General features: G+C 37.6%; 61 protein-coding genes and 1 pseudogene (1 of these 62 cut by a window edge). 22 read left to right on the forward strand and 40 right to left on the reverse strand.

Annotation, left to right across the window (positions count from 1 at the left end; translation table 11 throughout):
- Together H346_RS0108780 and H346_RS0108785 are read left to right on the forward strand one after the other, a co-directional pair.
- On the forward strand, positions 1-753 hold the 3' portion of the coding sequence (locus tag H346_RS0108780; RefSeq protein WP_027970762.1) for a M24 family metallopeptidase. It extends 333 nt beyond the left edge of the window; the window shows 753 of its 1,086 coding nt (coding positions 334-1,086); its start codon lies off the left edge, out of view; its stop codon occupies positions 751-753.
- Positions 754-1,076: 323 nt separating this feature from the next.
- The gene (locus tag H346_RS0108785; RefSeq protein ID WP_027970763.1) at positions 1,077-2,003 is read left to right on the forward strand and encodes a glycosyltransferase family 2 protein; all 927 of its coding nucleotides are present in this window, start codon (positions 1,077-1,079) and stop codon (positions 2,001-2,003) included.
- Between the two features lie 324 nt (positions 2,004-2,327).
- Here H346_RS0108785 and smpB read toward each other — a convergent pair whose 3' ends face one another.
- The 7 genes from smpB to mutM form a co-directional block, all read right to left on the reverse strand.
- Positions 2,328-2,795, reverse strand: a complete 468-nt coding sequence (gene smpB, locus H346_RS0108790; RefSeq protein ID WP_027970764.1) for an SsrA-binding protein SmpB — start codon at positions 2,793-2,795, stop codon at positions 2,328-2,330.
- A 14-nt stretch (positions 2,796-2,809) separates the two neighbouring features.
- Positions 2,810-5,113, reverse strand: coding sequence for a ribonuclease R (gene rnr, locus H346_RS0108795; protein WP_027970765.1), 2,304 nt, complete (start codon positions 5,111-5,113; stop codon positions 2,810-2,812).
- A gap of 89 nt (positions 5,114-5,202) precedes the next feature.
- Positions 5,203-5,439, reverse strand: a complete 237-nt coding sequence (gene secG / locus H346_RS0108800) for a preprotein translocase subunit SecG (RefSeq protein WP_027970766.1) — start codon at positions 5,437-5,439, stop codon at positions 5,203-5,205.
- A 45-nt stretch (positions 5,440-5,484) separates the two neighbouring features.
- Positions 5,485-5,631, reverse strand: a complete 147-nt coding sequence (gene rpmG, locus H346_RS10390) for a 50S ribosomal protein L33 (protein ID WP_083940777.1) — start codon at positions 5,629-5,631, stop codon at positions 5,485-5,487.
- Positions 5,628-6,845, reverse strand: a complete 1,218-nt coding sequence (locus H346_RS0108805) for a multidrug efflux MFS transporter (protein WP_482255536.1) — start codon at positions 6,843-6,845, stop codon at positions 5,628-5,630. Before H346_RS0108805 ends, rpmG begins: the two co-directional genes overlap by 4 nt.
- Positions 6,846-7,078: 233 nt before the next feature.
- Complete coding sequence (gene coaE / locus H346_RS0108810) at positions 7,079-7,681, reverse strand: dephospho-CoA kinase (RefSeq protein ID WP_037562920.1); 603 nt, start codon at positions 7,679-7,681, stop codon at positions 7,079-7,081.
- Complete coding sequence (mutM, locus tag H346_RS0108815; RefSeq protein WP_027970769.1) at positions 7,678-8,499, reverse strand: DNA-formamidopyrimidine glycosylase; 822 nt, start codon at positions 8,497-8,499, stop codon at positions 7,678-7,680. The genes coaE and mutM overlap by 4 nt, the downstream gene beginning before the upstream one ends.
- A 268-nt stretch (positions 8,500-8,767) precedes the next feature.
- Here mutM and H346_RS10970 point away from each other — a divergent pair, with 268 nt between their 5' ends.
- On the forward strand, positions 8,768-8,890 hold the full coding sequence (locus H346_RS10970; protein WP_279614482.1) for a hypothetical protein: 123 nt from the start codon (positions 8,768-8,770) through the stop codon (positions 8,888-8,890).
- Positions 8,891-9,139: 249 nt separating this feature from the next.
- Here the strand turns inward: H346_RS10970 and H346_RS0108820 are convergent, their stop codons facing one another.
- From H346_RS0108820 to rplK, 15 genes are all read right to left on the reverse strand, one after another.
- Entirely contained in the window at positions 9,140-9,616 is a 477-nt protein-coding gene (locus H346_RS0108820) for an NUDIX hydrolase (protein WP_027970770.1), read from the reverse strand.
- Positions 9,617-9,811: 195 nt separating this feature from the next.
- A complete protein-coding gene (gene era / locus H346_RS0108825; RefSeq protein ID WP_027970771.1) occupies positions 9,812-10,708 on the reverse strand; it encodes a GTPase Era in 897 nt (298 codons plus the stop codon).
- Positions 10,709-10,829: 121 nt separating this feature from the next.
- Complete coding sequence (locus H346_RS0108830; protein ID WP_027970772.1) at positions 10,830-11,237, reverse strand: diacylglycerol kinase family protein; 408 nt, start codon at positions 11,235-11,237, stop codon at positions 10,830-10,832.
- The gene (gene ybeY, locus H346_RS0108835) at positions 11,221-11,715 is read right to left on the reverse strand and encodes an rRNA maturation RNase YbeY (RefSeq protein WP_037562922.1); all 495 of its coding nucleotides are present in this window, start codon (positions 11,713-11,715) and stop codon (positions 11,221-11,223) included. Before ybeY ends, H346_RS0108830 begins: the two co-directional genes overlap by 17 nt.
- A gap of 190 nt (positions 11,716-11,905) precedes the next feature.
- On the reverse strand, positions 11,906-12,481 hold the full coding sequence (locus H346_RS0108840) for a uracil-DNA glycosylase family protein (protein ID WP_027970774.1): 576 nt from the start codon (positions 12,479-12,481) through the stop codon (positions 11,906-11,908).
- Between the two features lie 42 nt (positions 12,482-12,523).
- On the reverse strand, positions 12,524-13,582 hold the full coding sequence (locus H346_RS0108845) for a PhoH family protein (protein WP_027970775.1): 1,059 nt from the start codon (positions 13,580-13,582) through the stop codon (positions 12,524-12,526).
- A gap of 476 nt (positions 13,583-14,058) precedes the next feature.
- Positions 14,059-15,189, reverse strand: a complete 1,131-nt coding sequence (locus H346_RS0108850; protein WP_027970776.1) for a LysM peptidoglycan-binding domain-containing protein — start codon at positions 15,187-15,189, stop codon at positions 14,059-14,061.
- 143 nt (positions 15,190-15,332) lie between these two features.
- Positions 15,333-15,548 carry a YozE family protein gene (locus tag H346_RS0108855; RefSeq protein WP_027970777.1) on the reverse strand — a complete coding sequence of 72 codons (216 nt, stop codon included), beginning with the start codon at positions 15,546-15,548 and terminating at the stop codon, positions 15,333-15,335.
- Entirely contained in the window at positions 15,545-16,054 is a 510-nt protein-coding gene (gene msrA / locus H346_RS0108860; RefSeq protein ID WP_027970778.1) for a peptide-methionine (S)-S-oxide reductase MsrA, read from the reverse strand. Before msrA ends, H346_RS0108855 begins: the two co-directional genes overlap by 4 nt.
- A gap of 312 nt (positions 16,055-16,366) precedes the next feature.
- Positions 16,367-16,990, reverse strand: coding sequence for a hypothetical protein (locus tag H346_RS0108865; protein ID WP_027970779.1), 624 nt, complete (start codon positions 16,988-16,990; stop codon positions 16,367-16,369).
- Between the two features lie 326 nt (positions 16,991-17,316).
- Positions 17,317-18,171 carry a CvfB family protein gene (locus H346_RS0108870; protein ID WP_027970780.1) on the reverse strand — a complete coding sequence of 285 codons (855 nt, stop codon included), beginning with the start codon at positions 18,169-18,171 and terminating at the stop codon, positions 17,317-17,319.
- A 122-nt stretch (positions 18,172-18,293) separates the two neighbouring features.
- Positions 18,294-18,851, reverse strand: coding sequence for a ribosome recycling factor (frr, locus tag H346_RS0108875; RefSeq protein ID WP_027970781.1), 558 nt, complete (start codon positions 18,849-18,851; stop codon positions 18,294-18,296).
- Positions 18,852-18,877: 26 nt separating this feature from the next.
- On the reverse strand, positions 18,878-19,606 hold the full coding sequence (gene pyrH / locus H346_RS0108880) for a UMP kinase (protein WP_027970782.1): 729 nt from the start codon (positions 19,604-19,606) through the stop codon (positions 18,878-18,880).
- Positions 19,607-20,319: 713 nt separating this feature from the next.
- Positions 20,320-21,009 (reverse strand): 50S ribosomal protein L1, encoded by a 690-nt coding sequence (gene rplA / locus H346_RS0108885; protein WP_027970783.1) that lies wholly within the window; start codon positions 21,007-21,009, stop codon positions 20,320-20,322.
- Positions 21,010-21,112: 103 nt separating this feature from the next.
- Complete coding sequence (gene rplK, locus H346_RS0108890; protein ID WP_027970784.1) at positions 21,113-21,538, reverse strand: 50S ribosomal protein L11; 426 nt, start codon at positions 21,536-21,538, stop codon at positions 21,113-21,115.
- A 236-nt stretch (positions 21,539-21,774) separates the two neighbouring features.
- On the opposite strand from rplK, the gene H346_RS0108895 reads away from it, so the two are divergent.
- The gene (locus H346_RS0108895; protein ID WP_027970785.1) at positions 21,775-22,128 is read left to right on the forward strand and encodes a DUF3397 family protein; all 354 of its coding nucleotides are present in this window, start codon (positions 21,775-21,777) and stop codon (positions 22,126-22,128) included.
- An 82-nt stretch (positions 22,129-22,210) separates the two neighbouring features.
- Here the strand turns inward: H346_RS0108895 and H346_RS0108900 are convergent, their stop codons facing one another.
- Positions 22,211-24,580 carry a DNA translocase FtsK gene (locus tag H346_RS0108900; protein ID WP_027970786.1) on the reverse strand — a complete coding sequence of 790 codons (2,370 nt, stop codon included), beginning with the start codon at positions 24,578-24,580 and terminating at the stop codon, positions 22,211-22,213.
- A gap of 256 nt (positions 24,581-24,836) precedes the next feature.
- Between H346_RS0108900 and H346_RS0108905 the strand changes: the two genes are divergently transcribed.
- Complete coding sequence (locus H346_RS0108905; RefSeq protein WP_027970787.1) at positions 24,837-25,643, forward strand: peptidylprolyl isomerase; 807 nt, start codon at positions 24,837-24,839, stop codon at positions 25,641-25,643.
- A gap of 126 nt (positions 25,644-25,769) precedes the next feature.
- Here H346_RS0108905 and H346_RS0108910 read toward each other — a convergent pair whose 3' ends face one another.
- From H346_RS0108910 to H346_RS0108920, 3 genes are all read right to left on the reverse strand, one after another.
- Entirely contained in the window at positions 25,770-26,624 is an 855-nt protein-coding gene (locus H346_RS0108910) for a metal ABC transporter permease (protein ID WP_027970788.1), read from the reverse strand.
- The gene (locus H346_RS0108915) at positions 26,625-27,350 is read right to left on the reverse strand and encodes a metal ABC transporter ATP-binding protein (protein ID WP_027970789.1); all 726 of its coding nucleotides are present in this window, start codon (positions 27,348-27,350) and stop codon (positions 26,625-26,627) included. It lies immediately after the preceding gene.
- A gap of 62 nt (positions 27,351-27,412) precedes the next feature.
- On the reverse strand, positions 27,413-28,345 hold the full coding sequence (locus H346_RS0108920; RefSeq protein ID WP_027970790.1) for a metal ABC transporter substrate-binding protein: 933 nt from the start codon (positions 28,343-28,345) through the stop codon (positions 27,413-27,415).
- 145 nt (positions 28,346-28,490) lie between these two features.
- Here H346_RS0108920 and H346_RS0108925 point away from each other — a divergent pair, with 145 nt between their 5' ends.
- Complete coding sequence (locus H346_RS0108925; RefSeq protein WP_027970791.1) at positions 28,491-29,138, forward strand: metal-dependent transcriptional regulator; 648 nt, start codon at positions 28,491-28,493, stop codon at positions 29,136-29,138.
- Between the two features lie 213 nt (positions 29,139-29,351).
- Here H346_RS0108925 and H346_RS0108930 read toward each other — a convergent pair whose 3' ends face one another.
- The 11 genes from H346_RS0108930 to H346_RS10895 form a co-directional block, all read right to left on the reverse strand.
- Positions 29,352-29,666, reverse strand: a complete 315-nt coding sequence (locus H346_RS0108930; RefSeq protein ID WP_027970792.1) for a hypothetical protein — start codon at positions 29,664-29,666, stop codon at positions 29,352-29,354.
- A gap of 262 nt (positions 29,667-29,928) precedes the next feature.
- A complete protein-coding gene (locus tag H346_RS0108935; protein WP_027970793.1) occupies positions 29,929-30,624 on the reverse strand; it encodes a 5'-methylthioadenosine/adenosylhomocysteine nucleosidase in 696 nt (231 codons plus the stop codon).
- 16 nt (positions 30,625-30,640) lie between these two features.
- Positions 30,641-30,892, reverse strand: coding sequence for a cell wall synthase accessory phosphoprotein MacP (macP, locus tag H346_RS0108940; RefSeq protein WP_027970794.1), 252 nt, complete (start codon positions 30,890-30,892; stop codon positions 30,641-30,643).
- On the reverse strand, positions 30,893-31,447 hold the full coding sequence (locus tag H346_RS0108945) for an NUDIX hydrolase (protein WP_027970795.1): 555 nt from the start codon (positions 31,445-31,447) through the stop codon (positions 30,893-30,895).
- A 28-nt stretch (positions 31,448-31,475) separates the two neighbouring features.
- The gene (glmU, locus tag H346_RS0108950) at positions 31,476-32,858 is read right to left on the reverse strand and encodes a bifunctional UDP-N-acetylglucosamine diphosphorylase/glucosamine-1-phosphate N-acetyltransferase GlmU (protein ID WP_027970796.1); all 1,383 of its coding nucleotides are present in this window, start codon (positions 32,856-32,858) and stop codon (positions 31,476-31,478) included.
- A gap of 353 nt (positions 32,859-33,211) precedes the next feature.
- On the reverse strand, positions 33,212-34,171 hold the full coding sequence (locus tag H346_RS0108955; protein ID WP_027970797.1) for a Gfo/Idh/MocA family protein: 960 nt from the start codon (positions 34,169-34,171) through the stop codon (positions 33,212-33,214).
- An 11-nt stretch (positions 34,172-34,182) separates the two neighbouring features.
- Entirely contained in the window at positions 34,183-34,623 is a 441-nt protein-coding gene (locus H346_RS0108960) for an ASCH domain-containing protein (RefSeq protein ID WP_027970798.1), read from the reverse strand.
- A gap of 249 nt (positions 34,624-34,872) precedes the next feature.
- Positions 34,873-35,577 (reverse strand): 3-oxoacyl-ACP reductase, encoded by a 705-nt coding sequence (locus tag H346_RS0108970; RefSeq protein ID WP_027970799.1) that lies wholly within the window; start codon positions 35,575-35,577, stop codon positions 34,873-34,875.
- The gene (locus tag H346_RS0108975; protein ID WP_027970800.1) at positions 35,570-35,806 is read right to left on the reverse strand and encodes a DUF2829 domain-containing protein; all 237 of its coding nucleotides are present in this window, start codon (positions 35,804-35,806) and stop codon (positions 35,570-35,572) included. Before H346_RS0108975 ends, H346_RS0108970 begins: the two co-directional genes overlap by 8 nt.
- A 95-nt stretch (positions 35,807-35,901) precedes the next feature.
- A complete protein-coding gene (locus H346_RS0108980) occupies positions 35,902-37,047 on the reverse strand; it encodes a tyrosine-type recombinase/integrase (protein WP_027970801.1) in 1,146 nt (381 codons plus the stop codon).
- A 352-nt stretch (positions 37,048-37,399) separates the two neighbouring features.
- Positions 37,400-37,915, reverse strand: coding sequence for a helix-turn-helix domain-containing protein (locus H346_RS10895; RefSeq protein WP_244147259.1), 516 nt, complete (start codon positions 37,913-37,915; stop codon positions 37,400-37,402).
- Between the two features lie 205 nt (positions 37,916-38,120).
- Between H346_RS10895 and H346_RS0108990 the strand changes: the two genes are divergently transcribed.
- The 16 genes from H346_RS0108990 (at position 38,121) to H346_RS0109065 (ending at position 47,292) form a co-directional block, all read left to right on the forward strand.
- Entirely contained in the window at positions 38,121-38,324 is a 204-nt protein-coding gene (locus H346_RS0108990; protein ID WP_024393711.1) for a helix-turn-helix transcriptional regulator, read from the forward strand.
- Between the two features lie 14 nt (positions 38,325-38,338).
- Positions 38,339-38,962, forward strand: coding sequence for a Rha family transcriptional regulator (locus H346_RS0108995; protein ID WP_024393712.1), 624 nt, complete (start codon positions 38,339-38,341; stop codon positions 38,960-38,962).
- 381 nt (positions 38,963-39,343) lie between these two features.
- Positions 39,344-39,619, forward strand: coding sequence for a hypothetical protein (locus H346_RS0109000; protein ID WP_024393713.1), 276 nt, complete (start codon positions 39,344-39,346; stop codon positions 39,617-39,619).
- On the forward strand, positions 39,609-39,812 hold the full coding sequence (locus H346_RS0109005; protein ID WP_024393714.1) for a hypothetical protein: 204 nt from the start codon (positions 39,609-39,611) through the stop codon (positions 39,810-39,812). Before H346_RS0109000 ends, H346_RS0109005 begins: the two co-directional genes overlap by 11 nt.
- Positions 39,805-40,008, forward strand: coding sequence for a hypothetical protein (locus H346_RS0109010; protein ID WP_024393715.1), 204 nt, complete (start codon positions 39,805-39,807; stop codon positions 40,006-40,008). The genes H346_RS0109005 and H346_RS0109010 overlap by 8 nt, the downstream gene beginning before the upstream one ends.
- A gap of 60 nt (positions 40,009-40,068) precedes the next feature.
- Positions 40,069-40,419 (forward strand): helix-turn-helix domain-containing protein, encoded by a 351-nt coding sequence (locus tag H346_RS0109015; protein WP_027970802.1) that lies wholly within the window; start codon positions 40,069-40,071, stop codon positions 40,417-40,419.
- Positions 40,412-40,684 carry a MerR family transcriptional regulator gene (locus H346_RS0109020; protein WP_017768772.1) on the forward strand — a complete coding sequence of 91 codons (273 nt, stop codon included), beginning with the start codon at positions 40,412-40,414 and terminating at the stop codon, positions 40,682-40,684. Before H346_RS0109015 ends, H346_RS0109020 begins: the two co-directional genes overlap by 8 nt.
- Positions 40,681-41,547, forward strand: coding sequence for a primase alpha helix C-terminal domain-containing protein (locus H346_RS0109025; protein ID WP_027970803.1), 867 nt, complete (start codon positions 40,681-40,683; stop codon positions 41,545-41,547). Before H346_RS0109020 ends, H346_RS0109025 begins: the two co-directional genes overlap by 4 nt.
- A gap of 59 nt (positions 41,548-41,606) precedes the next feature.
- Positions 41,607-43,067, forward strand: a complete 1,461-nt coding sequence (locus H346_RS0109030) for a DNA primase family protein (RefSeq protein WP_027970804.1) — start codon at positions 41,607-41,609, stop codon at positions 43,065-43,067.
- Positions 43,068-43,402: 335 nt separating this feature from the next.
- Positions 43,403-43,834 (forward strand): hypothetical protein, encoded by a 432-nt coding sequence (locus H346_RS0109035; protein WP_027970805.1) that lies wholly within the window; start codon positions 43,403-43,405, stop codon positions 43,832-43,834.
- A 69-nt stretch (positions 43,835-43,903) separates the two neighbouring features.
- Positions 43,904-44,404 carry a hypothetical protein gene (locus H346_RS0109040; RefSeq protein ID WP_027970806.1) on the forward strand — a complete coding sequence of 167 codons (501 nt, stop codon included), beginning with the start codon at positions 43,904-43,906 and terminating at the stop codon, positions 44,402-44,404.
- Between the two features lie 140 nt (positions 44,405-44,544).
- Complete coding sequence (locus tag H346_RS0109045) at positions 44,545-44,931, forward strand: hypothetical protein (protein WP_009910450.1); 387 nt, start codon at positions 44,545-44,547, stop codon at positions 44,929-44,931.
- A gap of 183 nt (positions 44,932-45,114) precedes the next feature.
- Positions 45,115-45,297, forward strand: a complete 183-nt coding sequence (locus H346_RS0109050) for a type II toxin-antitoxin system HicA family toxin (RefSeq protein ID WP_009910449.1) — start codon at positions 45,115-45,117, stop codon at positions 45,295-45,297.
- A 39-nt stretch (positions 45,298-45,336) separates the two neighbouring features.
- Positions 45,337-45,789, forward strand: coding sequence for a type II toxin-antitoxin system HicB family antitoxin (locus H346_RS0109055; RefSeq protein WP_027970807.1), 453 nt, complete (start codon positions 45,337-45,339; stop codon positions 45,787-45,789).
- A gap of 111 nt (positions 45,790-45,900) precedes the next feature.
- A complete protein-coding gene (locus H346_RS0109060) occupies positions 45,901-46,110 on the forward strand; it encodes a BOW99_gp33 family protein (RefSeq protein WP_027970808.1) in 210 nt (69 codons plus the stop codon).
- A gap of 978 nt (positions 46,111-47,088) precedes the next feature.
- Positions 47,089-47,292: a cold-shock protein gene (locus tag H346_RS0109065; RefSeq protein WP_027970809.1), complete on the forward strand. Its 204-nt coding sequence runs from the start codon at positions 47,089-47,091 to the stop codon at positions 47,290-47,292.
- Positions 47,293-48,021: 729 nt separating this feature from the next.
- Here the strand turns inward: H346_RS0109065 and metG are convergent.
- The 3 genes and pseudogenes from metG to H346_RS10705 form a co-directional block, all read right to left on the reverse strand.
- Positions 48,022-50,025: a methionine--tRNA ligase gene (metG, locus tag H346_RS0109075; protein ID WP_027970811.1), complete on the reverse strand. Its 2,004-nt coding sequence runs from the start codon at positions 50,023-50,025 to the stop codon at positions 48,022-48,024.
- Positions 50,026-50,185: 160 nt separating this feature from the next.
- Positions 50,186-50,896, reverse strand: a complete 711-nt coding sequence (locus tag H346_RS0109080) for a YoaK family protein (RefSeq protein ID WP_027970812.1) — start codon at positions 50,894-50,896, stop codon at positions 50,186-50,188.
- A gap of 731 nt (positions 50,897-51,627) precedes the next feature.
- Positions 51,628-51,889, reverse strand: a pseudogene (locus H346_RS10705) (hypothetical protein); the annotation flags it as partial.

Below are 51,889 nucleotides of genomic sequence, written 5' to 3' on the forward strand. Positions count from 1 at the left end.
TTACAAAGTGTCTTTTCAGGACAATTTAACAATTTAACACCTTATGTCCAAGAGATGCGTCTCATTAAATCAGCTGATGAAATTGACAAAATGAAAATCGCAGGACAATTCGCTGACAAGGCAGTCCGGGTTGGTTTTGACAATATCTCACTAAAAGTTACGGAAACAGACATCATTGCCCAAATTGAATTTGAAATGAAAAAACAAGGCATTAATAAAATGAGTTTTGACACCATGGTCCTAACAGGTACTAATGCTGCCAATCCGCATGGTATTCCCGGTACCAATAAAATTGAAAATAATGCCCTACTTCTCTTTGATTTAGGGGTTGAAACCTTGGGCTACACCAGTGATATGACAAGAACTGTCGCTGTTGGAAAACCAGACCCATTCAAAATGGATATTTATAACCTTTGTTTAGAAGCACAGCAAACAGCTCTTGATGTTATCAAGCCAGGCATTACCGCAGCTCAAGTTGATGATGCCGCTCGCCAAGTCATCGAAAAAGCAGGCTACGGTGACTATTTCAACCACCGTTTAGGACACGGTATCGGCATGGATGTGCATGAATTTCCATCTATCATGGCTGGCAATGACTTGATTCTTGAAGAAGGCATGTGCTTCTCTGTTGAACCTGGTATTTACATCCCAGGCAAGGTCGGTGTCCGTATCGAAGACTGTGGTCACGTCACTAAAGACGGTTTTGAAGTCTTTACCCATACGCCAAAAGAATTGCTTTATTTTGAAGGGTAACTTGTCACAATAACTGAAATTACTCTTTCCTAAATGGACCGCTCCCTCGAGATAAAAAATCTAACAATTGGTGAACTTAGTACAATATCGTTGACACAAAACCAAGTGAAAACGAGGAAATTATTATGCCAAGAAAAGTATCTGATAAAACGTTCAAACTATCTGCTGTTAAATTTGCGAAAACCTCGCCAAGAGGTTATTTCATTTTTCAAATAAACCCACCGTTTTGCAGCACTGTGCCTCAGAGGTAACTAACTTTTTCGTTTCCATTAAATAGTGAATTGTGTTACAATTTGCCAAAGACCCGTTTGAAAGAGAAGCCTATGACACTACTATCTGTAATTGTTCCTTGTTTCAATGAGGAAAAAAACATCCTTCCTTATTTCGAAGAAATGCGTCAACTTGAAGTCTCTATGACAAGCCAACTAGCATTTGAATACCTTTTTATTGATGATGGTTCCAAGGATCGAACATTGCCTATTTTACGTGACTTGGCTACTCGTTTCCCAAATGTTCACTACCTGTCTTTTTCACGCCATTTTGGCAAAGAAGCTGGCTTATTGGCAGGCTTAGAAGAGGCAAAAGGCAATTACATCACTGTTATGGATGTGGATTTGCAAGATCCGCCTGAGCTGCTACCTCTGATGTACACCAAATTGAATGATGGCTATGATGTGGTGGCAACCAGACGTCAAAACCGTCAAGGAGAACCTATTCTTCGCTCTATTTTTTCAAGATTGTTTTATGCCCTTGTTAAGCGGGTGTCTGATACGGAAATGGTAGATGGTGTGCGTGATTATCGATTGATGACCAGACAGGTGGTCGATAGTATTCTCGAACTAGGGGAAGTTAATCGTTTTTCAAAAGGCATTTTTTCTTGGGTCGGTTATCGCGTAGCCTATATAAGCTTTGATAATCGCAAACGTCAACATGGAAAAAGTAGTTGGAATTTTTGGAGCCTTTTCAACTATTCTTTGGATGGTTTTATCAATTTTTCTGAAATGCCTCTAACTATCGCTACTTGGACGGGAACCCTTAGCTTTTTAGTTTCAATTCTTGCTATCTTTTTTATCGTGATTCGAAAATTACTCTTTGGAGATCCTGTCTCTGGCTGGGCAAGCACCGTCTCCATTATTCTCTTTATGGGGGGAATTCAACTTTTCTGCATGGGGATTATCGGAAAATACATTTCAAAAATCTTCCTCGAAACCAAAAAAAGACCCGTTTATATTATCAAAGAAAAACAATAACAATCTAAAAAGGAGTGGGAAAACCCTACTCCTTTTTAGATTTCTATAGACCAAGTCACTACTAATTGATGCCTTTAGCATCACTAAGCCTAAAATAACTTGGGAATCCTAATAACGTTTAACGGTTTAAAGAAAAAAAATACACAGCTGTTGCTTTATCAAGTATTTCATCCTAATCGCTTCACCTTTCTCAATATGCCAATGACAAAGATGCCATTCATAGGCTTGTTCTATCCCTTTCTTAGTGAGCAACCTTAGATATCTCAACAAACGCAAAATCATCTCGTCCTGTTTTCTAAATGACTTACAAGAGATAAGACAATACTAGCGGTGATTAATGCTTTTCATTACCCGTTTAATATCTCGATCCTGCTCACGTCGCTTAAGGGACTCACGCTTATCATAATCGTGTTTCCCTTTGGCAAGTCCAATCAAAACCTTAGCAAAGCCATCCTTGAGATATACTTTCAAAGGGACTAAAGTCATCCCAGTTCCTTTAAGTTCATTAGCCAGATGCTGAATCTCACGTTTTTTGAGCAATAACTTACGCGTGCGCTCAGGATCGGTGTTCCAAATATTTCCCTGTTCAAAGGAAGCAATATGAACGTTGACCAACCAAGCTTCATTGTTTTTAATTTGAGCAAAACCATCTTTGAGTTGAATACGAGCTGCTCGAACGCTTTTGATTTCTGTCCCGGTTAACACAAGTCCGGCTTCAACCGTTTCGACGATATGATAGTCATGTCTAGCTTTTTTATTCTGTGCTAGTAAGTTACCTTCGCCTTTTGCCATGCTTAACTCCTTTTTTAATTTTTCTTTTTGCCTGTTCCCTTATAGAAAGGCTTTTTTGATTTTCGTTTAGGTTGGCATTTTGAATGAGTGGTTTCACTCTTACCCTTTGATGTGAAGTTAGCAGTCGGTTTCGCTTTTTGATGATAATTGACCTTATCACCTTTTGCCATTTTTTCAATCACATCATAGTCACTTGGTAAATATTCAAAATCAATGTCGCCAGTTTCCTTATCAGCCTTAATCAATTTGACACGGATAGACTGACCAACCTTAAAGACCTTACCTGATTTTTCCCCTTGCAGAGTCAAATTCCGCTCATTGTAATGGCAATACTCAGGGAAATTGGTAACGTGAATCAGCCCTTCAATGGTGTTTGGTAATGCCACAAACAGACCAAACTTCACCACGCTCGTCACAATACCATCAAAACTTTCTCCGACATATTCTGCCATGTATTCCGCTTTCTTCATGGCTTCTACGACCCGCTCAGCATCAATGGCGCAACGTTCTAATTGCGAAGAAGAAGTTGCTAATTCTGGGATTATGCAAGCAAAATGGTCTATTTTTTCCTGACTTGGCTTTTGATACTCACGAATCATGCGATGGACCAATAAATCTGGGTAACGACGAATGGGACTCGTAAAGTGGGTATAATCACTTGCTGCTAGACCATAATGCCCATGATTATGTTCAGAATATCGTGCCTGCTGCATGGAACGTAAAAGCATCATATTGAGCACTTCTGCGCCTGGTTGCCCTTGCACTTTTGCCATAAAGATTTGAAGAGCCTCTTGGGAAATCTTATTTGCAGTTCCTTGAATTTGAATGCCAAAGACATTCGCATAATCAATGAATTTTTGTAATTTTTCTGCCTTGGGTTCTTCGTGAATGCGATAAATAAAAGGCAACTTGGCTTTTGAAAAATGTTCAGCGACACACTCATTTGCGGCTAACATAAAGGACTCAATCATCCGCTCTGCAATGCCACGCTGACGAAGGACAATATCTACTGGCATGCCTTTATCATTAACCACAATCTTTGCTTCTTGCGTGTCAAAATTTAGGGCACCACGTTTCACGCGCATATTTTCCAAAATCCGATGCAACTCAACCATGAGCTTAACATCGGCAGCAATTGGAGCAAACTGCTGAAGCGTTTCCTCGTCCTCTGAAATCATGTCATTAACCGCACTATAGGTCATTCTGAAAGTAGTATTTATCACTGATTGACAGATTTGATAATGAACCACATGCCCTTGATGGTCAATCTCCATAAGGGCTGACTGTGTCAATCGATCAACATTTGGATTTAAGGAACAAATGCCATTTGACAATCGCTCAGGCAACATAGGAACAACTCGGTCTGTAACATAAACCGAAGTTCCTCGTGCAACCGCTTCCTTATCTAGTGCTGATCCTTCCGTCACATAATATGACACATCTGCAATATGCACACCAAGTTCGTAGTTCCCATTGGCTAATGGTTTGATATGGATAGCGTCATCCAAATCTTTCGCATCTGCCCCATCAATAGTAAAGGTGGTTTCTTTACGTAGGTCAACACGACCCATCAAATCCTTATCACTTGGCACTTCAGGAATCCCATTTGCCTCAGCCAAAACTTCTTCTGGAAATTCTGAAACAATGTCCATAGATTCTAGGATTTCTAAGACATCAATTCCAACATCTCCTTGATGACCAACAATATCACGAACATTTCCTACGAAATAATCATGACCACGGGTTGGGTATTTTTCAATAGCCACTTTAATAATTTCAGTACCATCTAAAAGAACAGGTTCTTTTTTGATATAAATCTTCTGTTGGATTTTTTGATTTTTAGACTTAATATAGCCGGCATAGTTTGGCTTGTCATCAGCCAAAACAAATTTACCGACTGCTGTTTTTAGAGAATGCTCAACAATCCCCACAACACGTGCTTCTGCCGCAGTACCTTTAAGACGATCAGCTGGCTTTTTGATGACCACTTCAACCGTATCACCATCAATAGCATAGCCGACATCATTTCGACCAATAAACATATCGTCTTCGCTTTCATCGACAAATAAGAAACCAAAACCTGCTTTATTCGCACGAAAAACCCCTTGGACGGTTACTTCTTTCTTCTTTTTACGTTCTTTTCTAAGTGCTAAACTACCATCACTTGAAAAACGTAGCATCCCTTGACTTTCCATTTTCGAAATGGTCTTTATAAGACTAGGAAACTTTTTTGCCCCAGCCATCTCTAAAGCTGAGGCCAAGTCATTCACGTTTGATCTGCCCTGCTCTTTAAGATAAGCAATAATATTTTCTTTCATTTTACCTAATTTCTATTAAACTAAACTGTTTCTAGCCATCTATTTACTGATAAAAAAATGAGCTAGACTAACTCTGTCAAGCTCACTCCTTATTTACTTGATAAAACGGCAAGCACTAACGCAATTGCTAGCCAGAAAAATACTAGAACTGCTGTAAACCGTTGCATGAATGCTTCAAAACCACGAGCTTTTGTACGTTCAAACAAGGCTTCTGAACCGCTGCTATCAAAAACATTGCTACTTGGATTTTTTTGAGGTTGCATAAAGATAGCAATCACAAGCAATACCGATAATACTAGCAATACTGTCAGTAGTAAGTTGTACATGTTATTTCCTCCACTATTGTCTTGACCATTCTAACATAAATCATATCAAGATTCAACATGTAGGGTCACTTTTCTCTCTTTCGGGCAGTACTTAGGAACTTTGATTTTTTCCGGATGACTGCTTTTATTTTTACTGGTCAAATAATTCTTACTGCCACACTGGCTACATTCTAAATTAATTTTTACTCTCACACAATATCCTTAACCTTGATGTATTTTTTAAATAGAATCAAACTCCATACCAAATTAACAAAGACAATCAAACTAGTCACATAAAAAACCGAACGATACCCCAGAAAAACTGCCACATTGGAACCAATAAAAGGACCAATCACCTGACCAATATGACTAAACATTTGATTATAAGAAAATATTCTAGAAATCCCTTCTTTTGGAGTAATCTTTGTTAGCAAAGAATTAATACTCGGCATCAAAGCTCCTACCCCAAAACCATAGGCAAACCTTAATAATCCTAACTGGACACTGGTTTGAGCAAGAGCACTCATGAAATACATGACAAAACTATAAAACAAAGCCACCAGAAGCAAGCGATGATTCCCAAAGTGATCTCCTAGTTTCCCTAGATAAGAACTGCTCAATAAACTGGAGAAACCCATGGCTGAAACCACCAGACCTGAGACAAACATCAGATTCTCTGTTTGCCCAAGATGACGAATATACAAAGACAAAATAGGAGCCACCGATTGGGCAGAAATCTGAATAATCATACTAGTCACAAATAAACCAAGCATTATCTGACGGCTTTTGACCTGTTTTAAAATCACTTCTGTGGGAACCATTTGAGACTCTTGTATCGGTTCAAAGTCTTCTTTCACATAAAAAACAGTCATTAAAGAACAGATGAGTAAAATAACCCCCACCAACAGAAACACTTGACGGATACCTAAAAATTCAGCTAATACTCCGCCAATAAGGGGACCAATTAAAGCTCCTGCTGTCACTCCTGTTGCCAGTGTTCCTAAAGCATAACCTGATTTTTCTTGTGGAACTTGACTAGCAATCAGAGCAGTTGAATTGGGAACGTAACCAGCAAAAACTCCTGTTAATAATCTTAAAATTAGCAGCCAGAATACATTGGGAATAAATGCGAGTCCTCCCATGGTAAAGGTCATGACAAAACCTGCTCGTAACATCATCGGCTTTCGACCATAACGATCGGCTAATTTCCCCCAAACAGGAGCAAAGGCTGCCGAAGCTAGAGCAGTAATGGCAACTGACAAGCCTGCATACCATTCCACTAAGGTTTTTGGAGCTCCCAACTCCTCTACATAGAGGACCATGAAAGGCATGACAAGTGAAAAGCTTGCCCCAGTAAAAAAGTTACCGAGCCAAGCTACTTTTAGATTTTGTTGCCAGTTTACCGTTGTTATCGCTTTGTCACTAATAAGTCATCATCTTCTTTCCAACATACATACCTTTGATTATTGTACCACATTTCTATTAAAGAAAGCTAACAATATAGATAATCCTCACTAAAAATCAAGGCTTGAAAATAACACGAAACCATTACAATGCCTTTTCAAGTAAGGTTAGTTTGAGTTTAAGATTTTCCAATAGAACATTTCTAATATTCAAACTAAATACTATTTCATTAGAAATGACTCTCTATTTCTTTGTACTACTCCCCTTCTCGAACAAGACTACTCAAAGCCTGTTGAACATGTTCTTTTAGGCTTTCTAAATTACCATTATTATTAATTATCAAATGAGCATAAGACTTCTTTTCTATCATTGGTAACTGGCTGGCTGTACGCTGCTTGGCTTCTTTTAATGACAGTTGATCACGAGTCATTAAACGGCTTAATTGCTTTTTCTCATCAGTACAGACGAGCCAAATGGCATCAAACCAGTTTTGATAACCAAGTTCAATTAAAAGAGGAATATCCATAAAAAAGACAGAGTGACTTTTCGATACGCAGTCACGCCTGATCGCCAACTCTTCTTTAATAATCTGGTTTTGAACTTGAGAGGATTTTACCATATGATCAGGATTTGAAAAAATTAGATCCGACAATTTTTTCCTGTCTAAATCACCACTCGCCTTTAAAATCCCATGACCAAAAGTTTCTAGAAGAACATGGTATAACCTGCCCCCTTTTTCTTGTAAGTCACGGACAACTTGGTCAGCATCAATAACTTCATAACCAGCTTCTCGAATAAAACCGACCACTGTTGATTTTCCAGAAGCAATGCCTCCGGTGATTCCTATAATTTGAGTCATCTTTTTTGACACTTAGGACAAAAATGTGTCCCCCTTCCACCAACCTTTATTTTTTGAATAGGAGTCCCACAGCGAGGGCAAGGCTTTCCCGTCTGCCCATAAACTATCAAATAATGTTGCATAGTGCCATCGGCTCCCAAAACATTATGATAAGTGCGAACAGTAGACCCACCTTTGACAATAGCTAATTGTAAAATTCGAATGGTTTCATCATGCAGTCGCTTGATTTGAGCTTTACTTAAATCAGATGACCGACATTCTGGATGAACCTTAGCTGCCCACAACACTTCATCAACATAAATATTCCCAAGACCAGCCACTAAGGTCTGATCTAAAAGATATGGCTTAATCGTTTTTTGGGAACACTGTAGAGCCCTTTCAAAAGGAGCCAGTTTGAAATCTTTCTGTGTTGGTTCTGGACCAAGCTTCTTCTGACTGAAAAAAACATCTAATTGCGACTTAGAAACAAGATCAAAAGTTCCAAATTTGCGAACATCCTGATAAACCAAGGTTGATCCATCCTTTAAATCAAAGAAAACATGAAAATGTTTATTATGAGGCACGGTTTTTGGAAAAAGCAAATACTTACCTTCCATACGCAAATGCGAAATCATAACCCGTTGATCGAAATCAAAAAGCAAATATTTACCACGACGACCAACACCATATATTTCCTGATCAGCCAGTGCCAATGAAAAACGATCTGCTCCCGTTTTAATCATCTTTGGCACAGCAATCCTTACCGTGGCAATCCTCTTACCAACCACTAATTTTTCTAAACCACGACGAACAGTTTCGACTTCAGGTAATTCTGGCATTACAATAACCTATTAAAAGTGCCTAAATCCCAGAACCATCAAATGTTTAGCCTAAAATTAGTTTTCAGCTTGATGCCCCAAGACCTAGCACTCATCCTTTCTACTGGAATAATGACACTTTTATTCTTCATTTCGCTAAATATTGATACGATTTTGATTCATACATTCATAATGTTCTCATTAAGCTGTTAGACAAGAGACTACATTATACACTTACCTTATTATAACACGATTCCAAAAATGATGAGAACACTTAAGGCTAGTCTACATGACAGACACAAAAAACGGTTATTTCCGAATTATCGCACAGATGAAAACGGTTCATTTTACATTTTTCTCACTAGTCAAAAATCTAAAAACCATCGGTCGCTTTGAAATATCTGAACCTTAAAATGCAGAAAACGTTATTTTCTTGTTGAAAATCTTTCCTTTTACAATATAAGATAAATTATCATTAAAAATACCAAAAGACACTAGCAACAGTCGTTACCTTGATGACTGGTCTCGTCATAGCTTTTCTATAGTTAAACAGGAAATCTTTCTATTCAACCTAAAACCACTGTATCCACATTGAAAAGGATCCGATACAATAAACGACTAATCCCAACTTGCGATTGTTACCAACATGCCTTTTTATCTACTAGTGACCAATCGCAAAATCATCTTTAAAATATTCCTTTAACATCAAACGATGCTTAGCTGAAACAGACCCTCGTTCTAGGACCTCTCTTTGTGAAAAGAATTTCAATTTCAGCGTCTCTTCATTGTGAAAGTTAGCTATACTAACTTCAGAGATAGCCTTTACCTCATAAAGAAAAACGATGGTCTGAACAGCATCACCATTAGGATAAACTTCCTCAAAATTGGTGTAAACATTAAGTAAGCGAGTTGCTTCTACCTCAATTCCTGTTTCTTCTAAAAACTCACGCTTGCAAGTAGCCAGAGAAGATTCTCCTAATTCCATCGCCCCACCCGGAATAGCCCAAGTTTTTTTATCGCCACGCAACTGCATAAGCACTTTGCCATCATCATTTCTTAAAATACCGCCTGCAAAGTTTAAAATTACTTTATCATGTCCAACTTTTGAGCGTATGTAGGAAATATAATCTAATGTCATGTATGTCCTTTCAATTCAATCAGTGCCTATTTTCTTAATTAAAAAAGATTAATCCACTAAGAATTAACCTCTTGATTAAAAAGTCCCTATTTCTAACCGTCTGATTTAAAAATAAAGTAGAGAGCCTTCCATAGCTTCAACACTCTACCGATAAACTCGTCAGAAACCTTTCAAGAATTTTTAGTTTGCTCCCTCTTAATACTCTTTTGGGTTATAGCCAAAGTCAGCTAGATCAAGTTTTTTGTCACGCCAATTCTTTTTGACTTTAACCCACGTTTCAAGATAGACTTTATCTCCTAGCATAAGTTCAATATCACGTCGAGCCATCTTCCCAATTTTCTTAAGCATCGCCCCTTGTTTTCCGATAATAATCCCTTTTTGACTGTCACGTTCAACCATAATGGTTGCTCGGATGTGAACCTTGTCCGTTTCCGCATCGCGTTTCATTGATTCTACCACAACAGCTACCGAATGCGGAACTTCCTGTTGGGTAAGATGAAGCACTTTTTCACGAATCATTTCTGAGACTAGGAAACGCTCTGGGTGGTCTGTAATTTGATCTTCTGGGAAATACTGGAAGCCTTCTTCTAAATTATCCGTTAAGAGTGAAATGAGCGTTGATACATTGTTACCTTGAAGAGCTGAAATTGGAACAACCTCTTTAAAGTCCATTTGACTTCTAAAATCGTCAATTTGCTCTAAGAGTTGGTCCGGATGAACTTTGTCAATTTTATTGATGACCAAGATAACAGGAATTTTAGCAGCTTTAAGGCGTTCAATAATCATATCATCACCCTTACCACGTTTTTCGTCAGCAGGTACCATAAAAAGGACCGTTTCAACTTCACGAAGCGTGCTGTACGCTGATTCTACCATAAAATCACCTAAAGCTGTTTTAGGTTTATGAATCCCCGGCGTGTCAATAAAGACAATTTGTTCTGTTTCTGTGGTGTAAATACCCATAATTTTATTACGAGTGGTCTGCGCTTTATCGCTCATGATGGCAATCTTTTGCCCCATGACATAATTTAAAAATGTTGATTTTCCAACATTTGGGCGACCGAGAATGGCTACAAAGCCTGATTTAAACATAAGATATTGAGGGTAGCAAAATATCTCTTAGACCATCGTTTTAAACAACATTGGACACCTGGTCTAAGATTAGCTGTTCACCTGTATTAAGTTAAATACAAGAGACCCATTCCTTTCTTTTTTAGTGAAACAAGATATTCCAAATCTTTGGAATAAAAATAATCATACCTGTCAAAACAGCATAACCTGAAATCATTAGCACTGCACCAGCTGCCATATCTTTAGCATTTTTCGCCAACATAGAAAAGTGATAATCACTAGCCAAGTCGACCACATTCTCAATAGCTGAGTTGACAATTTCTAAAGTAATGACCAAAAAAATAGCGAGAAGTAAAAATAACCATTCCACCGCTGAAATGCTAAAAACCAAACCAGCTAAACATACCAAAATAGCCGAAAACAGGTGACTTCTTAAATTACGCTCTTCTTTAAAGGCCGTGAAAATACCTGTTAGGGCGAACTCTAAACTTGACGTAATGGTTCTATTTTTCCATTTCCGTTTGCTGGTGTTATTATCGTGTAAGACCATAAGCAGTTAAAATCTCTTCTTGTAATGTGAACATTTCTTTTTCTTCTTCAGAGGTATAGTGATCATAGCCGTTAATGTGTAAAAAGCCATGAACAACTAGAAAACCCATTTCACGCTCGAAAGAATGCCCATATTCTTGAGCTTGCTCATGCGCCTTGTCAATAGAAATAAACAACTCACCAATATAAGAATCAAATTCTGCCATCATATCAACTAAGCTAGGGTCTGTCTCCAAATCTTCCTGATTGAACAAGACGGGAGTCTCTGGTTTGTATTCTAAGGAAATCACATCTGTTGGACGATCAATACCACGATATTCTAAATTCAATTCATGACTTTTGTCATTAGTTACAAAGGTAACCGACATTTCTTTTTCTTCTTTGCCAGTTCTTTTAGCAGCAAAATTGAGCAAATCAAGCGTCTGATCCATAATCTCTTGCGAAACTTGTCCCGTTTCGTCAATCATCTCGATATACATAAAGTCAGTTATTAGGGAGGAAGTCAACGACATTTTCATGTGATTCAAATCAACTATTTTCTGTTAATACAAGAAAATCCCCTATCCTTTCAATAATCATTTGATAGTTTATTTATTCATTATACCATAAGCCCAATCAAAATGGGAATAACAGTCAAATCTAGATAGCTGCCACTTACCTTATTTAACGTTATTTCGTTAAAATCATAGCTACCCGTTGTTGCAAAACAGGCAATAACTCTTCTTCAAACCAAGGATTTTGGGTTAACCATAAGTGATTTCTTGGAGAAGGATGAACCAAAGGGAAATAATTGGGCAGATAATCTTTAAAATGTTGAACGGTCTGTGTCAAGTTACTATGGCAGGCTTTGCCAAGGTAAAATTCTTGAGCGTAACGACCAACTAAAATCGTCAATTCAACCTCTGGCATTACTTTTCTTAAGGGCTCGTGCCATTTAGCTGCAAACCCTTTCCTTGGAGGTAAATCACCTGACTTGCCCTTGCCTGGATAATAAAAATCCATCGGAATAATACCAAACAAGCCTGAGTGGTAAAAGGTCTCATTATCCACTCCTAACCAGTCTCGCAACCGAACACCGCTACGATCATTCCAATACAGTCTTGTTTCTTGTGCCACAATTCCTGGCGCCTGACCAACAATAATAATTCTGGCCGTTTTAGGAGCCGCAAATAATGGCTCAATTCCCTTTTTGGTGAACTTATCATTGTCATCATCAGCCATAATAGCTTTTTTTATCGTATCCATCCAAACCTCCTTGACAAAAAACTCTTCTAAGCGAAGAGTTTCTTATAAATGATCATTTTTTGGTACTTCACCAATAATATCATATCTTGTTAACCCTGATGTTTTTTGCTCTTGCTGTGAAGCACTTGCAAAATTGGTAGCTGCATCTGAGTCAGTCTCGTAAGCCTTAATAATATCTGCAACGACAGGATGACGAACAACATCCTTGGCAGAGAAATAAACAAAATCGATTTGTTTGATTGTACGCAATTTTTGCATGGCATCAATAAGACCTGACTTAACGTGACGTGGCAAATCAATTTGGCTAATGTCACCATTCACAATCATTTTAGAATTAAAGCCCAAACGGGTTAAGAACATTTTCATCTGCATAATAGTGGTGTTTTGAGCTTCATCCAAAATCACAAAAGCATCTTCCAAGGTTCGACCACGCATGTAAGCTAAGGGAGCAATTTCAATAATTTCACGTTCCATTAAACGGCTGGTCTGTTCTTTACCTAGAATTTGATACAAGGCATCATAAACTGGTCTTAGATAAGGGTCAACCTTTTCTTTTAAATCTCCTGGTAAAAATCCTAAGCTTTCGCCAGCTTCAACAGCAGGTCTCGTTAAGATAATTCGCTTAATCTGTCCCCGCTTGAGAGCTGTTATCGCTAAAGTAACAGCAAGAAACGTTTTTCCTGTTCCAGCAGGACCAACACCAAATACCACATCATGCGTCTTAATACTATCAACATACGTTTTTTGCCCTAAGGTTTTGACCCGAATGGGTTTACCGTAATTATCTTTAATGATTTCTTCTTCATAAAGGGCAACAAATTGATCAATCTTGTCAGATTCAGCCATCGAAAGAGCCGTTACCACATCTGAAGTATTAACAACCATTCCACGACCAACCAACACCAAAAGTGCTTGAATGGTTAAACGTGACAAACGAACAGCTTCTTGATCATCACTAATAATCTGAACCCTTTCTGTTCTAGCATGGATTATAACACCTAGATGATCTTCTATTAATTTTAGATGACGTTCATTTGTCCCAAAAAGTGCCAAAACGTCATCAGGATGATTTAAGGTAATTTCAATAGAATACTCCTGCAAATAGAGTTCCTCTTTCTTTTAATCTTTACTAATGTTATTATAACAAATTTTAGCCGTCAATGTGGGATTAAAACAGATTCCACTGCGTTTATCTGACAACCTTTGACGCCCCTCAACAAGACAGCCCTTGTCAACTGTTGTGTAACCATTCTAAAATAGCTAAAGCCTATTGAATCCTCTGATAGCAAAGAAACTTGCTGTCTCACATTAAAGACTGTCATACTCCTGATCAAAGACAAACTATGGTTAGGTATTATCATTAAGAACAGCTAAGTGCGATTTAGAGTCATCAATGGGCAAATGCTTTTAATTAAAATCATTTGGTTCCTTAGACTGAGATTTCAAAAACAGTATCAACTCCGCACGCCTAAACATATTCTAAATCCTCTACAAACTTAAAAAGATTGAAGAAAATGGGCCTAAAATAGACTTTTTCTTCAACCTGAAGCTATTACAAATAATTTCAAGCGTATGGCTTAGCCATTAAATGATACGTGAACATGGTCATAATGATTTTCTGTGACACTACCACGATCTGGCATTGGATTCCAAGTGTTCGCAGGTCCATAAATACTTGGAAACGGTGCATAGAATCTTTGTTTCCAGATAATATATGAAATACCACGTTCTGCCATATGATCAATCGCATATTGTGCCACTTGGTCACCAAGTACTGAATTTTCATGAACCATAAAGTCAATCGCCAAACCTTTACCGTGGTCACCTGGATCACCTGGACGATACCCACTAAATGATGTAATACCAAAGGTAGATGCAACTTCTTCCTTAAAACTAGCTGTTTGTGGTTGAAGTCCAGCATTCATTGGGTTATAGGCATGATTCGGTGCGTAAGACAAGCCATTAGAAGTTGCTATAGTCGTTGCATCCGTTTTTGTAGGTTCCATCGGTGTCACCACTTCTTGAACTGACGTCTCTCTGACTGGAGTCGGTTCGGTAGTCGACTCAACAACAGCTTCAGGAGTAGCTATGGTTTCTTGTCTAACTTGTGACTCCATTGAGGCTTCCACAGCTGGTACAGTAGCTTCTACTTCAGCTGTTTCAGAAATAGTTTCTGTAGGAACTGATTTAAAAGTAGGAACGTTTGCTTGAGCCATTTGAGCAGCTGGCGCTGAGCCACCACTACTTGTTGTTTCTCTAGCTGGAGCCACTTGAGTAACATGACTATCCACAGCTGACAGATCATTAACAGTAACCGTTTTTTCATCAAAAGTTACTTGGTTCGTTTTCAAGTCAGCACTTGCTGTCTTTGTGCCATCTTGTGCAGAAGATGGTGTCGCAACAGTTAGTGATGTTGCTTCTTTCTGATCATTATAAGTAGCTGTAATAACCGTCTCTGGGAAAATTAAATCTATATTGGTAATGTGATTAATCTTTCCTAAAACATGCACATCCACTCCCATTGCTTCTGCAATTGTACTTAAAGTATCTCCATATTTAACAGTATAAGTTTGTGTATCGTCAACTAGTCTAATACCTGCTTTAATTTCAGAAACTGAACGAGGTGCCCATTCTAGGGCTTCTGCTGTTACAAGAGGGAACATTGATAAAGCAACTGTTGAGACTAATAAGCTTTTTTTATTAAACATCGGCTGAGCATCCCTTTTCCTTTTCTTCCTTACATTATAGCACATTTTCTTTCAAAAAATAGCCTGTTATTCTTTTGAAAGAAAGTGATGTCAATTTGTAATAATGACTTTTGCTTGTCACTCCCCTATTTAAAAAATGGTTGTTAGTGTGCCAAATACTCTTCCCAAATCTGGTCAAACTGTCCTAAATTAAAAGAAAAGCTAGCTTGGTCTTCTAAATATCGGCTAATGGTTTCAAAGTCATTCGTATGTTTTGGAAAAGTTGTGTCCTCAAAAATGAGTTCCGCTAAAATAGCCACCGGTTCAGACGATTTCGGATTTCTCTGCGTCATTAGCCAGCTATAAAAAGATTTTCTCATTGCCAATTTTCCTCCAAAAAATCATGACGAATAGCGCTGCTTTGAGCATAACGTTGTGGATTTTTCCTATAAAATCCTTGATGACGCTCCTCAGCTAGGTAAAAAGGCGCTGCCGGTTCAATTCTTGTCACGATTGGCTGTTCAAAGCGGCCTGAAGCTTGCAAAATAGCTTTTGAGTGCTCTGCAATTTCCTTTTGAGCCTCAGTTACATAATAAATCACTGGGCGGTAGTTATTGCCACGGTCCTCAAACTGACCAAAAGCATCGGTTGGATCCGTCTGTGCCCAGTAGAGCTCCACCAAATCATGATAACTTATCACTTTCGGATTAAAAATAATCTCTACTGCTTCTGTATGACCTGTCGTTTTTGAACAAACTTGTTCATAGGTGGGATTTGGAACATGCCCACCTGTATAGCCACTTCTAACCGATAAAATCCCTTTTTGTTCCTCAAAAGGTTGTACCATGCACCAGAAACACCCTCCTGCAAAAATCGCTCTTTCCATGATTCATTCTTCCTTTTTTAATTTAAATTAATGATCTCATTGTAACAAAAATAGGAAAAAGGCTCAATGGCATGGTCTCTAAGACAATTTCCTAATATTTTACTGAGAAATCAGAACAAAAACATCAGAACCATTTTAAGAATTTACTCAAGTCTACTGTTTTTATCAAACAAACTGTTAAGACTAAAGAACAGAAAAATACTCTACATCACTTATTTATTAAAAGTTGTCCACAAAATCCCTCTGGTTGGCTGACAAGAGGGGTAAGAATACTTTCTTTTATTGCTTTCATGAAATAAACTTAGCTAATGTTTATATCAACCAATCTGTAAAATTCCACCAACTGTCTTGGATACTATCCTCAAGCCGTTGATACCACGTTTTAGCAATTTCTTTCTCAATAGCTCTCTTGAACAAGTTTTCAGCATAGCTTTGCTCTTCCTTTTTTCGTTGCTTGTCTTGAGCAGTTTTCACATTAATGTAAACGAGCTGCCCAAAAAGGATATTACCATCATCTGCAAAAGATAGCGTTATATAATCCCCTTCTTGCAGTGGCTTCTCTAGCTGAACGGTAACGTTCCCACCACCATCTGCACGATAACCACTGACGGTCCACTTTTTCCCTTCACAACTACTAGAGTTAGAATTACTTTGTCTCTCTAATTCAGAGCAAGGAACCTCATAATTTCGATTACCTGGTTTTTTAACCTTATTATCATTACTTGATGTTATAGAAGCATACACATAAGCATACGGTTCTACATTAACATTAATCGTTTGGTCCCCAACTCTAAAAGGCTTAACAGTCACACCAGATAAACGTTGTTGCCCCTCAGGTTGAAACAAGGTTGTATTGTCATCAGCTTTTACCGGTATTAATAACAAGCTCACTAAAATACAAACACTTAAAATGAGCCATACTTTTTTTATTTTCATTTATTATCTCCTGGAAACATTAACTTAATTAGTATATACCAATTTTATTAAAAATTCAATCTTTAGAAGTCTCTGTTAATACCAATAAAGGGAAAAAGGCAGTCTCTCACACTGAATCTAGATAACAGCAGTCATCAACACCTCACTCTAAACAAGATGAAATCAAAGAAAAAGTCCAAACCCTAACCGTTAGATTTTATGCCTAACTTTCATCAACATTTTCGTTTCAAAGAACAACTAAAAACTCCTAGAAACATTGACAAAACAACACTTCTAGGAGTTATCATTGATATTTTCTCATAAGACTAACTAATTTATAACCATTTTCAGATTAATTCAGTGCCTGTAGAATCTTGCCTTACTCGTTTTGCTTTCATTAGACCTCCCAAGGCTTTTTTGAATTGACCTTTTGAAATACCAAAAGTTGCCTTGATGTCATCTGGATCGGACTTATCGTTTAGGGTCATGAAACCACCATTAGCTTCCAAATACGTTAGAATCATCTGAGCATCGTTTTCTAACATTTCAAAAGAACGAGGTTTAAGTGAAAGGTTAAGGGTGCGATCAACATCTCTAAAGCCAATAACACGAGTATCCAAAACTTGTCCCAAACGCGGCTCTGCATAACGCTCACTAGGGTGAATAAAACCTAACATATTATTTTCAGGCAAATAAACAAACGTCCCTGTCAGTTTTAAACGGTAAACAATCGCTTGCCAATTTTGATTTTGCATATTGTCATAAGCGGCAGCAGCCATCTTGTGAAATACTTCTGGTTCTGCTGGAAGTCCCCAGATACGATCTTTTTTATCAACGGTTAATTTGATATAGAGCCTATCACCTTTTTTAGGCCATAACGCTTTCATCTCAGGCAAAACATCCAAAGAAACTGCAATTTCTTTATCTGGAATCCCTGTATCTACAAAAACACCCAGATCTCGGCGCACCTCAGTCACTTCTCCCCAACCATAACTTGTTTTTGTCGAAACAATTTCTTTGGTCGTCAGACGAAGCTTTTGGTTCATATCGGTATAAACAAAACCTGTTACCATATCACCAATCTGATGATCACCTTCTTTTTTAGCCAAAGCAAAAATTAATCCTTCTTTTTGGACAAAGTAGAAGTGATCGTTTGCTTCTCTAACCAAACCAGTAACCACTGTTGCTAATAATTCATTCATATCTTTTTCTCTCTTTTAAAAAATAGGGACAAGTCAAAAACAAACGCTTTCGGAATTGTCACCTACTTTCTTGATCTTTATTATTCTACCATAGAATAGTGGTCTTGCCATTGCAAGTAGTATTAAACTGAAAGCAATTCTTTTTCTTTTTCTGCCGTCATGTGATCAATTTCTTTGATGGCATCATCTGTTGCTTTTTGAATGTCTTTTTCCAATGTTTTTAGTTCATCTTCAGTGATTTCTTTGGCTTTTTCTTGTTTCTTAGCGTCGTCCATAGCATCACGACGGATGTTACGGATTGAAATCTTAGCATTCTCACCAACTTTTTTCACTTCTTTGGCTAATTCTTTACGTGTTTCTTCTGTCAAGGCAGGAATAACCAAACGAATCACAGAACCATCGTTAGCAGGTGTAATTCCTAAATCAGAAGCATTGATGGCGCGCTCAATATCTTTAATTGATGATTTGTCAAATGGTGAAATCAAAAGCACTCTTGCCTCTGGTACTGTGATAGAAGCAAGCTGATTCAAAGGGGTTGGAGCACCATAATACTCAACTTGGATACGATCCAAAAGACTAGCATTGGCACGACCTGCACGAATACTTGCGTACTCGCGTGACAATGAGTGGTGGGATTGTGCAAAACGTTCTTTTGCAGTTTCAATAATAGCATTTGCCATGATAAATACTCTCTTTCTTCTAAAACTTAATCACAAACCTTGTTTGATACCGTTGTGCCAATATGTTCGCCAAAGACAACACGTTTAATATTGCCAGTTTCGTTCATATTAAAGACAACCAAATCAATATCGTTATCCATAGATAGGGTCGACGCAGTCGCATCCATAATTTTAAGCCCTCGCTTGATGACTTCACCGTGGGTCAATTCATCAAATTTAACAGCATTGGCATCCTTTCTCGGATCAGCATTGTAGACACCATCAACACCATTTTTAGCCATCAAAATAGCATCTGCCTCAATTTCAGCCGCACGAAGGGCAGCTGTTGTATCGGTTGAAAAATAAGGCGATCCAATACCGGCACCAAAAACAACGATCCGATTTTTCTCCAAGTGACGTAACGCACGCCCGCGAATATAGGGTTCAGCTACATTTTGCATTGGAATAGCTGTCTGAACACGCGTATCAACACCGTAATGTTGAAGACTATCAGCCATCACTAGGGCATTCATAACAGTTCCAAGCATTCCAGTGTAGTCTGCTTGCACACGGTCCATTCCAGCTTCAGCAGCAGGTTCTCCCCGCCAGAGATTACCACCACCGATAACAAGAGCAATCTGTACCCCTGAAATGTGAACTTCAGCAATTTCCTTAGCAATGGACTGAACCGTTGGGATGTCAATACCGACACCTTTTTCACCCGCCAATGCTTCACCCGATAGTTTAATTAAAATGCGTTGATATTTAGGTTCCACTATTATTATCTCCTTATTTCGTCCTTACCATTCTACCATAAAATATAAAATGGCTCTACTACATCCCCGATAAAATTTCTTGCTAAGTTACTCTAATGCCTTGTAAGCTTACTTCCTTTACTTAGCTAATAAACAGCAAATTTCAAGATAATAACTAGACAAAGTCCGACCCACAGATGCATCTAAATTTCTGACCCTGCCCTACCTTATTGAGCTACCCCCTAAAACAACCCTTTTTATAGGCATTATAAAAACAGAAATACCAACTATAGCCAACAAATAGAGAGTAATTATTCTTAGGTAAGAATCATTGTCTTTAATAAAAATTTAGTAGCTGCTAAAAATTTCTTCTCTCCTTTTACTAATCCTTAGGGCTCATCTCCCCATTAAAAAGCTTGTTATTATAACTAAATTTTTCTGTCCTTCGTTTTAAAAATAGGGAAGTTCAAAAGGCAACAATGACTAAAAGATTACCCCGTCACTTTCCTATTTGTGACAACAATTTTGAAGGAAAAGTAAACAATTAGAGATCCCATTAGAATTTATAAACGAATCAGTCTGATAGAGAGATTGTGACTTATAATATTGCTCTATCTGCATTTTTAATGGTATTTAATTATCCTTTACAAAAGAAAAAGGTTGAAGAAAATAACCCAGAATAGATTTTTTCTTCAACCTGAAGCTAGATAGTATGTTTAGCTTCTCAGTGATTTTTAGAGGGAATTAACATCTACCTTGATACCAACACCTTGTGTTGAGGTGATTGACACATTTGTCATATAGGTACCTTTAGATGTTGCCGGTTTCGCTTTAGCCATAACATCATGAAAGGCCTTGAAGTTTTCAACCAACTTATCAGCATCAAAGGATACTTTACCAATAAGTGCCTGTACATTACCTGCTTTATCTGCACGGTAAGTGATTTTACCACCTTTAGACTCTTCAACTGCTTTAGCAACGTCCATTGTTACCGTACCAGTTTTAGGGTTTGGCATCAAGTTACGAGGTCCAAGGACACGTCCAAGACGACCTACGATAGCCATCATATCTGGTGTTGCAATAACAACATCAAAATCAAGCCATCCACCGTTAATTTTAGCAACAAGGTCATCTTCTCCAACGAAGTCTGCACCAGCTGCTTTTGCTTCTTCAGCTTTTGCACCACGGGCAAAAACAAGAACACGTTGAGTTTTACCAGTTCCATTTGGCAATACCATTGCCCCACGGATTTGTTGGTCAGCCTTACGAACATCAATGTTCAAATTGTAAGCCACTTCAACAGATGCATCAAATTTTGCGAAATTAGTTTCTTTTACCAATGCTACAGCTTCTTCTACACTGTACGCTTTTGTGCTGTCAACTTTTTCAAGTGCTGCACGCATTTGTTTGCTTTTTTTAGCCATTTTATCTTCTCCTTGTAATGTGGTCATATCGATTTGATTTAAAATCTCCCACGTCACTCATCTCTTATGATGAAGTCGTGCGGGTAATAGGGTTTCTTACTGATTAGTCAGTAACAGTGAATCCCATAGAACGAGCAGTACCTTCGATCATACGCACTGCAGCTTCAATGTTTGCAGCGTTCAAATCTGGCATCTTAGTTTCAGCAATCTCTTGTACTTGTGCACGCGTAACTGTCGCAACTTTAGTTTTGTTAGGGGTACCTGACCCTTTTTCAACACCTGCAGCTTTTTTCAAAAGAACAGCAGCTGGTGGTGTCTTCGTAATGAAATCAAATGATTTATCTTCATACACTGAGATAACAACTGGGATAATCATACCAGCTTGATCAGCTGTACGAGCATTAAATTCCTTAGTGAATCCCATGATATTGATACCTGCTTGACCAAGAGCTGGTCCAACCGGTGGAGCTGGGGTCGCTTTACCAGCAGGGATTTGAAGTTTTACAAGTTTTTCGACTTTTTTAGCCATTTTAAAAATCCTCCTGTTGTGGTTTTGGCGGTAATTAAGATTTTTACCTCCCACAGATATGCAACAATGCATACTCTACCATTATAGCCTATTGCCAAAATAAATCAAGTATTTTATTAAAAATATATCGACTCATCACCAAACTATCCCAAATGAGCCATTCCACCACTAACAAAAAAGAGACTAGAAAATATATGGTAGTTTACAAGTAAGTTATTTGGGTATAAAATAGACTTATGATCATTTATAAATTAACTGCTTTAGCCTTAATACTATTAACACCACTTTTTGCTATGATTTTAACAAGCCTTTTTAGACTGGGGAAAAAAGGAATAAAATTTCCAGATTTAGCACTTATTCTCTTTGCTATTGAAATCGTACTTGTCTCTGGAAAATTTTTCACCCACAATTTACTACCTTACTATCTCATTATCATGTCTTTATTAGCCATAGTTATTTCTCTTTTGTTAGTTATCCGAAGTCAACATTTTTCTTATCATCGTTTTATGAAACTCTTTTGGCGAGTAGGATTTTTGATCACCTTTTTCTTCTATTTTATTTTAGTTTTTTTTATCTTTACATTGGTTTAAAGCCCAAATAGTTCTGCTATGCGAACTACACAGACAAGCCCTCCCACCCAATATGCCACTAAAGGAGCTCAAAGGCTCTTTTTTAATTGGTTTGTAAAACTTTACGAGGTTTTGTTCCTTCTGCTGGTCCGATAACGCCTGCTTCTTCGAGTTCATCCATTAAGCGAGTTGCTCGGTTAAAGCCAACCGATAAGCGCCTTTGAATCATTGAAGCGCTAGCCTTTTGCGTTTCTAAAACTAGTGCTTTTGCCTCTTCAAAAAGAGGGTCCCCCTCAGAAGCTCCGCCATTCCCAGAAAGCTCATTTTCAGAATCACTAACCTCACCCGGATCGAAACTATCATCATAATCTGCTTCTGCTTGCGCCTTAATAAAATTCACAATGCATTCCACATCATCATCTGAGATGAATGACCCTTGTAAACGAACAGGGTGATTTTCATCAATCGGTTTGAAGAGCATATCGCCACGCCCCAATAATTTTTCTGCACCGTTCTCATCAAGAATGGTACGACTATCTGTTCCTGAGGACACGGCAAAAGCAATCCGAGATGGAACATTGGCCTTAATCAATCCAGAAATAACATCAACGGAGGGTCTTTGAGTTGCTAGAATCATGTGAATCCCCGCTGCACGCGCCTTTTGTCCCAAGCGAATAATAGCATCTTCCACTTCTTTGCTAGCCACCATCATCAAGTCAGCCAATTCATCTACAATCACAACAATAAGTGGCAATGGTATTTGTTTTTGATCCGACTGCTTGTTGTAGTCTTCAATTTTTGCATTGTAACCAACAAGATTACGAACCCCAATCTTACTAAAAAGTTCGTAACGGTTTTCCATCTCATCCACAACCTTTTGCAATGCCTTACTGGCTTTACGAGGGTTGGTCACTACAGGAATAAGCAGGTGAGGAATATCATTATAGACTGACAGCTCAACCATTTTAGGATCTATCATCAAGAATTTAACTTGGTCCGGTCTAGCTTTCATCAAAATACTTGAAATAATACCATTAACCGCAACCGACTTCCCAGAACCTGTTGAACCAGCCACTAGCAAGTGAGGCATCCGAGTTAAATCAAAACTTCTGGCACTGCCATTAACAGCTTTTCCAAGAGGCACTTCTAATAAGTTGGCATCTGAAGTATTTGACTGCTCCCAAAGTTCACGGAAAGACACCATTGCAATTTCAGAATTAGGAACCTCAATACCAACCAAGGATTTTCCTGGAATAGGTGCCTCAATACGAACATCCTTAGCGGCTAAAGCCAGTGCTAAATCATCCGCTAAATTCGAAATACGATTAACTCGAATCCCGACAGCCGGTTTGATTTCGTACTTGGTAACCGAAGGACCAATCTCTGCTCGCTCAACTTTGACCGAAATTCCAAAACTTTGGAAAGTGTCTTCAAGCACCTTAATATTTTTACGAACAAGCATTTTCTCTTTAGATTGATTTTTAGGTTTATCCGCAGCAAATAAATCAATAGTCGGCAATTTGTAAAGCAAGCTTGTTTTAGGGGTGAAATCCACCTCAACAGCATCATCTGTTTCTGTTTCTTCTATAGATGCTGGCAATTCTTCAAAAAAGACTTCCTGATCCAAAAGGCTATCAACATTTTCTTCAAAAGAAGGATGGGACTCATAAGCAAGAATTTCTGGTTCTGAAGGAGTCAAATGAGTGCTATCTTGTTCGTACTCTTCTGGGATCTCTGCCATTTCTCCTGTATCAGGATCAACCATCATTTCAGCAAAGCGTTTCTCCCCATTAGCTTCTCTTTCCAAACGTTCTTGTTTTTCCAATAATTTGCGTTCTTCTCGCTCAATAAAACGTTTTTCCTTATTTTTCCGATAAGCGACTTCAAATGTCTCATAGCAAGCTTTTGCAAAATGACCAATATCATAAATATCCCAAGGTGTCATTAAGAACAAACCAAGTAAAATAAAAAGAAAACCAATGAAATAAGAACCAATATTAGAAAACAAGAAAGAAACCGGCTTGTAGAGCAATGCTCCTACCATACCACCACCAACAAATTCATCAACTCGAAAAGCCAGCAAATCTTTCATGATAAGCTTAGCCGTTCCCCGAAAAATTTCTTGGTGAAGCATTTTAGGCATGGCAAACAAATAAGCATGCCATTCAATCAAAATTCCTAAAAAAGCAATGATAAAACCAGCAATCAAACCGTCTTTTTGTTGCAACCACTTAAAGAAAAAGAGATAAAACAAAAGAGCTAGTATAAAGGGATATGCCAAACCACCAACCATAAAACGAATGACATTATAAGTCGTAATGCCGAAAACACCTAGATGAAGCATCGCAAAGACCAGCAAAATCGCTAGTAAAATAGAAGAAATCATCCTTTTAATAGCACGCTGCTTTTCAATTTCTACTTTTGTTAAGCGCTTCTTAGGCGCACTTTTTTTTCTTTGTGTTCTTTTAACCATAAGCATATTATACCATTTTTTAAGCATTAAGAAATAGAAGCTTTAGAGTCATTTTGAGTTTTCCTTTTTCGGTTTATGTTATAATAACAGTCGTAGCATCGTTAGTTTAAGATATTACTAGTTAAATAGCAAATGCCACACAACTAACATCTCACCAGTATCGCTTAATCACTTAAAACGCCTAATTTCTGTTGACTTAACTGCTTTTTTCGTCTCTTTTATGTTAAAATAAAGAAAATGATTCTTAGGAGTACATATGAAAAAATTACTATCTTTCAGCTTGTTAGCTATTAGTTTCCTTAGTTTGAGTGCCTGTGAGTCCATCGACCATGCCATTAAGGGCGACAAATACGTCAATGAAAAAATAGCCAAAAAAGAAAGTGAAGCAGCTTCTAAAGCCTATGAAGAAAAAATCCAAAAAGCTCTTAAGGCTGACGCTAGCCAATTCCCACAATTAACGAAAGAAGTTGGCAAAGATGAAGCTGAAGTCATTATGAAAACTAGTCAAGGGAACATTACCCTTAAATTATTTCCTAAATATGCCCCACTTGCTGTTGAAAATTTCCTCACACATGCTAAAAACGGCTATTACAACAAAACGACTTTCCATCGTGTGATCAATGACTTTATGATTCAAGCTGGCGATCCAAATGGTGATGGAACCGGAGGAGAATCTATCTGGAAAGGGAAAGATTCTAAAAAAGATGCCGGAAATGGCTTTGTTAACGAAATTTCTCCATTTCTATATAATATTCGCGGCGCACTTTCTATGGCAAATGCTGGCGCCAACACCAACGGTAGTCAATTTTTTATTAATCAAAACAAGAAAAATCAAAGCAAGGCACTTTCAAGGAAAAATTATCCAAAACCAATCCTTTCAGCCTATGAACAAGGTGGAAATCCTAGCTTAGATGGTGGCTACACTGTTTTTGGTCACGTGATTGAAGGCATGGATGTAGTTGACAAGATTGCTAGTACCACAATCGCTCAAAACGATAAGCCCAAAGAAAACATTACCATTATTTCCATCGAAGTGGTTAAAGATTATAACTTTAAAAAATAGTGAAAAATCCTCCCTAACAACCATCAGCGGTCTATGCTTGTGGTTGTTTTTTAACGATAACAAAAATCCTGAAACAATCATTCTTGGAATAAAACTGCTTCAGGATTCTTATTATTTTATAGAAAATTAAATTGATTTTCTCATTTTGATAACCAATTTTTTGAAATAGCCTTGTTTAGGCGAGATAAAAAAACTGATTAGGAAAATGGCTGCTGATGTCAATACAATGCTTGAACCTGCTGCAATATTGAACGTGTACCCTAGGTAAAGTCCTAAAATTGAGGTTAAGGCACCCAAAGATGAAGAGATGACCAGCATTACTTTTAAGCTATTCGCATAAAGATAGGCTGTAGCAGCTGGTGTAATCAACAAAGCAACAATCAGGATTGTTCCTACGCTTTGCATGGCAGTGACTGCTACCAAGGTTAATAAAATCATCAAAAGGTAATGATACGCATTAACATTCATCCCCATTGATTTTGCTAGAATAGGATCAAAAGAAGTTATCAACAGTTCTTTAAAGAAGAGAATAATAACTCCCAAAACAAAGATCGAAACGCCAATAGTAATCCATTTATCACTATCTTGAACGGCTAAAATATTCCCAAATAAAATATGGAAAAGGTCTGTAGAACTGTTTGCCACACCAATAAGAATAACGCCTAAAGCTAGAAAGGAACTAAAGGTAATTCCTATAGCAGTGTCTCCTTTTATGACAGAATTTTCCTTAATGTAAGTAATAATAATAGAAGCTAGCAAACCAAATGCAACGGCTCCAATAAAAAAATTAATACCTAAAATAAATGATAAAGCAACTCCTGGCAAAACCGCATGAGAAATCGCATCTCCCATTAGTGACATGGATCTAAGGATGATAAAACACCCCACTGCACCTGATACAATTCCAATAATAATTGCTGTTATTAAAGCATTTTGTAAGAAGTGATAGGACATTAAGCCTTCAAAGAATTTCATAGGCATTTACACCATTCCCTTTCCTAAAATCAATTGGTTACCATAGGCTTTTGCCAGGGTGTCTATTGTAAATGTCTCTCCTACAGAACCGTATGCGATCAACGTTTTATTGAGGATGAGCAATTTATCAAAATAGTGCTCTACCTTGCTAAGGTCGTGATGCACAATTAAAATGGTTTTACCAGCATCTCTTAGTTGTTTCAACAATTCTACGATGATCTTTTCACTGACCGAATCAATACCCACAAAAGGTTCATCTAAAAAGATATAATCCGCCTCCTGAATCAAGCATCTCGCAACGAGCATACGCTGAAACTGACCTCCCGAAAGGGATTTAATCGGTCGGTTTCCGTAGCCATCAAGTCCTACTTCTCTAAGGAAGTGGTCTACTTTATCCACTTCTTTTTTGCTGACCCGTCGAAACAGCCCTAATTTGCTATAGGTGCCAAGGGCTACACACTCATTAACCGTGATAGGAAAATTTAAATCAATCCCACTACGTTGTTCAACATAAGCTACGGTATGCCCCAATTTTCGCCCGTCCTTATTATTTACTTTAACTTGACCACTGTAATCTAAAAGATTCAAAATAGCTTTCATCAAAGTTGATTTCCCTGCTCCATTTGGTCCGATGATGCCAATAATGCCTGGACCATTGATTTCGATAGTAATATCTTCTAATACTTTCGTATCACCGTCGTAACTGACCGAAAGATTTTCCGTTTTTATCACGTTTCTCTCCTTTTAACAAAAACAAAGCACAACCCTAAAGTCCGCTGTGCTTTGATCTTATCTTACTTAGCTAAACCTTCAGAAATTTTATCCAAATTCCATTTCATCATAGCATAGTAGCTATCTCCGTCTTTGCCCTTTTTAGCCACCGAATCGGTGAAAATTTCAGAGTAGATAGGAATACCGCTATCTTTTGAGACAGCTTTCATAGGACGTTTATCAACACTTGATTCAACAAAGAGCGCTGATGGTCTTTTCACTTTTAATTTTTCAATTAATGACGAAATTTGATCTGGAGTTCCTTCTTCTTCGGTATTAATTTCCCAAATATAAGCAGATGGAACACCATAGGCTTTTGAAAAGTACTTGAAGCACCCCTCACTAGTGACAATCAATTTTTTGTTTTCTGGGATTGCATTAAATTTCGATTTTGCTTCTTTGTCAAGTTTCTCCAACTTAGCAACATAAGCTTTGAGATTTTTTTCATAAGTTTCCTTATTTTTAGGATCCTTAGCGATTAATTGTTTAGCAATGTTTTTGGCATAAATAATCCCATTTTCTAGATTCAACCAAGCGTGCGGGTCTTCTTTGCCTTTTTCACTTGCCCCCTCCAGATAGATCACCTCTACACCATCAGATACTGCAAAGTAATCTTTGTTTTTTTCCTTTTTAGCATTTTTGACAAGTTTGGTAAACCAAGCTTGACCACCATCTTCAAGGTTAATCCCATTGTAGAAGATCACATCGGCTGCGCTAGTCTTTTCCACATCTTCCGGCAAAGGTTCGTACTCATGTGGGTCTTGACCAATCGGAACAATACTGTGCAAATCAATCTTATCACCTGCGATATTCTTTGTCATATCTGCAATAATCGAATTGGTTGTCACGACTTTGAGTTTATCGCTTTTAGCAGCCTTATTTCCAGTTGCAGAACAAGCTACCAAAAGGAAAACAGACAAAAAGGCTCCTAAAATAAGGCTAATTTTCTTTCTCATCACATATCTCCTTAGGATATATTATATATTTATTTAAGTGTAGTTAACTATAGTATTAGGATATCTTGTTTTTGTTATTTTGTCAAGATTTTTTTGTAGAAATCTGATATAATAATGATTATAAATAAGAGAAAGGCATAATGATATGACGCCTAATAAAGAAGATTACTTAAAATGTATTTATGAAATTGGAGAACAGGAATCTAAAATTTCAAACAAAATGGTCGCAGAACGGATGCAGGTATCTGCTCCTGCTGTCTCAGAAATGATTAAAAAGATGGTTTCACAAGGTTGGATCGTTAAGGATAAAACTTGTGGCTATTACCTAACGGAAAAAGGATTAGTTTTAGTAGCTAACCTCTACCGTAAGCACCGATTAATCGAGGTGTTTCTGATTAATCAGCTAGGTTATAATGCTCAAGAAGTCCACCAAGAGGCCGAAGTTCTAGAACACACCGTTTCAGATACCTTTATTAATCGCTTAGATGATACACTTGGCTTTCCCACTTTCTGCCCACACGGAGGAACGATTCCACGTCAAGGTCAACCACTCGTAGAAATGAATAACACAAGACTCAGCACCATTACCACACTAGGGAATTTTCGTCTGAGTAGGGTCCATGACCAGTTTGACTTAATCCAATATCTGGAAGCACATGATCTCAAAATCAATACAGAATTGGCACTTACTCAGATTGACACCTTTGCAAAGACCTATACCGCTCGTTATTCCGATAAGGAATTAATCATTCCTGAAAACATTGCCAAATTACTCTATGTGACTGCCCTTTAGACCAACCGTTTCATGATTCAAAACAGCCAGACACTTGGTATAGTGTCTGGCTGTTTTAACATGACCAGTATCGGATTTCTGATAAGCATTCTCACAAATAACAAGCTGTCCTCTCTTCCAATAAGGTTCACTTGCTGTCTGTCACAACATCTAAAAAGACCCCTACGATGTAGGAGTCTAACCAAATAAGTAATGCCTTAACTCAGGGCAACATTACTTATTAAACATGTCTTCCAACTCTTTTCGTATGTTATCTAAGCGTTCTTCAATACTATTTTGCTCCTTATTCTTCTGGTCACTCATGATTGATCTAAGATAATAGCCATATAAAGAACCGTAACTAGACCCTAGCTGGTCTTTATAATCCTCAAATATATTTCTAAGCTGAAGTCTAGCGTTGTCTTTAGCATCACGTAAGGGAGATTTTCCATAACTGTAAGTATCTGCATTTGCTGTTTCTGTCGAACTAAAACCAAGACCAACTGCCATAAGCGCTAATACACTTAAAAAAAGCATTTTGTTTTTCATTTATTTTTTATTTCCTTTTAATTTTTATGTATCGATACAAAGGTTATTATATCATGTTTCATTATTTTATTCAAACCTTAGTTTATAAAAAATAGAAAAACTAGACGAAACAGGCTTTCTTACGGGGTGAAGGCACTCGTTTTAAAGCAACAATCAAATTTTAATCCTCTTAGTTTGATTAAATTAAAATTATAGTTAGACAAAAAGATGTTCTGCCAATATTTTAACCTAATTGGCCATTTTATCTGTCAAACGACATTAATTAGCAAGCTAGGGCTTTCAAAAAGACCATTACCATTTGGGCTGACTTTTTCCCAGCTTGTACGATGAAATCATCAAAGGTAATATTGGCATCATGTGCTGCGGTATCGCTCATTGCCCTAACAACAATAAAAGGTTTGCCAGCAGCTTGAGCAGCTTGAGCAATGGCAGCTCCTTCCATTTCCACTGCCAATACATCCGGAAAACGTGCTTTGATGGCATTAATTTTATCTTGCCCTGCAATAAAACTATCTCCTGTGGCAATAAGACCAATGCGACTAGCTATCTTTTCCTGGGCTAAAACTTTTTTAAAGGTTTTAATGAAACAAGAGTCACTATTGAAATATAACGGCTGTGCAGCCATTTGTCCATAATCGTAACCAAAAGCAGTCACATCCACATCATGATAAATCAATTGATCAGCAACTACTACATCCCCAATAGCAAGACCAGATGCCACTGCTCCTGCTGAACCAGTATTAATAAGAGCCTCTACCTCAAAATGATCCACTAAGACAGCTACCGTCATGGCTGACATGACCTTGCCAATGCCTGATTGCACCAAAACAAGGTCATGCTGACCCAATCGACCAGTATAATAAGTCTTTGAGAGAACTTGATGTGCTTGACTATCCAACAAATTTTCCAAGAGCAGGTGTAATTCCTCCTCCATGGCAGCAATAATTCCAATTTTCATAATAGTTCCTTACATTTTAAAGATTAAAAACCGCATAAATCAAAAACGCAATTAACACAATGACAGCAAGAAGAATCAAATTCAATTTTGATTGAAATTGACTACGTTTAGCATTTTCTATCCGACGACTTTTATAGATACGGTCTGATTTGTTGTCATCAGGCAAGATCATGATCTTGGTATCAAAATCTGCATAGTCATCTCCTTCAAATCGTTCGCCACGCTTTGCTCTTTCAATCATCTCATCTGTTAATAAAGGTTTTCCCATTTAACGGTCACCTCCAAAATGTAGGGCATAGTATTGCAAAGCAATCAAACTTTTGGCATCCACAAGTTTTCCTTGAGTAATCAAGTCCATACAATCATTATAAGTTAATTCCAAAACTTCGATTACTTCATCATCATCTTGTGGTCTTGGGGTGGTAACTTTTTGCAAATCAGTTGCCAAATAAAGCTTAATCTTTTCATTGCAAAAACCAATAGCCGTGTAGAACTCATAAAGAAATGTCAACTGACCTGTGTAGGCTGTTTCTTCCTCTAATTCACGCGCAGCAGCCTCCATTTCTGAACCAGCTTCTCCAGCTTCTAGTTTTCCTGCTGGAATTTCATAGGAAATAGCTTCAATGGCTTTACGATATTGTTTCACCATCACAATCTTATTTTCAGGAGTGACTGCCAGAATCGAAACAGCTCCGCGATGGAAAATGAGTTCTCTCCTAGATTGTCCCAAATGATTTGGCAGTTGCACCTCATCCACAACAACTTTAAAAATATGACCATCAAAAATTTCTTGTCTTTTCAAGGTTTTTTCTTCAAATTCCATGCCTGTTCTCCTTACTAAAAAATTCCTTTTACTTTGCTTTAGTGGGATGATGCGGGAGACGCTTCGCATAATCTTCCTTAGTGACCTGACGGCTACGCCCAATGGCAATACTGTCAGCAGGTACGGTTTTGGAAATGGTTGATCCCGCTGCTGTCAGGGCATTCTCTCCAACTTCTAAAGGAGCAATCAGGGTTGAATTACTACCGATAAAGGCATGGTTACCAATGACCGTTTGGTATTTGTATTGACCATCGTAGTTAACCGTGATGGTTCCCGCACCAAAATTAACACCCGAGCCCACTTGAGCATTTCCAATATAGGTTAGATGCCCAGCCTTTGTTCTTTCTCCAATATGAGAACTTTTAACCTCAACAAAATTTCCAATATGAACGTCTTTGGCTAATTTTGAACCCGGGCGAATATGAGCATAGGGACCAACAGTCACACCAGTGGCAATCATAGATTCCTCAATCATTGAGTTAGTAATCACACTCCCTTGACCAATTTCTGAATCCACAATATAAGTCCCATTCGTCAAGACACATCCTGATCCAATGCGTGTTTTTCCTTTTAAGGTAACATTTGCCTCGATGAACACATCCGGTGCAATATCCACATCGCTTTCAATATAAGCCGTTTCTGGATTTTGAAAAGATACACCATTAAGCATGTGCTGTTTGGTAATGCGGTGGCGCATCACTGTTTCGGCTGTCGCAAGAGCCACACGATCATTGACTCCTAAACTTTCATTGAAATCTCTCAGAACATAGGCACCAACTTTTTCTTTATTTTCTCTGAAAATAGAAATAACATCTGTTAGATAATATTCGCCTTGAGCATTGTTAGTATTAATATTTTTAAGTGCTTCAAATAGGCGTTTATTGTCAAAAACATAGGTTCCAGTATTAATTTCTTTGATTTGTTTTTCAAAATCGTTGGCATCTTTTTGCTCAACAATTTTAATGACTTCGCCGTCCTTATTTCGGATAATACGCCCGTAACCAAAAGGATCCTGTGCTGTTGCCGTTAAAATCGTTGCGACATTTTTATGGTTAACATGGAAATCAATTAAATTTTTCAGGCTTTGTCCTGTGATTAGCGGGGTATCTCCGGCAATAACAAGGGTATGACCTTCTAAATGTGACAGTTTCTCTTTTGCCATCATCACTGCGTGACCGGTACCTAATTGTTCTGTCTGAAGCACAAACTCTGATTGATCTGCCAAAACAGCACGCACCATTTCGGATTGATGACCAATCACCGTCACATTTTTTTGGGGAGTAATAGCAGCAACACTTCTAAAAACATGCTCCAACATGGTTAAGCCAGACACTTTATGAAGTACCTTGGGAAGATCGGATTTCATGCGAGTCCCCTTACCCGCTGCTAAAATAATTGCATAGTTTGTCATAGATTTTTCCTTAATATATAGATAAATACTACCCCATTATAGCATATTTTCCGGAAGCTTCCTGTCTTTTCCTAGCCATTTGTCCCTTTTTTAAGCAAAACTGACGCTGAAAATAAGAGACCTTCCAAATGATTGAACTTTTGTTCGTTTAGCATTCAAACCTTGCGATAGCGCTTTTATTTAAAATACCCAATCCTCAACGGCAAGTTCCAAAATAGCTATAACAAGTGTCAGGAAAACAATTTATGGAAATAAAAATAGGACGATCGCACTCAAAAAATACCCCAATCGTTATTTTATGTCTAACTGTTGAGGTACCGGTAAGGCTATCAAATCCTTTTCATTAATAGGGGTTAAGACCTTGCAGCACGTTCCAAAATGGTCATCACAACTCTGCTATGCTCCAAGGCTTCATGGGCCTTATTGATCATTTTGTGATCAATCATGTCTCTAAAGGCAAGAAATTCTTCATACATTCGATGCTCATGCTTATTCAGATTGACGACTTGTGACTCTTTTCCATGAAGAGATAATTGAACCTGCGGTAAGGTATTAGTAGCACCAAGCACTGCCATTGAACCTTTATTTCCTTGAATAGTTGATTTAATATCTGCAGTGCAATCCTTAGCTCCAATACAAATTGCTTTAAAGGTCCCATAATCCATCACCAACACACCAGACGTATCAACTCCTCTTTCCATATTGGCTAAATATTGAACAGTCTTTGGAATTCCAAAAAGCCCCGCTACCAAGTGAATATTATAAATGTTTAAATCACGTAAGGCACCACCACCTTTTTGAGGATCAAAAGCTGGCGCAATCTCACCACGCTTAAAGGCGTCGTAGCGTGAGGAATATTGGGAATAATTGCACTCAACAATTTTAATATCTCCTAGTTGGTCTAAATGGGCTTTCATAAACTGCATATTGCTTAAATACTGATTGGTAATGGCTTCAAGAAGGATTAGATTTTTTTCTTTGGCTAAGCCAACTAGTTCATCCAATTCAGAAACAGTCATGGTAAAAGGCTTTTCACAAATCACATGTTTTCCTGCTAACAGTGCTGCTTTTGCACCTTCAAAATGCAAATGATTTGGCGTTGCAATATAAACTGTATCAATAACTTCTGATTGCAAAATATCATCAAAATTACTACTTGTCTCTTTAATATCAAAAGCTTCTGCCAAGTTTCTTGCCACATCAATACTATGAGGGGTTGAAATAATAGCCATCAGATCAATACCATCAATTTCCTTTAAAACAGGTAAAAGATCCTTAACAATCATTCCAGTTCCTAAAATAGCTAATTTCATCTTAATCTCCTTTACTGTGGGTAAACCACCTGAAATTCCTCTAAAACAAGAGGACTTTTTTCAGAAAAAACAAGCCCAACTTGCTCAAAATAAGGTTGGAAAAAATCATAATGCACTTTTCGCCACCCTGCCAAACTCCGATCACCCTCCCCCTCTTTATAGGCATGCTCTGCTGATACTTCTTGAAAAGGAACAACTGATACCTTAGTGATTTGAATGATACAAATAGCTTGATCCTTTCCGTCTAAAATAATGTCATAAGTTCCTACTTGAGGAAGTGGTTCTTGGTCCACGGCATATAAGTCATAGGCAGAAGCTGTCGCCGTTTTAGTCCCTTCTAAGACCAATTGTGCTAATAAATCTGGTTGAACACCAAAGGCCCAAGCATCCATCTTATCACCGATACTTGGATTAATCTCCTTGTAAGCTTGCCAAAGTTCTTCTGCTGTCATTTTTTCTCCGTCAAATTCAAGCTAGATAGCTGATACAATACCAAAAAACATTTAAAGGCTTTGCAAAACTTTTTCTGCATTTTAACCCTTTCTTTAAGATCAAAAATATAGGCAATATGCCCCATCTAGCCCCTTAAGTAGGTAGACTTAGCCTTGATAGATCCCGGAATGCCCTTAGAATCTTATCATCTTATTGATATTCTGTACGAATCAGCCAAGAATTGCCAAAACCAGTTTCAATATACTTGGTTATTTCAAGCTCCAACCGCCATCCATTTTAATAATTTCCCCTTGCATGGCGCTTGCTTTTCCTGAAGCCAAATACAAGGTGAGATCTGCTATTTCTTCCGGTTCAAGCCAGCGACCAATAGGGGTTTCATCTGCCACCCATTGTGCCAAGCCTTCTGGTTCAAAATCTGCCTGAGTCATAGCAGTTTTTACAGCACCTGGTGCAATTCCAAAAACCTGAATACCTGCCCTCGCATAATCCAGAGCTAATTGGCGGGTAAAGCCTGCTAAGGCATGTTTGCTAGCAGTGTAGGCAACACCACCTCCTCCTGCCATAAAACTGGCTATAGAACACATATTGATAATGATACCTGACCTTGCTATTACCATTTTTTCCAAATAATGGCGTGTAAGACGGACATTAGCAAAAAAATTAGTCTGAAAAACCGTTTCAAGTGCAATATCTGTCACATCAAGCAAGGGTTTGTAAGCGTCAAGGATTCCTGCGGTGTTGCACAAGATATCCACACTAGGTACAAAATCCGAAAGCGCAGCCAGAGTTAACTCCTTGCTAATATCTCGTTGTAAAAAATAAAAATTGCCGGACAAGTCAGGCTTATCTGACTTGTCAACACCATAAACAGCATAGCCATTCTCTAAAAACAAACGTGCCTGTGCTAGACCGATACCTGAGGAAACTCCAGTAATGAGTACACGCTTAGTCATACACTTCTACCCAGTCAGTAGCGAGAACATCGCAAGGTGTCGGCGCCCACATGGAAAAGCCCTCCCCATCTCCAGAAACGTTAATCAAAAAGTAAGGGGTCATTTCCAGTGCTACGCCATTTTGCTCCATACAATCAAAAAGCTGAACATAGTTTTCAGCCCCTCCCCAGCCAGTACGAACATATTTTTTTTTGGCTTTTAGACCTGGTAAAATCTCTTCAAATGTCATGGTTTAGTTCCTTTTTGTCTATAAACGTTGATTTAATAGGCTTTTCATTGAGCCTATGAGTTCAAAAAATAAAATTTGTTCACCTTTTTGTGGACTTATAAAGAATTTATGGCTTTTTCGTAATAGGAAACAGCCTCTTTTTCTTTGTCTTTTGAGAGGTGTCCGTAAATGTCCATTGTCATAGCTAACGTAGCATGACCTAGACGGTATTGTAATTCTTTATAGCTGATACCAGCATTTAGCAATAAACTAGCGTGAGTGTGTCGGAAAGCGTGAAAGGTAAAGCGAGGGATAGCAATTTCAGCACACCGCCTGTCTAGGCTTTCCTGTCTAGTTGCCATGTTTTGATATTCCTTTAGTGGTGTTGCAAATACCACAGAAGAAACACGCGCCCCAGTCTCTATAAATAATTGTCGTTGCCTATTCTTGTAAAGTCGTAGCAGATTGATTGTTTTCTTGTCTATGCTTATGACCCTTACCCCTGCTTTGCTCTTTGGCGTACCAATTAACTTTAATAACCTACTGTAATTCTTGGTTATGCTAATAGTACCGTTATCTAGGTCAATATCAGACCATTCTAAAGCTACTACTTCCCCAAATCGGCAACCAGTAGCAAGTAAAACGCTGTATAAGACATAATCAAAAAAATAACTGAATTTCTTATTGGCTAGCTTTTCCATGTAAGTCATTAACGCTTTTAAATCTTCTGGAGCTATGAACTTAATAGCCTTATTTTTCTTTTTTGGTACTTTAGGCAATATGACATCACGCGCAGGATTGAATGGCAATAACTGGAGGGATACCCCATATTGTAAAACACGCCTATTGATTGAGTGGACAACGCTATAATGTACCAACTCAGTAGATAAATCATTGATAAAGCCTTGTATATAGCTAACAGATAGCTTATTTAATCTCAAAGCACCAAAGACTGGTATTAAGTGATTATAAAGCATTCTCTTAGTTGCTATAAATGTTTGAGGCTTTACCGTAAGCTGATAACTTTCTAGCCATAAATCTGCAAGTTCTTGATAATTCTTTATCGGTACAACTTTAGTAACTGTATAACCATTAGAAATAAAGTCATCTTGCGCTTGCTTTGCTTTCTGCCTAGTTTCTTTTCTTGTCCTACCTGTTACGCTTGTTTTAGATCTCTTACCTGTTACCTGGTCAGTACCTAAATAAACACTAGCACGGTACACGATCGTACCATTTTTCTTTTTGACTTCTGTAATTTTCATGATATGAACCTTTCTATCAGCAGGCAAGCCGTTATTAAAAAGATTTTAGATTGAATTGGGTTTATATCATGCGAGGGCTTACGAGAATGCCTCTATTTTCGTTTGTTTTAGGTAGATAGTCTATTTATATTGATTGAGGTTAAAACGCTATACAAAGCATTTGAGCGCCTTTATGAAATGGTAAGAGTAAGATAATTTTGTACCACGCGCAATTTACTAAAAAATACTGATTTTGTTGAAACATGTTGAAAGGCGTATTTACAAAACTTGACAAAACTAGACATTTTTTAAGGTGTAGCACACAGAAAATCTAAAATTTTAGGCTACGGAGCTTTGCTATGTGGCGCGTGAGTTAGTCTCTATGTGTAACTTCATTTAGTTTAGCCAAAGTTTTTATTAAGCTATTAGTTAACTTACCTAATTGGTCACCCGTAACGTCTGCTGCTATCCCCGCAGTATCTGCTATTGTATCTGACAGAGAAGACAGAGCCTCACTCATAGCATCTAGATACTCACTGATATACGCTTTTCTTTCTTCTGGAGGTAAAGCCATAAGTTCTTTATCGCTTAGGGTATTTTTAGGAATATCTATTTTTACTACTCTTTCAGTAGGTTCATAAGATAGATTCATTGGATAACCAGTTGTATGATAAAAATCTTCTTCCGCCCAAGTTCTAAAATCACTGTACCCAAGCAAATAAGAAACTTGAACCCCAAAATAATCTGCTAATTGTTTAGCTTTGTCTGGTTTGATTTGGCTTTCACCGTTTTCCCAATTTTGTAAAGTTCTATAATGCACGCCAATTTTTTTAGCTAACTCTTTCTGAGATAGCTTTTTTTCTTGCCTTAATTCTTTCAATCTATTCATAATTTCACGACCTTTCAAAAGTGATTATATATCATAATTTGAAAAAAGTACACTTTTTTTGTGTATTTTATCAAAAAACAGTTGACAAGAATAAAATTATTGTGTATCATTCAAATCAAGCACAACAAAAATGTGCCATCACCCCTCCACAACCTTTCACACTTTCAATCTATGGAGGGGGATTTTTCAAAGAAAGGAGAACGGTATGAGCAAACTCAAAGGCTACCGGGTCATGTTAGGATTAACCCAGCAAGCTATGGCGGACAAGCTAGATATTTCTTTGCAATCTTACAATAACAAAGAGACAAAGAAAACACCCTTTAATGACAAGGAGCGTCTAACTATTAAGTCAATGGTTGCTGAAATCAAACCAGATATAACCATAGACGAATTATTTTATCAAGATTAGAAAGGAGGCACACAATGAACATTGTTTACATGGACGGCAAGAAAGAGCCATACACAACCAGCGAGATTATCGCTGAATGCGCAGAGGTACAACACCACACCATCACGCGCTTAATTAGAGAGCATAAAGTAGATTTTGAGGCTTTAGGAATACTTGGATTTGAAATCCATAAATTAGACACTAGAGGACAACCTAAAAAAACCTATATTTTGAATGAGCAACAGGCTACTTTGCTGATAACCTATCTCAAAAATACCGAACCCGTAAGAGAGTTCAAAAAGAACCTAGTTAAAGCATTCTTTGAGTTGCGTAAAGAGGTGGCAGAGTTTCGCTATCAGAGAGCTTTAGAAAAACCAAAGCGCAAAACCTTGCACGATAGTATAGAAACATGGGAACAAGCTCCCAAACACGCGCACCCAACCGTTAATAACTTGCTACTAAAAGGCGCTAGCGGATTGAATAAAAAGCAACTTATGGCACAACGTGGCGGACATAATGGCATTGATAGCTTAACAAGTACAGAGCTAGTCAGATATCAAGCCTTAGAAGATATGGCTATCGCTATGATTAACCTAGGCATGAGCTATCAAGATATTAAAAACATGGTATTCAGACAGAAAACGGAGGTATCACAATAGGCATACTGACCGCACTACTACACCTTTTACTATGGGCATTTACCACAGATAGCCCAGAAGATGATTAAAAAACGCACCTAGTAGGCGCGTGAGAGCAACAAAAAAGGCTTTGATAGCGACCAAACTTCCAAGCCTTTTCACACAATTAAATTAAATCCAATAACAGCAGGCAAGCCGTTATTAAAGGGATTTTAGTAATTTATTGATACCTAGATTATACCATGATTTAGGTATCTTGACCATACGGAGAGACATAACTCTTAAAAATGACAGACGCAAGAAACCAATTTGAAAAAAACCTATAACAGCCTATGCTTACAAGTTGGGCGACCGAGAGCATGAGGCAATTACCCAGAAAATATGATAACGAGGTACCAAAATATGGCATTAAGCACACGAAACATCAAGCAACAAGGCAACCAAATCGCTGAGTTGCTCCCACGTATTGAAATTATCCAACAGCTAGGCAATGCTTTATTACTTGCCGATAATGCTGGAGCAGATAGCACTATTTTACACCATCAAATGAAACAAGCATTTAGTGTTATTTTTGAAATGACAGAACAACTATATCAAGATTTAGATTTAATCGCTTGTAAATTGATAAATTGTGATGATGATAAAGAATTGGAGGTTATTAGACAACATGAACGATAAGATTTTAAGTAACTATGAATTGCTATGCACAGAGCTAGTAAATGTTATCAGCACTTTAGAGATAGCTATTAGTGATATTAACCCAGATAAAGCAATATCCCTTGTAACAGTAGCAACTAATGGGTTAAAGCATCTTGTTTCAGAACACACAGAATTATCAGATAAATTTTTCAAGGAGTATGGCAATGAATGAATTAATCCCAACATTGACTGAAAGTGTTATCTTGATTATTGTTTCCTTGGCTATTCTAATTTTATTATGGCGTTATGAGAGCTATATAGAGCTTGATAATAGCCCACAAACTGACAAGGTGGAGGAAAACACCACAGCCCACGTCCAAGAGCGCTATGGTGCCTATGTATGGCTTGCAGGTAAGAGATTTAACTAGGAGGCATTTCATGATTTACACAATAGATATTTACCCAGACAGGCAAACGGAGGTAACAGAATGACACTACCACCGCTTCCAGAGAATTATAAGCGCGTGCTTAATCTTATCAAGGTAGGGGCTGACAACCCCACAACAGGGGCAGAAATAGCCCTTATTTTGAAGTTAGAAGAAAGGACAGTACAAAGTATAATCAGCCGTTTAATCACGCGCTATGGCGTTCCTATCATTGGCGTAAGGCATGGCTTTAATCGTGGTTACTTTATCCCAGCAGATAAGGCTGAGCTATTAGACGGCGCTAAAGCTTTTTATAATCAAGTACAGGAAGAACAAAAGCGCCTAAGTGTTTTGTTAAATGCTGAGCTTGATAGCTACAAGGAACTACTGAAAGGGGTTGATATGAATGTTTAGCCTAAGTAAAGAAAGTGAAAATAGCCTAAAACGTGGCATATTATCGCTAATATCTGGGTTTCTAAAAGAATATCTGAAACCCAAACCACGTATAACAGGCTTAATCACTCCCAAACAGATAAAAGATGAACTGGATGTAGATTATAAAACTTTGCAACGTTGGGAGCGTGCAGGCTTAAAAAGGCTTACCCCTCCTATCGAGGACACGCGCAAAGTCTTTTATAAAATTGATGACCTTTTAATATTTTTAGGAGCGGAGAAATGACAATATATGAAAGCCGTGGCTTTGGGTCTTTACTTTATCCATACAAGGGAAAGCTAGAACCTTTTGAATATATCTCTAATTTTAAACCCTTGGAAGTCCCTAAAGGTACTGATTTAGAAGAATATAAGCGAACACAAGCCCCCTACTGTTTAAGTGGTAAAGTCACGCCAGAGAAAAACGGTAGCTATAAGCGAAACAATGCAAGTCTTATTTATCGTGATTTGATTTTCCTAGATTATGATGAGATAGATACAGGCGTAAACCTACCTAAAACCGTTTCTGAGCGACTTTGGGAGTATAGTTATATTATTTACCCAACTATCAAATACACCGCAGAAAAGCCCCGTTATAGGCTTGTAGTAAAGCCTAGCCATAACATGAATGAGACAACCTATAAGCAGGTAGTCAAGGAGATAGCGGATAAGGTTGGGTTACCGTTTGATATGGCAAGTCTTACATGGTCACAGTTACAAGGCTTACCTGTAACCACAGGCAACCCAGAAGAATATCTGCGCTATATTAACCATGGGGAAGATTATCCAGTACCAAAAGCAAGGCAGAACCGAGCAACTCAAAAGAGCACTACTCCTTACACACTTAAAACCAACGGTCAGAAATCTATCACAATGCGCGTGATAGATCCCCTGTTACATGGCTTTGGAGACGAGGGAGGGCGTAACATAGCACTCACGCGCTTTGTGGGGCTACTGCTTAATGAATGGGTTGATTGTGACGTAGAAACAGCCTATGAGCTTACACTGATAGCAAATAGCGTTACTGACAGCCCAATACCACAAAGAGAGTTAGATAGAACTTTTGAGAGTATTGTGAAATCTGAAATTAGAAAGAGGTCGAGAATGTGAATATCAATGAATTACAACAGGAATTAGATAATGCTAAACAGATTAAAAAGCCCAAAACCATGAAAGAACTATACCAACTGTTACAGTCATTAGGCGAGACATGGCGAGATGAACACAAAGAGGAAAAGGAAATCACCAAAGGTAACAGAAAAGGCGAGGTAGAAACAAAAATACCACGCCCTAGTGTTGCTGAGGTAGCTAATATTTTACTCAAAAATTGCTACTTTACCTTTATTGGATACAGCAAGCTAACAGACAGTAGCCAGCTCTATTTTTACCATTTAGACCTAGGCTATTATATTGCCAGCCGTGATATAGTCAATAAACTTATTCTAAAATTTGACAGCAGGCTAACATCTAAGCGATTTACCGAAGAAGTGATTATTTTTCTAAGGACAGAAACAAAAATCAAGCCCCCTATGCAGGAAAGCTATTTAATACCAGTAAGAAATGGCATTTTTAACTTACATACTAAACAATTAGAGCCATTTAACCCTAAGCATGTTATCACAACCAAGATAACCACAGCATACAATCCAGAGGCTAAAAAACCCCTTTTAGGCGGTTGGTTCGATTTTGATAAGTGGCTAGGGACTCTTGCTTGTGACGATAAGGAAATCATTACACTACTTTGGCAAGTTATGAACGAGGCTATCAATCCCAACCGCACGCGCAAAAAGATGGTCATTTTAACTGGAGATGGGAACAACGGAAAAGGGACATTTCAAGCCCTATTAGAAAATCTGATAGGTAAGGAAAACATTAGCAACCTAAAACCCGACCAATTCCAAGAACAGCACCTACTTTCAGCGCTTAATGGAAAGGTTTGTAATATTGGTGATGATATTTCTGATAAATACCTAGACAGTGTTTCCGACCTAATGAGTATTGTCACAGGCGATACAATCCAAGTAAACCCTAAACATTTACAACCTTATGAGGCTAGTTATCGCCTATTATGCATCTTTTCTGGTAATGGTATCCCTAGAAGTCGAAACAAATCGCAGGGCTGGTACAGGCGTTTGTGTATCGTACCGTTTAATGCAGATTTTAATGGCACAGTAGAACGCCCAGAAATCAAAGACGATTTTATTAAAAACAAAGAGCTTTTAGAGTGGGTACTCTATAAAATCCTAAATATGGCAGAGTTTGATAAATTCATTGAACCCAAAGCAGTTAAAGACATGTTAGATGAGTACAAAGAGGACAATGATTTTTATTATTCTTTTGTGGTTGGCACTTATATTCCTAATGGCTATCATGAGTTGCAACATGTTCCCTTACCCATTATCAAACAATGTCTAGAGGAATTTACAGAGGACGAGGGGATAAAAAACGCTAACCTATACAGCTTTGGAAAAAAAATAACTGCTGTACTAAATAAAGAAGTTGCTGATATTTATAACTTAAAGACTGGGCGCGTGCCATTAGACGATTATAATATCCTTGACCCTAACGGTTGGCATAGCCGAAAACTTCAAGGAGTACCTAAGGGAGTACACAGAAATAACCAAGAATAATAAGAAGTATCAAAGTTTGTGACCGTGTGACCAAGATGTGACCAAGATTTTAAAAATCGGTCACACGCTGAAACCCTTGATAATACTGACTTTTTACCTCTAAATTATCAAAATGTGACCATGTGACCAAGTTTTTTATTTATATATATAGGAGTTGGAAATCATTTCATCTTTTTTATATAAATAATTTTTTTCAAAATCGGTCACAAGGTCAATACCATAGCTAAACCCTTGATACTACTAGCTTTTTGAACGTGACCAAGATTTTTGAAAGTTGGTCACAAAAGCTAAAATTTTACATAATTTTTCTTAAAGCAGAAAATGGAGACTAAAAAATGACAGAAAATGACTACCTAGAACAAGCTGAAAAAGATAGATTAGAACTGGAGAAACGCCGCCTAAATTATATGGCTGATGACACACCTATTGAGCCTAGCGATATTCCTAAACTAATGGAAATAGCTAAAAAGTTACAAGCAGAGGATACCAGTCTGAACATTTATGAACTGTATAAGCACCCAGAAGCGCGTGCTAAACTATTCTCACAGATAACTGAAGCTTGTTATATAGCTTTGAATGCTACACCGACACAAGCCCAAAGATTGACATTTTGCGACTATCTAGAACAGCAATACGAAAACACCTTAAAGAAAATGATTGCCAGCACAGACAAACAGGCACTAGGTGAGTTACTAGATTTGTTAGAGCTACCAGCAAGCCAGTTTATCCGAGATATAGCAATCAGTGGGTTACTAGCCAAAGGTTGAACAGAGAGGCACGCGCCTCTTTTGTTGTTTAATCAATAAATTTGGGTTTTGCCAATAAAGGAGAGGAAAATGATTGAATTGACCATAGAAAGCATAACCAAACCATTGAAACAAAAACGCTTATCAAGAGTATCCGGTAAGTTAAAGGGAGTAGGTATCACTATTGACCTTAATAACCTAACTGTTAACTACGGTAGCCAACAGATAAACCTAGCTAGCATACCAGGCACTTATGGAGGTGTCCGCTACTTCTTTCTTTGTCCTGATTGTGGTAGGCGGTGCAGGAAACTTTATAAGCAATATCTGTATTTTGGTTGTGGGATGTGTCAACAAGTCTACAAGAAAACACTAAACCGAAGTAAAACAGATTGTCAATATTATTTTGAGCTAGCTTTCAAAGAGGCTAGAAAGATAGACCCTAGTTACTATCCCCAAAAAGGATACGTTGATTATGACAATTTTCCTAGCAGACCAAAAAGAATGAGGGCTAAGACATACTGGAAACATTACAGAAAATTTACCAGCTATTTAGATAAAGGGTTGAGTTATTGGCTAGGCGGACTTAAATAAACAGGGTGCATTTACAAAATAAACAAATAAAGAACGCTCTATTAGTTCCCAAAACAAATAAACTTACTCAATCGAACAAAGAACGAACAAAGAATACGCGCTTTTTTGATATAATCATAGTCATAGCGAGGTATTAAATTATGTTTGAAATCAATATGACGATTAACGAGCGACTAAGAGACATTAGAGATTTGAAAGATGCTATTTCTAGTTTAGAAAATGATAAACTTGAACTTGAGAAAACTTATCCAGTACAGTCTAGGAGAATTAGAAAGAAAAAAGCAAGATTATTGGTAGCAATACGAGGAATTAAAGTAAAACGGCAACGTATGACAGATTTAATCAATCAGCTATCAGACGAAAACCAACGTAAAATTTTGACCTTACAATATATCGAAGGAGTAAAAGACAAACATCTAGTAGAGGTAAGCGGTCTAAAAGATTATAGAGAAGTCTCTAGCATTAGACAAAAAGCTATTAAGAACTTAGAGCGGTTACAAAAGCAACTAGAACAGCCTCAAGCTTAAATTTAGCCCTATTTTAGCGCGTGTTTTGCTTTATCCGATAAATTAACCATACAGCAACTAAAAGCCCTTAGAAACGATTTTAGGGGCTATTTTTGATAACTGATATTAGACAAAATATTATCTTTTTACTTGAATACGTGTAGCACGTGTGATATAATAATGTTGTCAGGAGGTAAAAGCGCTATGCCTATGACACAAAAAGAAATGGTTAAGCTACTTACCGCCCATGGTTGGACAAAAACTAAAGGTGGTAAGGGGTCTCACGTTAAACTTGAAAAAGTAGGCGAGCGACCTATAACCATTCCCCACGGTGAAATTAACAAATACACCGAAAGGGGTATCAAAAAGCAAGCAGGGCTGTTATAAAAGCAGTCCCTCGCTTGTCTTTGATTTTGGAGGTAAACTATGCTTGTCACTTATCCAGCTTTATTTTATTATGATGATACAGACGGAGCTAGCGCCCCTTATTTTGTCACTTTCCCAGACTTTGAACATTCAGCAACTCAGGGCGAAGATATGGCAGACGCTATGGCAACGGCTAGCGATTGGTTAGGTATTCATCTAGCTGATTATATTGAGAATGGGCGAGATATTCCCACACCTTCCCCTATTAACGCTTTATCATTGGCTGATAATAACCCTTTCCGTGATGATAAGGACATAGAGCTAGTTTATGACCCTAGCAAGTCTTTTGTATCTATGGTTATGGTTGACGTTGCTGAGTATCTAGGCAGTCAAGAGCCTGTAAAGAAAACACTAACTATTCCACGTTGGGCGGATACTTTAGGGCGTGAGTTAGGGCTAAATTTCTCACAGACCTTAACAGACGCTATTGCAGATAAGAAAATTCATGCTTAACACTATCTAACTTATATGATAGGGCTAAACCAGTACACTAAAACAGATAAACTGCTAAAGTGTAAGGTTAGCCCTATTTTGTATTTTTACACAATAAGGAGTAATTTTAACATGGCTAAACCTAAAGAAAAATGGACACCAATAATAACCCACATTGCCCCTAAAGGTACTGAACTAGCAGACGGTACAATATTAGACAAAGAAACCACCTTATCACAAGAAGAATTTGCTAAAAATCCCCCTGTTATTCCAGCAGGACACCCTTTTTATAATATTTGGGCTAGGATAATCAAAGAGAAGATGGAAAAGGGAGAGTTATAACATCAAGATACTGTACGTTTCCGCTTGATATTCGCTTGAAATTGTTTTGTTAAGGTCAACAAATTTGATAACCACGCGCTTTTAGGTAGCTTATCTTTTCGATAGATAAAATAACTAATGCGCGTGATAAACATGATATAATATATTCACAGCTGGAGGCTTGCATAGTCTAGCCGATTAGGGAGAGTTAACCCGTGAGGTCAAACGCTCCTTTTTTTGATATAATATAGCTATCAGCAAAATACTAGATAACTAAAAAAGCACCTTGTGGGGTGCTAGTTTCTTGCCTGCTGAACTCATTATTTGATTGACCTATTTTAGGTCTTTTTTGTTCACCTTTTTGTGGACTTTGGAAGACTATTAAAGAAAATCTATGACTAAAATTTTTCAAAAAGTCCTTAAAAATATAGCTCATAAATGCCTAAAGGACCGTATTCTAAGCCATTCTTGAAAATCTCTTCAAATGTCATGGTTTTCTCCTTTATTGTCTATAAACGTTGATTTGATAAGGTTTCTTAAACCTTGTAATGAGTTGTTTTATAAATTGTTGTCATTTTCTAGTAAGTTAAAACTAGTAAGTACTTTTTCATTTCTATTATATCGCAAGGGCTAAGAAAAGCAAACAATGACTTGCTCATTTAAACACCTAACCCATGATGAAACACCTTGTCAGGACATCAACTCGTCATTAATCAATCATAATTCGTTAACACTTCTAATATCAAAATTTCTCCTTATAAAAGATGTTGGTTAGTCAGATAAAACAAAAAACAACTGACAAATGATTTTCACTATGAAAAAACAGTTAATGTTAAACATTACCCTAATAATAACTTTATTTAAACTTTATCATTGACTTATGATCATAATCATGTTAAAGTAAGGATTGTAAATAAGTTTTTCGAGTCAAAGTATCAGTTTCATCTTTTGTTTTCCTCTTAATATTTTTTTACAAATAACTAAAAAGAGGTAACTCAAATGACACAAGGTACAGTAAAATGGTTTAACGCAGAAAAAGGCTTCGGCTTTATCACACAAGAAGATGGTTCAGATGTTTTCGCCCACTTCTCAGAAATTCAATCAAATGGTTTTAAATCTTTAGACGAAGGTCAAAAAGTAGCCTTTGAAGTTGAGCAAGGTCAACGTGGTCTTCAAGCAACAAATATTACTAAAATTGCTTAAAACTCACAAGAAAAACCCGTAGAATAATCTACGGGTTTTTCTTGTGTTGTGCAATGATTATACTTGATATTAACCTGAATACTTCATTACAACCATCAGGTCTTTTTTGTTCTTTTCTAAGGGGGCTAACGGATTTAGAAAGTTAGAAAATCCTAAGAAATAGGGCACGATCTCTATTTCAGCCTACTTTAGGTGATGACCTAACCTAAATCGCCTTGATCTTGAGTTATAGTTAACCCTGTTCTTCACATTGTTTTAACATTTATCTGGTAGTAATGCCACAACCAAACTCAACTAGCATTGAAACTAGCCAGCCCATTATATCAAAAAAGCAAGGTTGAATTGCTCTACTAAAACATTGGTAAAAGAGATTAGAGTCACTAGACGAATGGTCAAAGATATGCTTTTTTGACAAAGAAAGCCATTTATTCAAAAGAATAATTGAAACAACAGCAATAATACTGGAATAAAAAGAGTCAGCACTGAAATTGACAAAGTGATTGATAACCATATTTTTCCTTAATCCACTGAATAACAGGAAAACTGCTAAATCTAAAAATGGCTTGTTTAAATATCAGTGAAGGCAAGCATGCCATCATTTATTTGTCACTATCTTTCAAACCCCATCGCCTTATGGCTTCATCTCATTTGCCAATTACAATAAAAACAAGAGAGTAAGGAAAATACTACAATCCTCATCTCTTGCTTTTATCTTATAACCATATTAGCTTACCCAATAATCGCACCATTTGGTACCGACGGGTCAACTGTTAAAACGGTCAATTTCCCGTCATGTTCAGCCGAAAGAATCATTCCTTGGCTGATGTATTTTTTCATCATTTTTCGTGGCTTGAGATTGGCTATAATTTGGAGTTTTTTACCAACTAATTCTTGTTCATTTGGATAAAATGTTGCGATACCTGATAAAATCTGACGGTCTTGACCATCACCCGCATCTAATCTAAAGCGCAGCAATTTATCAGAACCTTCTATTTTAGCTACTTCTTTAACTTCTGCCACACGAATCTCCACAGCATCAAAGGTTTCAAAGTTGATTTCCTCTTTTTCTGATTTGAGGTCAACCTCTTCCGGATTCCACTCTTTTTCGTGAAAAATAGCAGAGCCTTTCCTCATTTCTTCCTTGATATAAGCAATTTCTGCTTCCATATCAAGACGAGGGAAGATTGGTGTCCCTTTTGCAATAACGGTTGTATTTTCAGGGAATCCTGATAAGGTAAGGCTTTCTAAATCAAAATTCGTTCCCAAACCAAGCTGTGTCATGATGGCATTTGATGTTTTCATCATGAAAGGTTGAATCAAGTGTGCTACGACGCGCAAGCTAGCCGCTAGGTGCACCATGACACTGGCTAATTGCACTTTATCACCATCGTCTTTAGCTAATATCCAAGGAGCTGTCTCATCAATGTATTTGTTGGTGCGAGCGATGATCGTCCAGACTGCTTCTAAAGCACGTGGGTAATCAACAGCTTCCATTTGTTTATGATAATCTGCTAGATTATTTTCAATCACTTGCACTAAGTCAGCATCAAAAGCTGTTACATTTTCTGTATAAACAGGTACTACACCACTAAAATACTTGTTAATCATAGCAATTGTACGATTGAGAAGATTCCCAAGGTCATTGGCTAATTCGTAATTGATACGTCCAACGTAATCCTCTGGTGTAAATGTTCCATCAGAACCAACTGGCAACGAACGCATGAGGTAATAGCGGAGAGAATCAAGTCCAAAGCGCTCCACCAACATTTCTGGATAAACCACATTCCCTTTTGACTTGGACATTTTACCGTCTTTCATAACAAACCAACCGTGAGCAATCAGGCGATCTGGCATTGGTAAATCAAGCATCATCAATAAAATCGGCCAATAAATACTGTGGAAACGCAAAATATCTTTTCCAACCACATGGAAAATCGTTCCATTCCAGAACTTATCAAAATTGGCATGATTCTCTTGCCCATAGCCAAGGGCTGTCGCATAGTTTAAGAGAGCATCAATCCACACATAAACCACGTGTTTAGGATTTGAAGGCACTGGGACCCCCCAAGTAAAGGTGGTGCGGCTAACTGCCAAATCTTCTAAGCCAGGCTCAATGAAATTTTTCAGCATTTCATTAAGACGTCCATCTGGCTGAATGAAATCCGGATGAGTATTAAAAAAAGCCACCAAACGGTCTGCGTATTTACTTAACCGTAGGAAATAAGATTCTTCTGATACCCATTCAACTTCGTGACCTGATGGCGCCACACCACCAATAACACGACCCGATTCATCTCGGTAAACTTCCGCTAACTGGCTTTCTGTGAAAAACTCTTCGTCCGAAACAGAGTACCATCCTGAATATTCCCCCAAATAAATATCGTCTTGCGCTAGTAATCTTTCAAACACAGCAGCCACCACTTCTTCATGATAATCATCTGTGGTACGAATAAATTTGTCATAGGAAATATCAAGCAGTTGCCATAGAGCTTTGACATCTTTTGCCATGCCATCAACGTAGACCTGTGGGGAAGCACCAGCTTCTTTCGCCTTGGTTTGAATCTTTTGCCCATGCTCATCAAGTCCTGTAAGGTAAAAGACATCGTGACCCATCAAGCGTTTGTAGCGTGCTAATACATCACAAGCAACGGTCGTGTAGGCAGAACCAATGTGTAATTTCCCCGATGGATAATAAATCGGTGTGGTAATATAAAATGGTTTTTTATCAGTCATTTCTTTTCCTTTCAAGGCTAATGAAACCTTATTGATTAATTTCCCTTTGGCTGAGACATTTCAGCTATCAATGACTCATTATATCACATTTCAAATGGTAACAAAACCAGTAAATTAACTGATAAGGGGGAAACAGCATTTAGGTATTTTTCAAAAACGATCAAACACGACGTTTAATAGGCTTAATCTTTGATTGAATATGATAGAACTCTTGTGCCAATAAGTAATTAACATAAAGTAAGGGAAGCAACATGGGGGCTAAGGCATATTCGCCATAAGCAAGAGATAAGAGGGTCGAACAAATAACACCACAGGCAAAAGCTAGAATCACAATCAGGGTATTTCGACCAATATGTGTGATTTCCTTATTTTTCTCGCAAAATCCCTTAGTCAACAGATAGGCAGCATTTTTGATATTTCCTGTCATCATAACATTAGCATAACTTGCCCCACGTAGCGTTTTAAAAGTATCCACTTGAATAGCGGCAAAGAAGGCTAGGGCAGATACTGTAAAAAAAGAGGATAAAAACGGTGTCAACAAAGCAGTTAATAAAGCAATGCCAGTTAGTATAAAACTAGATAAGAGATACCAGTGCAAGCCTTTTTGATTCGCCCAGCGATGCATAAAGTAGGTAAAGGATTGCCCAAGCATAAAAACTAAGATGGGAAGTAAAAACTGCAAGGCTTGATCATGCTTATTTTCCGATAAATAGATGCCAAATGAAAGCAGATTTCCGGTCTGCACCCCTGCAAAGCGTTTCCCTTGCGTCATATAAGTAAAGGCATTCACATAGCCACTGATAAAACAAAGCATCATGGCACATCTCAACCCTTCATAAACCTGATATTTTTTTCGTCTTGTCTTGGACATCTTTCCTCCTTAGCCCGATTATTTATTTGCAAAAGAAAAAATACTGAGAAACAGTATTTTTCTTGATTTTAGGGGGCAATCTGACAACTTATTAACAATGGATTTCCTCATCACATCTTGTTTTTTCAGTGTCGGAAAACCTCCAAACATAGACCCAGTATAGCATAGAAAGACTGTTAAATCAAGTCTTTCTGCTAGTTGACCACGACACACACGTAAAGAAAATGCCTATAATCTTTGTCAGACAATACCCATTTCCTGCATATTTTCATGGATAAAGTAGACGGACTGAATTTCTTCTAACAGGGCTAAATTCTCATTGCCATTTGACTAAAAGGAGAAGAGTTGAGAGAATGCTCTTTCTGAAAAGAATTAAATCATTTCTCTTTTTTAATAGACTCATCAGTTTTTCAGCGAAAATTTTGTTAAAAATTAAGGAAAATTCTTCAAAAAAGATGACAACAAAACTTTCTACAAAAATGAAAGAGATAAACGATTGCTACTTATAATTACATTGCTTATAGCTTTCATTTGTCTTTTCCATTTCTAACCATAATGTGTTAAGTTCGAGTATTAACTCAAACTTAGTTTTGTTCTAGTTTTTAGCCTTTTTAAAGAAAATAGTGTTCAATAATAAGCAATTATTAAATTACTCCATACACATCAATTAGAAATCTTTGATGGTAAAAATCTAACACTACCTTTTTACCTTCGAATTTTCCCTTAGAAGTTTAATATTCAGTTTTAGGTACCTCATAAGGTTGATTAAAATTTTTATCAGTCTTTCCCCTACTGTATCCCGCTGAATAACTGTCATTAAAACCTTGTTCATAGCTATCACTTCTGACGTTCTTCCCTTTAGGATGCTCTCCCTGATGGGATTTACCATAATATCCATCTTCATAACCGACTTTAAATCCATCCTCACGTCCCTTATCATAATTGCCTTTTGGCTCTTGACCTTCTGATGGTTTTTCAGTTGTTGATGATGTC

Source organism: Streptococcus castoreus DSM 17536 (assembly GCF_000425025.1).
GTDB lineage: Bacteria > Bacillota > Bacilli > Lactobacillales > Streptococcaceae > Streptococcus > Streptococcus castoreus.

Excerpts from the sequence above, each read along its gene's own strand:
- H346_RS0108910 (WP_027970788.1), bottom strand. The coding sequence starts at position 26,624 with ATGCCTATGAAATTCTTTGAAGGCTTAATGTCCTATCACTTCTTACAA.
- H346_RS0108850 (WP_027970776.1), bottom strand. The coding sequence starts at position 15,189 with ATGTTTAATAAAAAAAGCTTATTAGTCTCAACAGTTGCTTTATCAATG.
- macP (WP_027970794.1), bottom strand. The coding sequence starts at position 30,892 with ATGGGAAAACCTTTATTAACAGATGAGATGATTGAAAGAGCAAAGCGT.
- H346_RS0109040 (WP_027970806.1), top strand. The coding sequence starts at position 43,904 with ATGATTGAATTGACCATAGAAAGCATAACCAAACCATTGAAACAAAAA.
- H346_RS0108980 (WP_027970801.1), bottom strand. The coding sequence starts at position 37,047 with ATGAAAATTACAGAAGTCAAAAAGAAAAATGGTACGATCGTGTACCGT.
- H346_RS0108925 (WP_027970791.1), top strand. The coding sequence starts at position 28,491 with ATGACGCCTAATAAAGAAGATTACTTAAAATGTATTTATGAAATTGGA.
- H346_RS0109005 (WP_024393714.1), top strand. The coding sequence starts at position 39,609 with ATGAACGATAAGATTTTAAGTAACTATGAATTGCTATGCACAGAGCTA.
- H346_RS0108820 (WP_027970770.1), bottom strand. The coding sequence starts at position 9,616 with ATGACATTAGATTATATTTCCTACATACGCTCAAAAGTTGGACATGAT.
- H346_RS0108935 (WP_027970793.1), bottom strand. The coding sequence starts at position 30,624 with ATGAAAATTGGAATTATTGCTGCCATGGAGGAGGAATTACACCTGCTC.
- era (WP_027970771.1), bottom strand. The coding sequence starts at position 10,708 with ATGTTTAAATCAGGCTTTGTAGCCATTCTCGGTCGCCCAAATGTTGGA.
- coaE (WP_037562920.1), bottom strand. The coding sequence starts at position 7,681 with ATGACTCAAATTATAGGAATCACCGGAGGCATTGCTTCTGGAAAATCA.
- H346_RS0108970 (WP_027970799.1), bottom strand. The coding sequence starts at position 35,577 with ATGACTAAGCGTGTACTCATTACTGGAGTTTCCTCAGGTATCGGTCTA.
- H346_RS0109035 (WP_027970805.1), top strand. The coding sequence starts at position 43,403 with ATGACAGAAAATGACTACCTAGAACAAGCTGAAAAAGATAGATTAGAA.
- H346_RS0108975 (WP_027970800.1), bottom strand. The coding sequence starts at position 35,806 with ATGACATTTGAAGAGATTTTACCAGGTCTAAAAGCCAAAAAAAAATAT.
- H346_RS0109065 (WP_027970809.1), top strand. The coding sequence starts at position 47,089 with ATGACACAAGGTACAGTAAAATGGTTTAACGCAGAAAAAGGCTTCGGC.
- H346_RS0108870 (WP_027970780.1), bottom strand. The coding sequence starts at position 18,171 with ATGAATGAATTATTAGCAACAGTGGTTACTGGTTTGGTTAGAGAAGCA.
- H346_RS0108865 (WP_027970779.1), bottom strand. The coding sequence starts at position 16,990 with ATGAAAATAAAAAAAGTATGGCTCATTTTAAGTGTTTGTATTTTAGTG.
- H346_RS0108840 (WP_027970774.1), bottom strand. The coding sequence starts at position 12,481 with ATGGATACGATAAAAAAAGCTATTATGGCTGATGATGACAATGATAAG.
- H346_RS0108900 (WP_027970786.1), bottom strand. The coding sequence starts at position 24,580 with ATGGTTAAAAGAACACAAAGAAAAAAAAGTGCGCCTAAGAAGCGCTTA.
- rplA (WP_027970783.1), bottom strand. The coding sequence starts at position 21,009 with ATGGCTAAAAAAAGCAAACAAATGCGTGCAGCACTTGAAAAAGTTGAC.
- H346_RS0109015 (WP_027970802.1), top strand. The coding sequence starts at position 40,069 with ATGACACTACCACCGCTTCCAGAGAATTATAAGCGCGTGCTTAATCTT.
- H346_RS0109055 (WP_027970807.1), top strand. The coding sequence starts at position 45,337 with ATGCTTGTCACTTATCCAGCTTTATTTTATTATGATGATACAGACGGA.
- msrA (WP_027970778.1), bottom strand. The coding sequence starts at position 16,054 with ATGGAAAGAGCGATTTTTGCAGGAGGGTGTTTCTGGTGCATGGTACAA.
- H346_RS10970 (WP_279614482.1), top strand. The coding sequence starts at position 8,768 with ATGACAGACACAAAAAACGGTTATTTCCGAATTATCGCACAGATGAAA.
- H346_RS0108960 (WP_027970798.1), bottom strand. The coding sequence starts at position 34,623 with ATGACAGCAGAAGAACTTTGGCAAGCTTACAAGGAGATTAATCCAAGT.
- glmU (WP_027970796.1), bottom strand. The coding sequence starts at position 32,858 with ATGACAAACTATGCAATTATTTTAGCAGCGGGTAAGGGGACTCGCATG.
- H346_RS0109020 (WP_017768772.1), top strand. The coding sequence starts at position 40,412 with ATGTTTAGCCTAAGTAAAGAAAGTGAAAATAGCCTAAAACGTGGCATA.
- H346_RS0108945 (WP_027970795.1), bottom strand. The coding sequence starts at position 31,447 with ATGGAATTTGAAGAAAAAACCTTGAAAAGACAAGAAATTTTTGATGGT.
- H346_RS0108855 (WP_027970777.1), bottom strand. The coding sequence starts at position 15,548 with ATGAGAAAATCTTTTTATAGCTGGCTAATGACGCAGAGAAATCCGAAA.
- H346_RS0109045 (WP_009910450.1), top strand. The coding sequence starts at position 44,545 with ATGTTTGAAATCAATATGACGATTAACGAGCGACTAAGAGACATTAGA.
- H346_RS0108995 (WP_024393712.1), top strand. The coding sequence starts at position 38,339 with ATGAACATTGTTTACATGGACGGCAAGAAAGAGCCATACACAACCAGC.
- H346_RS0109000 (WP_024393713.1), top strand. The coding sequence starts at position 39,344 with ATGGCATTAAGCACACGAAACATCAAGCAACAAGGCAACCAAATCGCT.
- H346_RS0108830 (WP_027970772.1), bottom strand. The coding sequence starts at position 11,237 with ATGGTCTTACACGATAATAACACCAGCAAACGGAAATGGAAAAATAGA.
- H346_RS0109025 (WP_027970803.1), top strand. The coding sequence starts at position 40,681 with ATGACAATATATGAAAGCCGTGGCTTTGGGTCTTTACTTTATCCATAC.
- frr (WP_027970781.1), bottom strand. The coding sequence starts at position 18,851 with ATGGCAAATGCTATTATTGAAACTGCAAAAGAACGTTTTGCACAATCC.
- H346_RS0108930 (WP_027970792.1), bottom strand. The coding sequence starts at position 29,666 with ATGAAAAACAAAATGCTTTTTTTAAGTGTATTAGCGCTTATGGCAGTT.
- rnr (WP_027970765.1), bottom strand. The coding sequence starts at position 5,113 with ATGAAAGAAAATATTATTGCTTATCTTAAAGAGCAGGGCAGATCAAAC.
- secG (WP_027970766.1), bottom strand. The coding sequence starts at position 5,439 with ATGTACAACTTACTACTGACAGTATTGCTAGTATTATCGGTATTGCTT.
- H346_RS0108785 (WP_027970763.1), top strand. The coding sequence starts at position 1,077 with ATGACACTACTATCTGTAATTGTTCCTTGTTTCAATGAGGAAAAAAAC.
- H346_RS0109050 (WP_009910449.1), top strand. The coding sequence starts at position 45,115 with ATGCCTATGACACAAAAAGAAATGGTTAAGCTACTTACCGCCCATGGT.
- H346_RS0108920 (WP_027970790.1), bottom strand. The coding sequence starts at position 28,345 with ATGAGAAAGAAAATTAGCCTTATTTTAGGAGCCTTTTTGTCTGTTTTC.
- H346_RS0108905 (WP_027970787.1), top strand. The coding sequence starts at position 24,837 with ATGAAAAAATTACTATCTTTCAGCTTGTTAGCTATTAGTTTCCTTAGT.
- H346_RS10895 (WP_244147259.1), bottom strand. The coding sequence starts at position 37,915 with ATGAATAGATTGAAAGAATTAAGGCAAGAAAAAAAGCTATCTCAGAAA.
- rplK (WP_027970784.1), bottom strand. The coding sequence starts at position 21,538 with ATGGCTAAAAAAGTCGAAAAACTTGTAAAACTTCAAATCCCTGCTGGT.
- smpB (WP_027970764.1), bottom strand. The coding sequence starts at position 2,795 with ATGGCAAAAGGCGAAGGTAACTTACTAGCACAGAATAAAAAAGCTAGA.
- H346_RS0108955 (WP_027970797.1), bottom strand. The coding sequence starts at position 34,171 with ATGAAATTAGCTATTTTAGGAACTGGAATGATTGTTAAGGATCTTTTA.
- H346_RS0108895 (WP_027970785.1), top strand. The coding sequence starts at position 21,775 with ATGATCATTTATAAATTAACTGCTTTAGCCTTAATACTATTAACACCA.
- mutM (WP_027970769.1), bottom strand. The coding sequence starts at position 8,499 with ATGCCAGAATTACCTGAAGTCGAAACTGTTCGTCGTGGTTTAGAAAAA.
- H346_RS0108990 (WP_024393711.1), top strand. The coding sequence starts at position 38,121 with ATGAGCAAACTCAAAGGCTACCGGGTCATGTTAGGATTAACCCAGCAA.
- metG (WP_027970811.1), bottom strand. The coding sequence starts at position 50,025 with ATGACTGATAAAAAACCATTTTATATTACCACACCGATTTATTATCCA.
- H346_RS0109010 (WP_024393715.1), top strand. The coding sequence starts at position 39,805 with ATGAATGAATTAATCCCAACATTGACTGAAAGTGTTATCTTGATTATT.
- H346_RS0109030 (WP_027970804.1), top strand. The coding sequence starts at position 41,607 with ATGAAAGAACTATACCAACTGTTACAGTCATTAGGCGAGACATGGCGA.
- H346_RS0109080 (WP_027970812.1), bottom strand. The coding sequence starts at position 50,896 with ATGTCCAAGACAAGACGAAAAAAATATCAGGTTTATGAAGGGTTGAGA.
- H346_RS0109060 (WP_027970808.1), top strand. The coding sequence starts at position 45,901 with ATGGCTAAACCTAAAGAAAAATGGACACCAATAATAACCCACATTGCC.
- ybeY (WP_037562922.1), bottom strand. The coding sequence starts at position 11,715 with ATGTATATCGAGATGATTGACGAAACGGGACAAGTTTCGCAAGAGATT.